We start from the raw sequence: 57,202 nt of genomic DNA, 5'->3' as shown, positions 1-57,202 counted from the left end.
AACTTCGGGCAGACCAACTACGCGGCGGTCAAGGCCGGCATCGTGGCCATGGCGCGCACCTGGGCCCTGGAACTGGCCCGAGCCGGGATCACGGTGAACGCCGTCGTCCCCGTGGCCGCCACCGAGATGACCAAGACGATCCCGGCGTTCGCGCCGGCCATCGCGGAGGCCGAACGCACCGGCGAACCCCTGCCGGGCTGGATGCGCAAGGACGAGGGCATCGGCACCGTCGAGGACGTCACCGGCCTCGTCACCTTCCTCGCCTCCGACGCATCGGCCGCCATCACCGGCCAGGCGATCGGTGTCGGCGGGGACCGGCTGGCGCTGTGGACCCACCCGCAGGAGAAGAAGGTGGAGCTGCGGGACGGCGGCTGGAACGCCGATGAGATCGCCGCCGCCTGGACCGAAGGCGTCGGTGCGCAGCCCGAGTCCTTCGGCATCCCCGCACCCCAATCGACGGGGAACTGACATGGCCACCATGGACGTGGCGCAGCTGACCGCGATCGACGTGCACACGCACGCGGAGGTGTCCCGTACCGGCCATCCCTCCCTGCCCCCGGAGCTCATGGCCGCGTCGGAGAAGTACTTCGCCGCGCAGGGTCACCGGCAGCCCACGATCGACCAGATGGCCGACTACTACCGACGGCGCCACATGGCGGCGGTCGTCTTCACCGTCGACGCCGAGCACGCCCTGGGCCACCCGCCCATCCCGAACGAGGAGATCGCCGAGGACTGCGCCGCCCACGCGGACGCGCTCATCCCCTTCGCGTCACTCGACCCGTGGCGAGGCCGGGCAGCGGTACGCCAGGCGCACCGGCTGGTGGAGGAGTACGGCGTACGAGGCTTCAAGTTCCATCCCAGCCTCCAGGCGTTCGCACCCGACGATCCCATGGCCTACCCGCTGTACGAGGCCATCGCGGAGCTCGGTGTGCCCGCCCTCTTCCACACCGGGCAGACCGGCATCGGCGCGGGCGTGCCGGGCGGAGGAGGCATCCGCCTGAAGTACTCCAATCCCCTGCTGGTCGACGACGTGGCGACCGACTTCCCCGATCTGCGGATCATCCTGGCGCACCCGTCCTTCCCGTGGCAGGACGAGGCGCTGGCCGTGGCGACGCACAAGCCGAACGTGTTCATCGACCTGTCCGGATGGTCGCCGAAGTACTTCCCGCCGCAGCTCGTCCGCTACGCCAACACGCTGCTCAAGGACAAAGTGCTCTTCGGCTCGGACTACCCGGTCATCACCCCGGACCGCTGGCTGAGCGACTTCGAGAAGATCGACATCAAGCCCGACGTACGGCCGCTCATCCTCAAGGACAACGCGCTCCGCCTCCTCGGCCTCACTTCCGGCTGACCCCCCGACCCATCCGAAAGGCACGGCCCGGTATGCGCAACCACGGCATCGGATCCTGGACCGCGCGACGCGCCCGCAGAACCCCCCACCGCCCCGCCGTCATCCACGAGGGCGTCCAGCTCACCTACGCCGAACTACACGATCGCACCACGCGCCTGGCCCACCACCTGCGCCACCTCGGCGTGCGGCCCGGCGACCGGGTCGCCTTCCTCGGCCCGAACCATCCCTCGTTCCTGGAGACCCTGTTCGCCGCCGGCCAGCTCGGAGCCATCTTCGTGCCGCTCAACACCCGGCTCGCCGAGCCGGAGCTGCGGCACTGCCTCACGGACTCCGGGGCGAGCGTGCTGGTGCACACCCCGGCCTTCGAAGCGTTCGCGGTCACCAGCGACGTTCCGCGCCGCGTCACCGTGGACACCGGCCTCGACCAGGCGCTCGCCGCCTGTCCCTCGACGCCCATCGACATCCGCGTGACGCACGCCGACACCGCCATGATCATGTACACCTCCGGCACGACGGGGCGCGCCAAAGGCGCCGTGCTCACCCACGGCAACCTCGTCTGGAACAGCGTCAACACCCTGGTCGACGGGGAGTTCGCCGCCGGTGACGTGGCACTGCTGTCCGCGCCGCTGTTCCACACGGCCGCGCTGAACATGACCTGCCTGCCCACCGTGCTCAAAGGCGGCACCCTCGTGCTCGAGGAGTCGTTCTCCCCGGCCCGCACTCTCGACCTGGTCGAGCGGCTCCGCGTCACGGTGATGTTCGGCGTGCCGGCCATGTTCCAGCAGATCGCCGCGGAGCCACGGTTCGCCGAGGCCGACCTGTCGTCGGTACGGATGATGCTGTGCGGTGGCGCTCCGGTGCCGGAAACACTGATCCGGACCTACCGGCGGCGCGGACTGGATTTCATCCAGGGCTACGGCATGACCGAGGCGTCCCCCGGCGTGTGCCTGCTCGACGCCGAGCACGCCCTCGACAAGTCCGGCAGTGCCGGCCTTCCGCACTTCTTCGACGACGTCCGCATCGTCGACCCCGCCGGCCACGACTCCTCGCGCGGCGAACTGCTCGTGGAGGGCCCGAACGTCATGAGCGGTTACTGGAACCTCCCCGACGAGACGGCCGCGGCCCTCCACGACGGCTGGTTCCGTTCCGGAGACATCGCCCGCACCGATGACGACGGGTACGTCACCATCGTCGACCGCGCCAAAGACATGATCATTTCAGGCGGCGAGAACATCTACCCGGCCGAGATCGAGAACCTGCTCTACGAACATCCGGCCGTCGGTGACTGCGCCGTCATCGGTGTCCGGGACGAAAGCTGGGGCGAGGTACCCCGCGCCGTCGTCGTTCTCGCGTCCGACGCCACGGCGAGCGCCGAGGACATTCTCGCCTCCCTCGAAGGACGTCTGGCGCGCTACAAGATCCCTAAATCACTCGTCCTCACCGACGCTCTGCCCCGCACCGGCGCCGGAAAGCTCATAAAGTCCCGAATTCGAGAGAAGTTCGGTACCCCTTCGTGAAGGAGACCCGCCATGACCGCCTCACGCACCGTCACCGGCCTCGACGAGATCAAGGCTCTCGCCGGGACCGACCTGGGCCGTACCGACTGGCTGGAGATCACCCAGGAACGGGTGAACACCTTCGCCGACGCCACCGACGACCATCAGTGGATCCACACCGATGCCGAGCGTGCCGCCACCGGCCCGTTCGGGGCCACGATCGCCCACGGCTACCTGACGCTGTCCCTGATCATTCCTCTCTTCACCGAGCTGCTGACCATCGACGGCGTCTCGATGAGCATCAACTACGGCCTGGACAAGGTCCGTTTTCCGCAGCCGGTGAGGGTGGGCGCCAAGATCCGCCTGCACGGCACGGTGGAGTCCGTCGATGACGTTCGCGGCGACGGTGTCGAGATGCGGCTCGCCTTCACCGTGGAGATCGAAGGCTCCGACAAACCCGCCTGCGCCGCGCAGGCCATCCTCCGCCATTACGCATAGCCGATCGCCGGTCCGCGTCGATTGACGAGCCGATGACCGGCCTGAAATTCGACACTCACAGACTCGCCCCAAGTATTGACCGATCGATCGATCAATAGGTACGTTCTGCGGCAACCGTTCGATCGACCGATCGAACGATAACGAGATGACCCACCGCGGAGGGCCGGATGAGCGGAGACGCCGACAAGCCGGGGCAGGGGCGGCGCGGCCGCCGGGCCGCGGACGGCACGCCCGTCAACGTCCGGCTGTCACGGGCTGCGCTGGAGCTGTTCTCGCGAAAAGGGTTCTACGCGACCGGGATCCGCGAGATCGGCGCGCACGCCGGCGTGAGCACCTCGATGCTCTACCACTATCTGAGTTCCAAGGACGAGGCCCTGACCGATCTCGTACTGGAAGGGCTCAGCCGGCACGGCCAAGCGCTGCAGAACGCCTGTGCCATCGTCGACCGGCCGGAGGAACGGCTCGCCGCCCTCATCGGCGTCCAGGTCATCGTCCCCATCAAACATCCGCAGATGGGCCAGTTGCTGCAGCAGGAACTGCACGCGCACGACTGGTCCGACCATCCATCGATCAGCCGCCAGCGCGCACGGACGAACCGTCTGTGGACCGACGTCCTCACCCGCGGGCAGGCGGAGGGCGTCTTCACCTTCGGGTCGGCGTCATTGGCGCGGATCGCGCTGATGCGCTCGACCACACTGGTCACCCAGTGGTACCAGGCCGACGGCGCTCTCGGCCTGGAAACGGTGGCCGCCCAGTTCGCCGACCTGGCCCTCGGAACCGTCCGCGCCCACCGCGACGGCCGCCCGCTGCGTTTCGACGATCTCCAAGCTCCGTCGGTCACCCGCCTGATCGAGGTGGTCGATGAGGCCCACCGGGACGTCTGGTGGTAGCCGGCCGCCGCTGAGGCATCACACGCCCGTCCCCGGACGGGCCCCATCCCCCCACACGATCTCGATTCACATCACGACACGGCGCACCGTCGGCGCGCACTGACGCGACCACGCGTGCCGTGACGTCGATGACCGCCCGTGGCACTGACGGCTCATTCCACTCCACACGCTCCTTCACGCCGGATACGGCGTGGTGTCATCGAGGAGGTACCCGGATGTTCGCCAACACCGGGGCACGTCACCCATCCCCCACCCCTGCGCGCATGCGACGACGCGCTCTGTGCGCGGCCGCCGCCGCACTGCTCCTTCCCCTCTCCGCCTGCGGGACGGGCGAGGCGAGCGGCGACGGTTCGACTCTCAAGGTCGGTTACATCGCGCCCCTGTCCGGCACGGCCGCGCTCTACGCGGGCGGTTTCACCAGCGGCGTCGAGAGCGCGGTGAAGGTCCACGACCGGTCGGGCGGGTGGAAGATCAAGTTGACGAAGGGTGACGACGCCAGCGACCCGGCCACCTCCACGCAGGTCTGCCAGCGATTCGTCAACCAGGACCACGTCGACCTCATCGTGGCCGGTCAGCCCGCCGCCAACGCGCAGGCGTGCCGTGCGGTCGCCGCCGTCCGGAAGATCCCGTACATCTCCTTCTCCACCGGGGCGACGGAGTTCTGCTTCCCCAACATGTGGAACTACGGGCCATCGCCCAAGCAGGCGGCGCTGCCGCTCATCGAGTACCTGCTCGCCCACGGCTCGAAGAGGTTCTATCTGATGGGTACCGACTCGGCCTCCCCGAAGGCGACCTTCGCCATCGTCAGAGCCCAGATCGAGGCCAAGGGCGGAACGGTCGTCGGGACCGGCTACGAGCCGCTGGGCACCTCCGACTTCTCCCCGGACATCTCCAAGATCGTCTCGTCCGGGGCCGACACCGTGTTCAGCGCCGTGGTCGCGGGCGACAACATCACTTACCACAAGCAGTTCGCGGCGAACGCGGGTGCGGACCGGCTCGCGCAAGGTGACATGCAGATGGCCACCAAGACGGCGAAAGCGCTCGGCTCCGCCGCGAAGGGCGTGATCTACGCAGCCCCCTACGACCCCGCGGACCAGAACGCCGCCAACACCGCCTACCTCGCGGCGCTGAAGGCGACGGCGCCGAACGTGAACCCCGGTGACGCCATCCTCAGCTATCAGGGCATGACGCTCGTCACCAAGGCGATCGACACTCTTGCCAAGGGTAAGAAGCCCTCATCGGCGGCGCTGGCGACGGCCCTTTCCGCGGCCGCGGTGGACACGCCCAGCGGCAAGGTGACCGCCGCGGCGAACCGGTACGTCACGATGCCGATGCGGATCTGGAAGGTCGACGCGAACGGCTCCGCCTCCACCGTCCTGAACACCGTCCCGTCCGCCGACCCCGCCGTCGGCTGCAGGCAGTGACCGGGCGGGAGACGACATGACCGTTCTCATCAGCATGATCAACACCAGTGCGACCACCCTGCTCGTCCTCATGGGACTCGCGATCGTGCTGGGCCTGATGCACATCGTCAACCTCGCCCAGACCGGCTTCATGGCCGTCGGTGTCTACACCGGGCTGGAGATCGGGCCGCGCCTCGGCTTCTGGACGGGCGCGCTGATCGCCGCGGTCGTCACCGGGCTGCTGGGCGCCGCCGCCGAGACCCTGCTGCTGCGGCGGGTCCGCGAGCGGATGCTGGAGACGATGCTGGCGACCTGGGGCCTGTCGCTGGTCCTGACCCAGCTCATCCAGCTGCGGTACGGGCCGGACAGCCGCGTCATGGCCACACCGCTGCACGGCTCGTTCGCCCTGTTCGGCACCACCTGGCAGAAGTACCGGGTACTGCTGGTGGTCGCCGCCGTCCTGCTGGTCGTGGCGATGTGGGCGCTGACCCGCTTCACCAGGGTCGGGTTGCGGGTGCGGATGTGCATGGCCGACCCGGACCTCGCCGAGGACAGCGGCATCAACACATCGCTCGTCCGGCAGACCACCTTCGTCCTCGGCTGTGCCCTCGCCGGGTTCGTCGGCGTCCTGCTCGGCCCGATCTCCGGGATCAGCCCGAACTACGCCGGGAACCTGCTCATCCCCGCCTTCCTCGCGGTGATGATGTCCGGCCGTACCCTGCACGGCCTGGTCATCTCCGGTGTCGTCCTGTCGATCGTGCAGGTCGGCTTCGCCTACTGGTCCAAACCGGCGTACGCGACGGTCGCCGTCATCGCCGTGGCCGTCGTCGTCCTCGGCGTCCTGCCGGACGGCATCGACGTGCGAAGGTTCAGGAGGGCTCATGTCTAGGCCGGTGGCGGCCGCCGTGGCCGCGATGGCCGTGGTCGTGGTGGTGACGCCCTTCCTCAGCGGCACCTATTACCAGCAACTGCTCGCCCAGGCGTTCCTGTACGCGATCGTGGCGGTGAGCCTGGACTTCGTCTGGGGCTACGCCGGCGTGCCCGACCTCGGACACGCGCTCTGGTTCGGCATCGGCGCCCTGTCGGTCGGCCACACCACCACGGTCCTGTCCGACGTCGGGCTGGTCACCGAGGTCCACGGCTCGGCCGGCCGGTATCTGGCAGGCGTCGTCATCGGCGTGGTCACCGCGACGGTCCTCGCCGCGATCGTCGCGCGGCTGTGCCTGTCGTCACGCCGGTCGAACGACTTCTACATCGTCGTGGTGACGCTCGCGCTGGCGACCGCCGCCGTCACGGTCTACGACCAGACGCCCGGTCTCGGCGGGGGCGAGAACGGGCTGTTCGGCTTCAACCTGCCCGGAGTCTCCTCGCTGGGCTGGTACTACATCACCGCGGCGATGCTGGCCGTGACCGTCGCCGTCGCGCTGGTGGTCGTCCGCAGCGACTTCGGACTGCTGATGCGCGCCGTCCGCGACAACGCACCGCGCGCCCGCTACCTCGGCTACAACGACGTCAACGTCAAGATCTGGGTGTTCACGGCGGGTGCGGCCGTGACGGCACTCGCCGGGGCGGTCTTCGCGATGATGACCGGTGTCGCCAACGACGGCCAGTTCAGCTTCACGCTGGCCACCGCGATGCTGGTCTGGGTCGCCGTCGGCGGCCGCGCCACCATCGTGGGCCCGATGATCGGCGCGATCGTGATGAGCCTGGCCGGCGCGAAGCTGAACGAGCAGTTCCCCGCCCAGTGGACGATCATCGAGGGCGCGCTGCTGATCGCCGTTGTGGTCTTCATTCCCGGCGGGCTGCTCGGGCCGCTCGTCCGGCTCACCGGACGGCTGCTCGCCCGCCGGCACCCGCCGCGCGGACGCCTCCTCGCCGCCGCGTCCGCCGGAACGGGCGGTCCGGCGCCGGACCCCGGCGACGGCGGGCCCGTGATCCGCATTCGCGACCTGGTGTTCGGGTACGGTTCCCTGCGCGTCCTGGACGGCGTCACCCTCGACGTCGTCGCGGGCGAACTGCTGTGCGTGGTGGGGCCGAACGGCGCCGGAAAGTCGACGCTGACCAGCGTCATCACCGATGGACGGCTGCGGTCGCGCGGGACGATCGAGTTCCTGCTGCCGGACCGGCGGCTCGGCGACCGGCCGGCACCGCACGAGATCGCCCGCGCCGGCGTGGGCCGAAAGTTCCAGATCCCGTCCGTCTTCGCCAGCCTCAGCGTCGCCGAGGCGCTGCTGCTGGCCGACCGGCGCGGGGCGCTGCCGTCGCCGTGGCGGCGCAGCGCGGCGGTCGAGGTGGCCCCGTCCGTGATCGACATCGTCCGGATCGCCGGGTTGGACGGACGGGCCGACACGCCGTCGTCCGACCTCTCGCACGGACTGCGGCAGGGCCTCGAGGTGGCGATGGCCGTCGCGGCACGGCCCCGCGTGATCATCCTGGACGAGCCGACCGCCGGGCTCACCGCCCACGAACGCCACGACATCGGCCAGGTCCTGGAGCACCTGCGCGACATCGGGATCGCGGTCGTGCTCATCGAGCACGACCTGGACTTCGTCATCCGCGTCTCCGACCGTGTGGCCGTGCTGCACGGTGGCCGCGTCATCGAGGACGGCCCGCCCGAGACCGTCCGCGAATCGGACGCCGTACGCAGCGCGTATCTCGGGACGGCGGTCCGATGAGCGCGAACATCACCACCGGGACCCTCGGCCTGCACGTACGAGATCTCGACGCCGGGTACGGCGCGGCGACCGTCATCCGCGAGGTGTCGTTCGACGTCGCGGCCGGCGAGGCGCTGGCCGTCGTCGGCCGGAACGGCATGGGCAAGTCCACCCTGCTCAAGGCGATCATGGGCCATGCCGGACGGACGACCGGGACGGTCCGCGTGGGCGACACCGACGTCACCGGCCGGCCCGCCCACCGGATCGTGCGTCTCGGCGTCGGCTACGCCGCTCAGGAGGGGAACCTCTTCACCGACCTGACCGTCGCGGAGAACCTCCAGGCGGCCACCATGCACATGCCTCGCGGTCACACGGCGAAACGCCGCGAAGAGGTGCTCACCTACTTCCCCGTGCTGACGAACCGTCTCTGGCAGACCGCCGGGACGCTGTCCGGCGGCGAACAGAAGATGCTCGTGCTCGCGCTGGCGCTGCTGCGCGAACCCCGGCTGCTCATCATCGACGAGATCAGCGACGGTCTCCAGCCGAGCGTCGTCGACACGGTCGGCGACGTGCTCCGGGCCGAGCGGGAGCGGCGAGGCATCTCCCTGCTCATGGCGGAGCAGAACGTCGACCTCAGCCTGCGGGTCGCCGACCGGGTGGCCGTCCTCAAGCTCGGCCGGATCGTCTCGACGGCCGACAGCGCGACCGACGGCGTCCGCGACCGGCTGATGAAGGAGCTGGCCCCATGAGCGAGCGAAGCGAGGGAATCAAAAAACACGCGCCCGTGGTCACTCCCTCCGACGAAGGAGGCCCCATGAGCGAGCGAAGCGAGGGAATCAAAAAACACGCGCCTGTGGTCACTCCCTCCGACGAAGGAGGCCCCATGAGCGAGCGAAGCGAGGGAATCAAAAAACGCGCGCCTGTGGTCACTCCCTCCGACGAAGGAGGCCCCATGAGCGAGCGAAGCGAGGGAATCAAAAAACGCGCGCCTGTGGTCACTCCCTCCGACGAAGGAGGCCCCATGAGCGGCCACGAGACGAGCGGAGTGGTGGCGGTGGAGGGCGCCGAGCTGCGCTGGAGGAGACTCGGGCGCGGTGAACGAACGATCGTCGCGGCGCACCAGGGGCCCGGCGGCCCGCCTCGCCCGCTCTGGCTACGGATGCTGGCCGAGGTTCCCGGCCTCAACGTGCTGTCGCTGGAGCTGCGCGGCACCGACGGCTCGCCACGTTCCCACGAGGATCTGGGCGACCGCTGGTACGAACGGTGGGCGGCGGACGTCGCGCGTGTCGCCGACGTCCTCGGTGAGACGAGCTACGTCTACGCCGGGGCGTCGCACGGCGCCGTCGTCGGCTGGCACCTGGCACTCGCCCGCCCGCCCGGACTGCGGGCACTGGTGTCGGTGGTCGGCGCGCCGCACGGCCGCGACGCCGGGCCGGGCCGCTCGTCCGGCTGGGAACAGCGCAGGGCCGCCGCCCATGACCGGCGGCCGGCCGAGGAGATCTTCGCCTCGATGCGCCCGCCCACGTCCGATCCCCTGCGGCTACGCCGGCGCGCACAGGCCCGCGAACGCTACCTGAAGAGCCTGGAGACGCTCGATCCGGAGACGCTGCCGCGGGCCGGCGTCGCGCTGCCCCATCTGCGCACCGACGCGGAGGTCACCGCCGAACTGCGCCGCGTCGACGTCCCCGTCCTCGTCGCCGGAGGTATGCAGGACCGGCTCTGCCGGCCCGAGGACAACCTGCGCGCGGCGGCCGCCGTCCCCGGCGTTCGCCTGGTCCTTTTCCAGGATCACGGCCACAGCACGCTCCTGGACGAGGAACCCGAACCGCTGATCGACCAGATCCGGCTCTTCCTCTCCCCCACCGCCGCGAACGACCGGCCCGACCACGAGGAGAGCTCCCCATGCCTCTGATGGAGATCGCAGACGCCACGCTGCACTACGACGAGTACGGCACCGGTGACGAAGTCGTCCTGTCGTCCGCCATGGCATTCGACCCTCAGGCCTACCCAGGCTGCCTGGCGGCGCCGCCCACCGGCCATCACGTGTACACGATCCAGGCGCGTGGCTACGGAGCGTCCAGTCACCCGGATTCGCCACCGGAACAGGGCTGGCTGGACCAGTGGGCGGACGATGTGTGCGCCTTCGCCGACCGGCTCGGCATCGACCGGTTCATCTACACCGGAATCTCGCACGGCGGCGGCATCGGCTGGCATCTGGCCGCCCGGCGGCCCGAACGGCTGAAGGCGCTGATCTCGGTGGTGGGCACCCCGCACGACCGCGCGGGCGGCACGGACTCGTCGGCGGGTCGCCGCCGGATGATCGAGAACCGCCGCTCCCCCGAGATCATCGCCGAGCAGCTCCGGATCATGTACGGGCGGACCGACGACGCGGTCCGGCGAGCGGCGCGCGAGGAGGCGATCGCCCGCCGGGTGGAGCACTACCTCGCCCAGCCCGAACGGGAGACGCTCATCAACCAGGGCAAGCCGTTCCCGCAGGCGCGTACCGACGAGGAGCTGGCGGAGGTGCTGCGGGGCATCCGTGTTCCCGTCCTGATCCTGGCGGCGATGCGGGACGGCGTCATCTCCCCGGAGTCGGCGTTGCGCGCGGCCCGTTCGGTGCCGGGCGCCAAGGCCGTGCTCTTCGAGGACGAAGGCCATTTCATCGGCACGGAGAGCCCGGAGCGGCTCGTCCGGGAGGTGCGTGTGTTCGTCGACGAGCTGAACGGCATCGCCGAGCCCCTGGCCGCAGCCGAGACGGGAGCCCGAGCATGAGCGAGCGGAGCGAGCGAATCAAAAAGCACGTGCGCCGGATCGCTCCTCCGACGGAGGAGGACTCATGAGCACGGAGATCACCGTGATGGCCGTCGGCGACGTCATCCTCGACGAGCCCGAGCCCGCGTCGTTCTTCGAACCGGCACGCGACACGCTGCTGGGGGCGGACGTCGCGGTCGCGCACATCGAGGTGCCGCACTCCGACAGCACCGAGCGGACCAGCACCGACGTGCCCGCCCCGCCCGCCGACCCCGCCGCCCTGGCGGCGCTGCCCGGCGCGGGGTTCGGCGTCGCGACTCTCGCGGGGAACCACATCTACGACGCCGGCGCGAGCGGCATCGCGGACACGATCCGGCATCTGCGGGCCAACGGCGTGGCCACGACCGGCGCGGGGCCGAACCTGCCCGCGGCGCGGCGCCCCGCCGTCGTCGAACGCGGCGGACTGCGGCTGGCCGTGCTCAGCTACAACTGCGTCGGCCCCCGCGAGTCGTGGGCCACCTCCGCCAAGGCCGGTTGCGCGTACGTGCACGTCCTGACCCACTACGAACTCGACCACGCCAGCCCCGGCGGCCCACCGCGTATCTACACGTTCGCCGAACCCGACGACCTCGACCGGCTCGCCGAAGACGTGCGGGCCGCCCGCGCCGAGGCCGACGCCGTCCTCGTCGCCTTCCACAAGGGCGTCGGCCACACCCCGGCCGCGATCGCCATGTACGAGCGGCCCGTCGCGCACGCCGCGATCGACGCGGGCGCCGACGCGGTCGTCGGCCACCACGCCCACATCATGCGGGGCATCGAGGTCTATCGCGGCCGCCCGATCTACCACGGCCTCGGCAACTTCGTCACCGTCACCCGCGCCCTGACCCCGACCGGCGGCGACAGCGCGGAGATCGAGGCTTGGGCACGACGCCGCGTCGAACTGTACGGATTCGCGCCCGACCCGGACATGCCGTTCTACCCCTTCCATCCGGAGAGCCGGAACACCGCCATCGCCACCATGCGTTTCGGCCCGTCCGGCCTCACCGGCGCCGGCTACGTGCCCTGCTGGATCGACGAGCGCGGACGCCCGGTGCCGCGTGGCCGCGGCGAGGGCGGCCAGGACGTCGCCGCCTACATCGACGGCATCGGCCGCCGCGCGGGACTGAACACCGCGACGCGCTGGCGCGGTGACGCCGAGATCGAACTGACGGAAGTGGATGGGGGATCCCGATGACGGCACGGCCGCTGGAGGGCAAGACCGTCCTGGACCTGACGACCGCGCTCGCCGGACCGTACGCCACGCTGCTGCTGGCCGGGCTGGGCGCCACCGTGATCAAGATCGAGAATCCGGCGACCGGCGGGGACAGCTCCCGCGGCAACTCGCCGTACGCGCGGTCGGACGGCCCGGCCGCCGAGCGCCGTGACGGCACCGACATGTCGGTGTCCATGCTGACCCGTGGTCGCAACAAACTCAGCGTCACGCTCGACCTCAAGCAGGCCCGCGGCCGGGAGGTCTTCGCCGACCTCGTCCGCCAGGCCGACATCGTGGTCGAGAATTACGCGGCCGGCACCGCCGACCGGCTCGGCGTCGGCTACGAGGCGGCGCGTGCGGTCAACCCGCGCATCGTCTACACCTCCATCAGCGGTTTCGGCGCCCAAGGTGGCGGCTCCGGCACGGGCAAGGCGATGGACACCATCATCCAGGCGCTCAGCGGGGTGATGATGACGGCCGGCGAACCGGGCGACCCTCCCGTCCGGTTCGGTCTTCCGGCCGGTGACCTGCTCGCCCCGCTGTACGCCGTCATCGGCACCCTCGCCGCCGTGCTGCACGCCGAACACACCGGCGAGGGTCAGCACGTCGACGTGTCCATGCTCGGCGCGCTCACCTCACTCCTGTCCTGCGAGCCGTTCGACGCCTACGAGATGATGGGCCTGCCCAGCCGCACCGGCGCGCTGGTGCCGCGGCTCGCGCCGTTCGGCGTTTTCCCGGCCGCCGACGGCTGGATCGCCCTGTGCGGCCCGACGGACACGTTCGCGCGCGGTGTGTTCACCGCGATGGACCGCCCCGAACTGGCCGGAGACGAACGTTTCGCCACTCGCGACCAGCGCGTTCGCAACGCCGCGGAACTCCACGAGCTGATCCGGTCCTGGTCGTCCGGGCTGACCCGCGCGGAGGCGATCAAGCGGCTCGCGGACCACGGCGTCCCGGCCTCCGAGGTACGGGACCCGTCGGAGGCCGTACGGGACGCGACGGTCCTCGCCCGCCGGGAGGTCGTCGAGCTGGTCCACCCCGAACACGGCCCGACCGGACTGCTGGGCCCGGGAATCCCGATCACGTTCTCCGCCTCGGACGCCGGTCTCGACCGCCCGGCACCCCATCTCGGCCAGCACAACCAGGTGGTGCTCGGCGGGCTGCTGGGCTACTCCCCCGAACGCCTGGCCGCGCTCGCCGACGAAGGCGTCCTGTGAGCACCACGCCCCCGGCGCTCAAGGAACTGCGCGACGCCTACGACGACCGGCCCGCCGCCATCCGGCGCCGGCGCGCGACGGGCGCCCCGGTCGTGGGATGCGTGGGCGCCGACGTCCCCGTCGAACTCGTCACCGCGGCCGGGGCGCTACCGGTGCGGCTGTCCGGGGATCCCGCCCGCGACCGCGCCGTCGCCGACCGCTATCTCGGCACCGGCCTCGATCCCGCGGCCCGTTCGATCCTGGCCGGTCTCCTCTCCGGAGAGCCGGAGGTGGACCTGCTGCTGATCTCCAACGACTCCGCCGCGTCGCTGCGCCTCTTCTACACCGTCCGTGAACTGCGCAGGCTCGGCGTCGAACCCTCCCTGCCGCGCACCCACCTCGTCGACATCCTTCATCTGCCGCACCGCACCACGGCCCGCTACAACCGCGTCCGGCTCGCCGAGACGAAGGAGCTGCTCGAACGCTGGTCCGGCCGGCGCATCGGCGGGAACGAGCTCGCGAAGGCCGTCCAGCAGCACGACGAGGCGCGACGGAGGATGCTCGCCCTGCGGCGGCTGCGCACCGCCGACCGTCCCGCGCTGCGCGGCGAGGACGCTCTGATGGCGATCGGCGCCGGCGCGGTGCTGACCGCCGAGGAACACGCGGGACTCCTCGACCGGCTCATGCTCGCCGACGCCGGCCTGCCCCGCCACGACCGTCCCCGCCTCTACCTCACCGGCAGTGCCCATGACGGTCCCGAGGTCTACCGCGCGATCGAAGACGCCGGTTACCTGATCGTCGCCGACGACCACGACTGGGGAGACGCACTCGCCGGACCGCTCGTCGGCGAGCCCACCCTGGACGCCCTGGCCGAGCGCTACCAGTACCGGGACCCGACCGCGGCGCGGTCGTCGGTCCGCGTCCGCGCCGCCCAGGCCGCCGCCACCGTGGAACGCTCCCGCCCCGACCTGCTCGTGTGCTACGTCCGCGACGGGGACGAGGCACCGGCATGGGACTTCCCGGCCCAGCGCCGAGCCGCCGGTGTGCCGGCGGTGATCCTCGAACACCGCCGTTACGGAGAACTCGGCGAAGACGCGCTACCGATCATCGCGGACGCCCTGCGCACCGCCCGTCCGAAGGGAGAGGCCGGCTGATGGCCCGGCGGAACAAGCTCCTCGCCTCCTCGACCGAGGCCACCCGCTACCAGCGGGAATGGTTCGCCGGGCTGCGCGAGGCCGTGGCCGGTGGCGAACCACTCGCCCTCGTCAACGCCGACACCCCGCAGGAGATCTTCCGGGCGATGGGCATCCCGTACGTGGTGAACCAATGGTGGGCGTCCGTCGTGGCCGCCAAGCGGCGTACGGGCGAATACCTGCGGACGCTCCGCGAGAACGGCTATCCCGACTACTCCGAGCAGTACAGTGCCACATCGCTCGCGTCCGTCCTCGCGGAGATCCCCGACCCTCCGTGGGACGGGCTGCCCCGGCCCACGATCGTCCTGGGCGACACCACCGGCGACGCCTCACGCAAGGTGTTCGACATCTGGGACGAGCAGGACGGGATCGCCTACTACCCGCTGGAGAACGCCGCCGCCGACACCGTCCCGGTCAACTGGTGGGACCTGATGCCCGAACAGTGGGAGGCCGCCATCGGCACCCCCCGTCTGGACCTCATGGTCGCCGAGTTGGAAGGGCTGGTGCGCTTCTTGGAGACCACGACCGGCCGTGTCTTCCGCGAGTCCCGCTTCCGCGAGGTGATGACTCTGATCAACGAACAGGAGGAATGGAACCGCCGCACCCGCGACCTCATCGCCCGTACGCGTCCGGTCCCGCTTCGCGTGGACGACAGCATCTCCAGCGTCATGGTCCCGCAGTGGCACCGTGGCACCGTCTGGGCCCGAGACGCCGCCCGGCGCTTCCACGACGAGGTCGCCGCACGCGTCGCCGCCGGCGACGCCGCCTGCCCCGGCGAGCGGTTGCGGCTGATGTGGATCGGCCGCGGCCTCTGGTACGACATGGACTTCTACCGGCACTTCGAGGAACGTCACGGCGCCGTCTTCGTCTGGTCGATGTACCTGGCGATCGCGGCCGACGGCTACATCCGTTACGGCGACGACCCGATGCGCGCCCTCGCGGCCAGGTTCGCCGCCTTCTCGGACCAGCTGTACCGCCCACCGTGGTCGAACGAGTGGTACCTCAAGGAGGCGAGGCTGCACCAGGTCGACGGAGTCGTGCATCTGGTCGGCGAGGACGCGCGGAGCGGCTGGTTCATCACCGAAACGCTCGAACGCGCGGGTATACCGGTGTTCGAACTGCGCGTTGACAACGTCGACCAACGCGCCTACGACCTGACCGCCGTCCGCGCCGCGATCGACGACTGGCTCATCACCCGCGTCGCCTGATCGCGACGGCGTCCGGACCCTCAGGGGATCCGGTAGGTGGCGGGCGACGCCGTTGGTGTCGATGTCCTGCACGTTGCTGAGCACGACCACCTCGATGCGCCGAATCCGCTGCGGCGCCGACAGGGACGGCGGCGACACCTCCGGCAAGGACCGCGCCGGACGTGGCAGTCACCATGCTGTTCTTTGAGCTCGCCCGCCTACCGTTTGGCCCGCGTGGATCGTTCTCACCGGCTCCGGGGCGCGGTGGTCGCGTTCCGCGCCGAGCCGGTGATGACCAGTACCGTGTCAGCCCTTCGAACTTCTCTCCGAAATCACGCCCCGTGGCACGTCCGCGCACGTTGTCGCAACATCGCGCGACATTGCCGCTTCGCGCACGGCTCGGTCATGGTCTTTCCCGGCCGGGTCCGGGGAAGGATTCGAACGGTTGCTGAATGACGAACGCCGAGCCGACCACCAGACGCATTTCGCGCTCGCCGTCGTCACATCCGAACCGCACAACACAGAACGGCTGTGGGAGCTGCTCACCGGCCCGGCGGGAATGACGCCCGACGGCGGCGGCTTCAACCCACACGAAGGCCCTGCGGGCCGCACCGTGCTGTACTTCCGTACCGGGGGCACGGTGAAGGGATGGCCGCGCAGGCTGGAGCTGCTCGTCGACGGTCATGACGAGCTGCTGGCCACCCACCTGCGGTCGACCGAAGCGTCCGGCCCGGCCCGGCTCCTTCCGGAGCCGCCCGCCGGCGAGGAGGCGACGCGGCGGATGTTCGAGATGCTGACCGGCGCGTGGACCACCCAGGCCCTGTGCACGGCCGCCGAGCTCGGCATCGGCGACCACCTGTACTCCCAGCCGGCCACCAGCGCCGAACTCGCCATGCTGACGAACGCCGACCCCGACCTGTTGCACCGGGTCCTGCGCTACCTCGCGTCCCTCGACGTCGTACGCCGGGACGGCGAGCAGTGGGCCCTGACCGGGCTCGGCATGACGTTACGGACCGGAGCACTCCGCGACGTCGCGCGACTGTACGGCGGGATCTTCTACCGCAGCTTCGGCTCCCTCGCGCATTCCGTCCGTACGGGCGAGAACGCCTTCGAGCACGCCCTGGGCCTGCCACCGTTCGACTACCTGAACGAGCATCCCGAGCAGGCCCGCGTCTTCCACGGCGCCATGGCGGCCGGGTCGTCATGGTTCAGCGGCGTTCCCCGGGCGGTCGACTTCACCGACGCGGGCATGGTCGTCGACGTCGCCGGTGGCCACGGTGATCTGCTCCGCCACATCCTCAAGGCCGCACCCGCCATTCGCGGAGTGCTCTTCGACCAGCCCGCGGTGGCCGACGCGGCCCGCGAGGAACCGGAGAAGGACGGCCTGCTCGACCGGTGCGACGTCATCGGCGGCGACTTCACCGAACGGGTACCCGAAGGCGGCGACGTCTATCTGCTCTCCCGCATACTCCACGACTGGGACGACGAACACTGCCTGAAGATCCTCGCGAACTGCCGCCGGGCCATGCCGGAGGCCGCCCGGCTGGTCATCGTCGAACGCCCCATCCCGACGGACGGCACACCGTCCCTGGCCATCGCCTGGGACGTGCACATGGCCGTCAACAACCTCGGCGGTCGCGAACGCACCGACGAGGAGTACCGCCGGCTGCTGCGCGCGGCCGGTTTCGACCTGGTCGACATCCGGCCCCTCACCCTGGACATGGCCGTCCTGACCGCCGTCCCGGCCGGCGGCTCGTGACCGGGGCGGTGGGCTGAGCACTCGCTCCGCCTGATCCTCAACGGCGGCGGACGGCGCCGCGGCGTGCGGCGCCGTCCGGGCTCGGAGTCCCGCGGTCAGAAGGTGGCGATCGGGTTGACCGGGCTGCCGGACGTACCGGCGAAGCGGACCGGCGCGACCGCGAGCTGGAAGTCCCACTGGCCGAGCTCGGCAGCCGTCGTCGCGCACGCCTCCAGGTCGCAGTTGTCGAGCAGCCACAGACCCATCGCGACGAGGCTCACGGCGTGAACCGGCATCAACACGTCTTCGTACCCCGACGGCTGAACGTCCTGGGGGGTGTCGGCGCCGATCAGCGCGACCCCCCGTTCGTGCAGCCACGGCAGGCAGGAAGCGTGCCAGCCGGCCTGCGTGAAACCGCCGGTCTCACCGGCCTCGTGCCGAACGCGGCCGTAGCCGGTCCGCAGGAGTACCGCATCGCCGGGTCGCACCCGTACGCCCTGGCGACGCTCGGCCTCCTCGAGATCGTCGGGGAACACTCCCTGCCCCGGTTCCAGCCACGGCACATCGCGGACCCCCGCGATGTCCAGCAGGACACCACGCGTGACGATCCCGTTCGCCGCCGCCGTGACGGCCGCCCACGCCGATCCCGTCGCGGCGTCGACCAACGAGTGCGACCGCCCGTTGTACATCGTGCCGTTCCAGAAGATGTGGCACGGCGAGTCGAGGTGGGTGATGGTGTTGCCGTGGAACAGGATGCCGAGCCGCTCGTTCGAAAAGCCCCAGCGCCGGTCGTTGTGGAAGGGCTCCGGCATGTGCTCGGCACCCGGCATGTCGGCGGCGCGCGGGCACGTCGTCGTCGACCGCTCCATGTCCTCCGGTACGGCGACCTCCCATGCGCACGACACGCTCCGGCCGTGGCGCACGGCCCGCGCCGCCGCCAGCCGGACGTCGTCGGTGATGTGGTTCAGAGTGCCGAGCTCGTCGTCGTCGCCCCACCGTCCCCAGTTCGACAGCGTGTCGAAGTACCCGAGCACGTCGTCCTGTGTGGGCAGCGGTCGCCCTGCGATCATCCCAGCATCGACTCCTCCGGTAGCGGTGCGAGGCACCAAGGCCCGCTGAACTGGCATGACGCTTGGATCAGCGGGCCAGCGGCCGGGCGGTCAGGAGGTAGCGTACGGCACACCTGTGACGCTGTGGCCCCGGCAGCCGGACCGTCATTCGGCTTCATTGAGCCGTTGGCGGCCGGCGAGTCCCGTACGAGCCAGCAGGGCGACGCGGTTCTCCGGAGGCAGGGCCGCGATCACCGGCCGCAGTTCCGCTTCCGCCTCCGAGTCGCATGAGACGGCATATTGGCATAGAGCCGAATGGCAGGGCGTCACACGAGCAGTGAACGCGCAAGCCACCGCGACAAGCCGCCGGCCCTCGGGCTCTGGCTGCCTGAGCCCCTACCGGCCAGAGCCGCCGGGAGGCCTGGCGCTAACGCGCCGTGAGAGTCCACAGGTGGTCGGCGGTGCCGTTGTCCTCCCACTGGAGCACCTGGGCACCCGAGGCGGTGCTCATGTTGGTGACGCCCAGCAACAGGCCGCTGTTGTGATTGACGATCTTGTAGTGGCCACTACCGTCCGCGACCAGCTGCCACAGGTGGTCGGCGGTGCCGCTGTCGCCCCAGATCAGGGCGGTACCGCCGTCTGAGGTGCTCATGTTGGTGATGCCCAGGACCAGCCCACTGGCCTGGTTGGCGATCTTGTAGAGGCCGGAGCCTGCCGGTGTCAGGACCCACGTCTGGGTCCTGCTGGAGGCGTTGACCGTGGCCTGGTCCACCAGGGTGCCCTGGGCGGTTCCGGAGTTCTGGGTGTCGAGCGCCAGACCGCTGTTGACGTTCGTGATCCGGTACGGGCCGGACGGCGACGAGGAACCACTGCCGGGAGTCAGGACCAGGTGGTAGCCATAGGTGGAATTCATCGTCACCGGTACGGTGACCGATCCGCCGGAGACGGCGTAATCGCCTTCCGAGATGGTGGTCGGCCCGGAGACCGCCGTGGTGCGACCGTTCGACGGGGTGTATTCCAGCTTCGCGTGGACCGTGCCGCCGAACGCCGAGCCCAGGCCGTTCACGGTGACCGCCGTGGAGCCCGAGCCGCCGCCGAAGATGACACTGACCTGGTCGCCCGCGCTGCTGATGGCGGCGGCTCCGTCCAGGCCGGTCGAGGCGGGCGGAGTGGTGGTGAGCATGGTGCCGCTCATGTCGGCGTACCACTTGTAGAGCCAGTACGCGCCGTTCGGCGAGCCGCCCTGGCCGGTCAGCAGGTCGCCGAGCGCGCCGGACTGGTTCCAGAAGGCCAGTTCGGCGTCGTGTACGCCAAGGCGTTCGAAGTTGGCGATGTAGCCGATCAGCGCGCCGGGGATGCCGACCTGGGATGGCGCGGCGTACTCCTCGATCGCGATCGGGCGCGGGGTGATGCCCAGATTCCGCTCGATGGTGGTGACCTTGGAGACGTCCCCAGCGATCTTGGAGGAGCTCTCCAGCTCATGCCAGGAGATGATGTCCGGAACCGTGTTGGTGTTGACCGCGTTCTGCAGGAAGTTCTGCATGTCACCGATGTTGTCGGAGAAGCTCGGCCCCTGGATCGGCGTGCGAGAGTCCTTGGCCCGTACCTCCCGGTACGTCCTGGTCCAGAAGTCCTCGAAGGTGCCGTTGGAGGACTTCCAGGTGTTGTCCGCCTCGTTCCACAGCTCCCACGACGCGAGGTTCGTGATCCCGGACGCCTGGACCTGGGCGATCTGCTGGTCGACGACGCTGAGCCAGTTGGACCAGCTGAACTGGTAAGGCCAGCCCGCGTAGTAGTCCGACAGGCGGTCCACGACCTTCGCGCCGGCGCGGGCCGCCTTCGGCGCCACGACGAGGATGTCGCCGGACCCCTGCTGGTGACCGCCCGCCGCCATCTGCACGAACGTGTTGGGCTTGATCTGCTGGACCAGGTTGTCGGCGGGGGTCGCGGCGTTGGCCAGACCGTACAGCGAGCCGGTGGCGACGTGGGTGACGGGCCGCAGGGCGGAGCCGGCGTTGACCACGAGCGTGGTGGCCGCGTGTGCGGGCGGCGCGGTGGCCAGGGCCGGGGTCAGGGTGAGCGCGGCGGTGAGCAGGGCGAGACGGGTCCTCTTCTTCATGGGGACTCTCCGGGATAGGGGGACGACGGTGGCGGAGGATCAGTCCTTGACGGCTCCGGCGGTGACGCCGGCGGCAACGTAGCGCTGGGCGAGGACGAGGAGGAGCGCGGCGGGCACGGACGCGACCACGGCGGTGGCCATGATCGCGTTCCATTCCTGGTTGTTGTTTCCGATGTAGCGGTAGATGCCGAGCGTGATGGGACGCAGGTCGCCGCCCGCGTCGAGGGTGTTGGCGAACACGAAGTCCGACCACGCCCAGAGGAAACTGAACAGGGAGACGGTGACCAGCGCGTTCCGGCTGACCGGGAGGACGATGGACCAGAACGCACGGAACGCCCCGGCGCCGTCGATGCGCGCGGCGGCGAGGAGTTCGTCGGGGATGCCGGACATGAACGCGCGGAAGATCAGGACGCCGAACGGCACGGCGATCGTGGAGTCGGCGACGATCAGTCCCCACCAGGTGTTCATCAGCCCGAGGTTCAGGAAGATCCCATAGAACCCCATGGCCATGACGATCCCCGGGATCATCTGGGCGATCAGCAGGGCGAGGCCGAGCGCGCCGCCCCCGCGCGGGCGCAGCTTGGCCAGCGCGTACCCGGCCGGAGCGGCCAGGACCAGCGTGAGCGCCACGGTGCCGAGACCGATGAGCAGGCTGGTCAGCAGGTACGGCAACTGGTCGTGCAGCACCGCCTGGTAGCCCTCGAAGGTCGGGTGCAGCGGGAGAAGGTCCGGTGGATTCTTACGCATGTCCTGCTGCGGGGTGAGCGAGACGTTGATCATCCAGTAGACCGGGAACAGCATCAGGGCGGTGAGCACGATGCCGATCGCGGTGACCCGAATCCCGCGTCGTCGTCCGGTCATGCCTCCTGCCTCCTCTGCACGTGGGTGTAGAGCAGCCCGAAGGCCAGAGCGATGACGATGAGGACGTTGCCGACGGCGGCGCCGGGGCCGAACTGCGGCAGCAGGGATCCGAACCCGAGCCGGTACGACCAGGTGGCCAGCGTCGAGGAGGAATCCCCCGGACCGCCCTTTGTCATGATCCAGATGAGGTCGAAGACCTTGAGCGTGTACACGAAACCGAGCAGCAGCACGACCATGGTGACCGGCCGCAGCAGCGGGAACGTGAGCCGGCGGAACTGCTGCCACGCTCCCGCCCCGTCCAGCGCGGCCGCCTCGTACAGGTCGGCGGGGATGTTCTGCAGCCCGCTGTAGAGGATGACCAGGTTGAACGGAATGCCGATCCAGATGTTCGCGATGATCACCGAGGTGAGGGCCCAGTGAGGTGAGCCGAGCCAGTCGACCGGCGAGACGCCGACGAGGTGGAGGGCGTGGTTGACGACACCGCTCTCGCTGTTGAGCATCCACGCCCACGTGGACGAGGAAACGATCAGCGGCAGTAGCCAGGGAACCAGGAACAGGGCTCGTAGGAGACCGGAGAGGTGGAAACGCCGGTTGAAGAAGACGGCCAGGGCGAGCCCTGCTCCGTACTGGACCGCGATCGAGACCAGGGTGAACACCAGGGTGTTACGGATCGCCGGCCCGAACGTCGGGTCGTGCAGGACCTGGTCGAAGTTGGCCCAGCCGGCGAACGGCGCGTCGCCTTCGACGAAGGACCGCACCGTGTAGCGGCGCAGGCTGAGGTCCAGGTTCCGGTAGAGCGGATAGACGTAGAACGCGGCCAGATAGATCACCAGAGGCAGGGCGAACGCCCAGGCGGTCAGGCGGCTCTTCCGGTGGCGTGCGCGGCGGTGCCTTGTCCCTGAGCGCGGGGCCGCCCGGAACGCGGCCGGTGACCGCTGCGGGTGGTCGGTTCGGGCGAGGGTCATGCGTGACTCCTTGCTGCGCGCCGGAAGGGTCAGCTGTGGGAGGCGGCGGCCTGCTGTGCCATGTCGAGGGCGCCCTGCGGGGATTTGCCACCGGACAGGGCCGACTGGACGGCGGTCCAGAGCTGCTGGGAGATCACGGGATACTTCGTGCCGAGGCCGTTGCTCGTACGCCCTCGGGCCGCGGCCACCGCCGACACCCATGGTTTGAGCGTCGCGTCCCGTTGGACCTGCTCCTTCTGCACCGCCGCGAGCGGCGCGATGTAGGAGAGAGTGGTGTCGGTCGCCAGCAGGCTCGTCGGGCTGATCAGACAGTTCACGATCTTCGTACTGACGGCGTAACGGCCGGTCTTCCTCTGCACGGGCACGGTGACGAACTCGCCGCCTGTGGGCACCGGCGCCGAGCCACCGTGCTGGCCGGGAATGTTGATGACCCCGTACGGGAAGCCGGCCTTGGCCGCGTTGGCGAGTTGCCAGGTGCCGTTCTCTCCGAAGGCGTACTTGCCGGTGGCGAACTCCTGCCAGCTGGTGGTCTGGGTGTTCTGAAGGACGTCCTTGGGCGCGAGTCCCTGGGCCAGCCAGTCCTTCCATAGCGACAGCGCCGCCACGCCACCGGGGTCGTTCATCTTGGTCAGGTCGCCGCCGGCACCCCAGAACCAGGGCAGGAACTGGAAGCTGCCCTCTTCGGTGCCGATGGCGGAGAAGGTGATGCCCTTCTTCCCGGCGGCCTTGACCTTCTGCAGGGCGGAGGTCAGCGTGGCCCAGTCCTTGATGCCCGCAGGGTCGACGCCGGCGGCCTTGAGGACCTTTCCGTTGTAGTAGAGGGCCAGCGTGTTGGCACCGATGGGGACGCCGTAGGCGGCGCCGTCGAGCGTTCCCGCACCGATGATGTTCGGCTGGATGGTGGAGGTGTCCAGGCCCAGGTCACGCGCCTTGTTGAGGATGCCCGCCTGGACGAGCGTGGAGACGACCGGGTTGTCGACCAGCATGACGTCGGGAGCGTTGCCCTGCTGGGCGGCGAGGAGAGCCTTGTTGCCCAGGTCGGTCGTGTCCATTCCGGTGCGTTTGACGGTGACGCCGGCCGAGGCCCCGCAGTTCGCGACCCGCTTGGCCCAGTCGGAGGAGGCGTCGAACTGCGGATACGGGTCCCAGAAGGTGTACGCGCCCGACGCCGAGCCGCCGGAGCCGCCGCCGTCGGAGGAGGAGCACGCGGCGGCGGACGTCAGTGCGCCGGTGGCGAGCACGGCGGCGACGAAGGGGCGGTACAGGTGTCTCATGGTGACCTCGTCTGCGAGTGGAGGGAGAAGCCGGTCAGGAGGTGGGCAGCCAGACGCGCATGCTGCCGACGGTGCGGTTGGCCCACGCGAAGTACGGCACGGCGACCAGTTCCAGGGGGGTGCCCGGAGCCTGGGGCGAGCCGGCGGGGACGTACGGCCACCAGCCCGGCTCGGGAAGCGACCGCCGGTACCCCGTGCCGACGACGGTGACGACTCCGCCGAGCAGGTCGGGGCGTTCCTTGGCGGTCAGCGGGCCGCCGGCCTCGATCACGACGTCGTCGAGGCCCCCGCCGGGGTGGTCGGCCTGTTCGAGGCAGTAGACGAGCGGGCCGCGCTCGATCGCGACGCAGCCGCGTACCGCGTCCACCCGTGGGTCGGCGGACACCAGGCGCGGGGCCAACTCAAGGTCCAGGAGCAGCTCCTCGCCGGCGCTCCACGATCGGTGGATCCGGAGCCAGCCGTCCTCGACGTCGACGTGAGCGTCGGCGGCGACGCCGCCGACGGTGTACTCGGTGCACCATTGCGGGATTCGCAACGAGAGCGTCCAGGACGTGCCGGGGGTCCGCTCGACGGTGACGGCGATACGACCTCGCCACGGGTACTCGGTGTCAACGCTCACCTCCACCGGCGCACCGCCGGCCTCGCCGTGGAAGACGCCGGAGGCGTACTGGTGGATCTGCAGGCCACGGCCGTCGGTGGAGGTGAGGTAATGCTCCATGCTGGCGAGCAGGCGCATCACGTTCGGCGGACAACAGGCGCAACGGAACCAGCGGGTCCGGCGAGACGACTGGTCGCCGCCCCCGTCGACGTAGCCGTCGCGCACCTGGAGCGGGTTGACGTAGAGCCAGCTCTCGCCGTCCAGTGACATCCCGGCGAGGAAGCCGTTGAACAGGGTGCGCTCGACCAGGTCGCTGTAGCGGGCCTGCCCGGTCAGCAGGGCCATCCGCCAGCCGAACTGGACGGACGCGATGGCGGCGCAGGTCTCGCAGTACGCGCGCTCGGTCGGCAACTCGTACGGGTCGCCGAAGTCCTCCTTGTCGTGGTGCGCGCCGACACCGCCGGTCAGGTGGGTCTTCGTGGCGGCCATGGCGTGCCACAACCGGGCGCTCGCCGCGGCGAGGGACTCGTCGCCGGTCTCGATCGCCAGGTCGGCGACGGCGGCCAGGAGGTACAGCTGGCGCACGGCGTGGCCCTCGACGGTGTCGGCCTCGCGCAGCGGCACCCGGTCCTGGCAGTACGCCTCGTGACCGTGCAGGCCGTGGCCATGCCGGTCGACGAAGTAGCCGGCGAGGTCGAGGTGGCGCTGGTCGCCGGTCTCGCGGTACAGCTCGGCGAGCGCGGTCTCGACCTCCGGGTGAGCGTCGAACCCGTCGATCGGCCGGCCGCTGCCCGGCGGCCCGAAGACGATGCCGATGTGGTCGGCGAACCCACAGGCCACGTCGAGGAGCTCCGTACGCCCTGTGGCGCGGTGGTGGGCGATGGCGGCCTGGATGAGGTGGCCGGCGTTGTACAGCTCGTGCCCCCACCGCAGATCGCTGTACCGGCCGGCGCCTCGACCGGACTGGAACCAGGTATTGAGGTAACCGTCTTCCTGCTGTGCCTCGGCGACCAGAGTGATGACGCGGTCGACCTCTTCGGTCAGGGCGGTGGTGTCCCGGCCGGCCACGGTGTCCTGAGCGAGTTGCCAGGACGCCGCCTCCAGCCACTTGTAGACGTCGGTGTCCTGGAAGGGGTAATCGCCACGGAAGGCGCCCTGGGCCTTCCCCGCGACCAGGCGCAGGTTGTGCAGGTTGCCCGCGGACTCCAGCAGCCGCGACCCCTGCGGGATGCCGGCCTGGGCGTTCGTCAGGCGCCGGTCATACCAGAAGCCGCCGGTCACCGCCGGTGCCTCGGTCGGGCGCAGAGCGGCTCGGGTCTGCGGACCGAGCCGGATGGGGCCGGTTCCGGCGGCGGACGAGGACGTACGGGACATGGATCTCCCCGGTTCGGCAGCGGCTTGCCCAGCCAGGCACCGCCACAAACTTGCGCAAACCTTTTTTCACGCTGGAAGGTACGGTTACCGCGCTAAGCCGTCAAGAGCGTTGCTCATGGTTTTTCAAGCTGCTTGCGCGATTTGGCCAGCACGCAGCGGCGATGGCACCATAGAGCCAGTAGAAATTAGTGAGCAAAGGATTGCGCATGGCGGGACGGAGTCACAGCACCTCCAGGCCCAGGGTCACGTTGAGCGACGTGGCCGAACTGGCAGGGGTGAGCGTCGGCACGGCTTCCCGGGCCCTCAGCGGCAATGGGCGCATGCGGCCCGAGACCCGCCGACGAGTCAAGGACGCCGCCCAGTCGCTCGACTTTCGTCCCAACCAGCAGGCCCAGAGTCTGCACACCGGCCGTAGCTGGACCGTGGGTCTGATCACCACCGACGGTATCGGCCGCTTCAGCATCCCGGTGCTGCTCGGCGCCGAGGACGCTCTGGGCGCGGGCCGGATCTCCGTCTTGCTCTGCGACACGCGCGGCGACCTCATCCGCGAACGCCACCACCTGCAGAATCTCATGGACCGGCGGGTCGACGGCATCATCGTCACCGGTCGCCGCACCGACCCGCGCCCGCCGCTGTCCGGCCTCCACGACGGCATCCCCGTCGCCTACGCCCTCTCCCCCTCCACCGATCCCTCGGACATCTCGATCGTCTCCGACGATGAGCAGGGCTGCGGGCTGGCCATCGAACACCTCCTGGGCGGCGGCCGTACCCGGATCGCCCACGTCACCGGCCCGGCCCACCACGCGGCGGCCGCCGACCGCGCCCGCTTCACCGAACGCCTGCTGAACGATGCCTCACTGGGGTTCGCCACTGGCCGGGCTCATTTCGGCGACTGGAGCGAAGCGTGGGGCCGGCGGGCGGCGGAGACGGTCCTGCGAGCGGCGCCCGACACCGACGCCTTCTTCTGCGGCAACGACCAGATCGCCCGCGGTGTGGCGGACACCCTGCGCGAGCGGGACGTCCAGGTGCCCGACCAGGTCGCCGTCATCGGCTACGACAACTGGGACGCGATGACCCTTGCGGCCCGGCCCCCCTTGACCACCGTCGAGGTCGGCCTGACCGAGATCGGACGCATCGCCGCCCTGCGTCTCCTCGAAGCGATCGATGACAAGCCGTCACCGGGCCTGCACCGGGTCCCGTGCCGGCTGGTCGTCCGCGATTCCGCCTGACCAGCGCGCCGCTCAGCGTCGTCGGGTGAGCCCGGACGGCACGCGGTGCCGTCCGGGCTCGTCTCTCAGTGGCGCAGGGCGCCGATCAGGGACTTGGTGTCGGCGGTGCCCATCCGGACGAACAGCGGCAGGGTGCCCAGGTCCGTCGGGTAGGCCTTCAGGTCGCCGTGGACGACCTTGCCGCGCGCCACGTCGTACCAGGCGCCCGGCGGGAGATGGACGTCGCGGCTCGTGCCCGCCGACAGGAGCGGCGCGGCCAGCAGCGAGTCGCCCAGGAGCCACTCGTCGCCCACGGTGTACGACGCCTGGTCCGACGGGAAGGCGAAGAACAGCGGCTGCATGATCGGGTCACCCGTGTTCAGCGTCCGCCGCACCTGCCGCTCGATGTAGGGCGTGAGGCGCTTGTGCACGTCGAGGGCCTTCGCGTACAGCTTCGCCGTGTCGGCGTCGTAGTCGACCCACTTCTTGTTCACGTAGTCGTAGACGCGGACCGGCGACGTGGACGAGTAGACGAGGGGCATCGCGGCGGCCGCCTGCGCCCAGCGGATCAGGACCTCCTTCGACGGCGGAGGCTGACCCTCCGAGCCGCCGACCATGTCGGTCTCCACGAACGGGTAGCCGATGGTGGAGATCGCCAGGCTCTGGTGGATCGCCGCCTGAAGCGACTTCCAGTCGGTGCCCTTGTCGATCTCGCGGGTCACGAAGCCGTACTTCTGCGACCCGGTCCAGTGGATCCGCACGCCGACGCCCTGCTGGTCGAACTCGTCGGTGAGCTGGGCGCCCAGCTTGACGTAGTCGTTCGCGGTGTAGCCGGACGCGGGGGCGCACGTCTCGTCGTAGAAGCGGGTGTCGAACTTGAAGCCGTCCACGCCGTACTTCTGCTGGAGCGCCTTCAGCTGTCCCTCATACCAGGCGCGGGCGTCGGGGTTGCCGAGGTCGACGATGCCCGCCTTGCCGTTCCACCAGGTGACCGTGCACGGCTGGGACGGGTCGTCCTTGGACTTCAGCAGGTATCCCTTGTCCGCGGCGACCTTGTAGTTGTCGGCGTCGAGGTTGATCCACAGCGTCACCCAGAGGCCGAACTTGTAGCCCAGCGAGTGCACCTCGTCCGACATGGCCTTCGGGTCGGGGAACTTGCCGTTGAAGGTGAAGTCGCCGTAGTGGCTCATCCAGCCATCGTCGAGCGACATCGTGTGGCCGGGCACGCCCGCGTCGTGCAGGCGGTGGACGTAGTCCAGGAAGCTCGCCTGGTCCACGTTCGTGTAGAACTGCGCCCAGGAGTTCCACAGCGGCGTCTCGTACTGGTACGCCTCGGCGTCACTCTTGGCCGGTTTGCCGGTGATGCCGATGTAGTCGTCGTAGACCGCCTTGGGGGTCTTCTCCACGAAGAAGGTGGCGGCGAGGTTCGGCGTCCCGGTCACCTCCATGCCGGCGACGCCCGGCGTGTCCTTGCCGAGGGAGACCTTCATCAGGTCCTGCGTGTCGAACCAGATGCCGGCCGCCGACTGGGTGAACCAGAACGGGTCCACCATCTGGTACGACGCGGGTCCGAACGCGTCGTCGGCGACCTTGCCCGAGTCGAGCGGCCAGGGCTGGTCGGTGTACGGGCCGCCGGCGTCCGTGCTCGCCTCACCGTGCCCGTACCAGTGCCCGGCGGAGCCCATGGCGAAGTGCATGCCGGTGGACTCCGGCGTCGCGCCCTGGACGACGCTCTCCAGGCGGTACCGGTCGGCGGACGGGGTGATCTTCACCGCCAGCGTCGCCGCGGCGTCGGTCGTGCCCACCTGGAGGGTCAGCACGCCGCGGGACCAGCTCGCCTTCCGCACGCCGGTGGCGGTGACCCGGCCGCCCGGGCCGGAGAAGCCGATCGCGTCGGTGTTCGTGGTGGCCAGCACCGTACGGCCGGCGCGGCGGGTCGTGATCTGGAACTTTTGCTTCGCCACGACCACCTGGTAGGCGGGCGTGGTCAGCGTGATGTCGCTCGCGCCGTCGCGGTACTTCACGGCGGGCGCGGCGGACGCCGAACCCGCGGTCAGGGACGTCGCGACGAGCGCGAGGGCGATTAGCGGGTGGAACAGTCGGCGGGATCTCAGCGCGATCACCTCGCGTGCTCGGGGAGCCGAATGGAGCCGGATCGGCGAGCGGTCCAGCGTGCTCCCCGCCGGACTGCTCATTCTTGCGCACTACTGCGGAATACTGCGCATAAACGAACACCACGTCAAGATCTTCCTCCGACCCGAGCGGCGACCGGAGCCCGAGACACCCACGAACGCGGCCCTACCGGTGCAGGCGAACAGCGATCCGCCCTGCCCGGCTCGTGCCGGGCAGGGCGGATCGGGGTGAAGGGTCAGTCGGAGACGCCGAGGTCGCGGGCGTCCTCGCGGAGTTCCGGGGCGCCCTGGACGCCCGCGCTCTCCAGCTCGTGCGCCAGCTCCTCCAGTTCCGCGCCGCCCGCCATCTCGGCGGTCAGCTCTGCGAGGGAGATGTCCTCCTTGGTGTGGTACCCGAGGGTGCGGCCCCGCTTGAGCAGCAGGAACCGGTCCCCCACCGGGTACGCGTGGTGCGGGTTGTGGGAGATGAAGATGACGCCGAGACCGCGTTCGCGGGCCTGGGCGATGTAGCGGAGCACGACGCCCGCCTGCTTGACGCCGAGCGCGGCGGTCGGTTCGTCCAGGATCAGCACCTTCGCGCCGAAGTACACCGCGCGGGCGATCGCGACGCACTGGCGTTCGCCGCCCGACAGCGTGCCGATCGGCTGGTCGACGTCGCGCAGGTCGATCCCCATGTCGAGGAGTTCCCTCTTGGCCGTCGACCGCATGAACGGGATGTCGAGCCGCTTGAACGGGCCGGCGCCGGTGCGCTTCTCCGAGCCGAGGAAGAAGTTGCGCCACACCGGCATGAGCGGCACGACGGCCAGGTCCTGGTAGACCGTCGCGATGCCGCGTTCGAGCGCCTCGCGGGGCGAGCCGAACGACACCTTCTCACCCTCGACCCGGAACACGCCCTCGTCGTGCCGGTGCAGACCGGCGACGATCTTGATGAGGGTGGACTTGCCCGCGCCGTTGTCGCCGAGCACGCAGGTGATCTCGCTCGCGCCGACCTCCAGGTCGATGTCGCGCAGCGCGATGATGTTCCCGTACCGCTTGCCGACGCCCTCCAGCCGCACCAGCGGCGCTTCCTCGGTCGTGCTCATTTTCCTGCCTCCGCCCGGCGCCGTACGACCAGGTTGACCACGGTGGCGGCGAGCAGCATCGCGCCGAGGAAGAACTTGAACCAGTCCGGGTTCCACTCGGCGTACACGATGCCGTTGCTCGTCATGCCCCAGATGAAGGCCCCGATCGCCGCGCCGATCGCCGAACCGTACCCGCCGGTCAGCAGGCAGCCGCCGACGACCGCGCAGATGATGTAGAAGAACTCGTTGCCGACGCCCTCACCGGACTGCACGGACTTGAAGTTGAACAGGATGTGCATCCCGTAGAACCACGCCGTGAAGGACACGCCCATGAACAGGGCGATCTTCGTACGGGTGACCGGCACGCCGACCGCGCGGGCGCTGGCGGCCGACCCGCCGACCGCGAAGATCCAGTTGCCCGAGCGGGTGCGCAGCAGCAGCCACGTCGCGATCGCCACGAACACGATCCACCACAGCACGCTGATGTTCACCTGGACGCCGCCGATCGTGAAGTCGCGGGCGAACACGGCGCGGGCCTGGGAGAACCCGTCCATGTCCTCGATCGACGGCGTCGCCACGTTGTGCGTGATCAGCTTGGTGAACCCCAGGTTGAGGCCGGCCAGCATGAAGAAGGTGCCGAGCGTCACGATGAAGCTCGGCAGCCCCGTCCTGACGTACAGCAGGCCGTTGAGGAAGCCCAGCGCGAGGGTCACCACGAGGGAGACCACCACGCCCACCCAGACGTTCAGCGTGAGCTCGTAGCTGAACATCGACGCGATCAGCGCCGAGGAGGTGACCATCACCCCCGCGGACAGGTCGAACTCCCCGCCGATCATCAGCAGCGACACCGAAACGGCCATGATGCCCATCGACGCGCTGGAGTACAGCACGGTCGAGAACGACGAGGCGCGCAGGAAGGCGTCGGCGACCAGAGAGAAGAAGACGAACAGGACGATGGCGCCGATGAGGGCGCCGATCTCCGGCCGTCCCAGCAACTTGCGGAACGACGAGCGGGCCGCGACGCGTTCGTCCGCGGCCGGCGGTGCGATGGTCATGAGTCCTCTTCCGTCGGAGAGAGTGACCACGGGGGCGCGCCTTCGATTCCCTCGCTTCGCTCGGTCATGGATGCGCCGTCCTTATCGGGTGCCCCGGTCCGCGTACGGTGCCACGGCGTCCGCGTTGGACTTGTCGACGATCGCCGGCCCGGTCAGCACGGGCTGGCCGCCGCCGAGGATGTCGCCGTTGCGCTTGTACAGCCACAGCTCGTCGACGGCCTCGTAGCCCTGCAGGTACGGCTGCTGGTCGACGGCGAACTGGATGCGGCCGTCCTTGATCGCCGTCACCAGGTCCTTGTTCATGTCGAACGTGGCGACCTTGGCCTTGCTCCCGCTGCCCTTGGCCGCGTCGACGGCGGTCAGCGCGATCTGGGCGTTGAGGGCCAGGATGCCGTCGATGCCCTTGTCGGCCTGGAGCTTGGCGGTGACCGCGGACTTGACCTGCGGCATGTTCGCGCCCTGCACGAACAGGTTCTGCATCTGGCCGGAGAAGGTCTTCTTCGCGCCCGCGCAGCGCGCCTCGAGACCGACGTTGCCCTGCTCGTGGATCAGGCAGACCGCCTTCTTGATCCCGGCCTTGTTGAGCTGCTCACCGGCCGCCTGACCGGCGATGTTCTCGTCCTGCCCGAAGTGGGCGAGCGCACCGAACTTGGCGGACTCCTCCGCGCCGGAGTTGATCGTCACGACCGGGATCTTGGCCGCGACGGCCTTGGCGACGACGTCCTTCAGCGCGTCCGGCTTGGCCAGGGTGACGATGAGGCCGTCGACGTGCTGGTCGATGTAGGACTGCACGAGCTGCGCCTGCTTGCCGCCGTCCGGGTCCGCGGCGTAGAGGAACTGCACGTTGTCCTTGGCGGACGCCGACTGCGCCCCCTTCTGCACGATGTCCCAGAACGCGTCGCCCTGAGCCGAGTGCGTGACCATGGCGATCTTGAGCCGGGGACCGCCGCTGCCGTTCAGGGCCTTGGTCGCCTGCTCGTCGGCCTTCTTCCCGCCCGAACTACTGCACGCGCTCAGCGCCAGAAGGCCGGCCAGGGCCGCGGCGATCACCTTCCGCTTCATGTCTCTGGGTCTCCTCTCGGGGGCACGCGCCTCATACGGCCGGAGCCACTGGCTGCGGTCCGGCCGCTGGTGGCGTGAGGGTACCGGCTCCGCCGGGTGTCGAACCGGCGCGGACCGTCTCTGTTCGGTTACGAGGGATCAAGGGGGCATCTCAGCTCCGGGGCAGCGCCGAGAAGAGCGCCGACCTCGCGGCGCCCGAGGCGAAGTAGCCGCGCAGGGTTCCGTTGCCGAGGGTGCCGCAACCATCGCTGATCGAGACCACGAGGTCGGGAGCGTCGGCGTATCCGGCGGTCAGGGTGGTCAGTCGCGTCGACGCCCAAGAGGGGCAGCTGTGATCGCCGGGTTCCAATGACGCTCCGCTCACCCTCTCCACGACGCGAGCGACGTCGCGTCGCTCCACCGAGACGCCCGACCGCAGTCCCAGGTTCCATCCGGTGATCTCCGAGCCCTCGTAGCGGCAGACGACGAGGCTTCGCGGGGTCCCGGAAATGAGCAGCTTCGCGTCGGTCGCGCGGTATCGGCCCTGCTGTCCTAACCGCCCTTCCCGCGGCGGAGTCGGAGGACAGCCGGCGGCGCCGGAGTGCACGAGCGCGTTGGTCGTGACGACGAACCCGGCCGCCACGGTCAGGCACAGTGCGATGGTCGACGCCGGGCCCGCCAGGTCCCGGCGTCGACCGCGCTTCTCCACGGTCATGTCCCGAGACTAGAGATAAGGACGCTGTGCCTGCTTGTCCTTCTCGTAGCGGGCGCGGGCCTCGCGTACGGTGTCCAGGCCGGAGACCTCGGCGACCGGGACGTCCCACCACGCCTCGCCGTCCGGGGCCGGACGCAGCGGGTCGGTCTCCACGTGTACGACCGTCGTCCCGGACGCGGCGCGGGCCCGCGCGAGGGCGTCGCGCAGTTCGGGGGCGGTACGCGCGGTGAACACCCGCGCGCCGAGGCTCGCGGCGTTGGCGGCGAGGTCGACGGGGAGCACCTCGCCGTCCAGGCCCGAGCCGGTGCGGTAGCGGTACCGGGTGCCGAACCGCTGCGCGCCGACCGACTCCGACAGGTTGCCGATCGAGGCGAAGCCGTGGTTCTGCACCAGGACGACGATGAGCTTGACGCCCTCCTGCACGGCGGTGACCAGCTCGCTGGACATCATGAGGTACGACCCGTCGCCGACCATGACGAACACCTCGCGGCCGGTGTCGCCGCCCTCGTCGAGGGCCATCTTCACGCCCAGGCCACCGGCGATCTCATATCCCATGCAGGAGTAGCCGTACTCGACGTGGTACCCCTTCGGATCGCGGGGCCGCCACAGTCGGTGCAGGTCACCGGGCATCGAACCGGCCGCGCACACCACGACGTCACACTCCCGCGCCGCCTCGCCCACGAGGCCGAGCACCTCGGCCTGGGCGGGCAGGCCCTCCTCCGACGGGTGGAACGCCTCGTCCACGACGGCGTTCCAGCGGCCGACGCGCTCGCGGGTCTCCTCCCGGTACGCCTCGGGCACCGACCAGCCCTCCAGCGCGCCGCGCAGCCCGGCCAGGCCGGCCGCCGCGTCGGCGACCAGCGAGACGCCGGCGTGCTTGGCCGCGTCGAACGCGGCCACGTTGAGGTTGACGAACCGGGCCCGGCCGAAGAGGCTGCGCGAGGCCGTCGTGAAGTCGCTGTAGCGGGTGCCGACGCCGATCACCACGTCGGCCTCGCGCGCCAGGGCGTTCGCGGCGGTCGTGCCGGTGGCGCCGATCGCGCCGGCCGCCTGCGGGTGGTCCCACGGCAGCGAACCCTTGCCGGCCTGGGTCTCCCCCACCGGGACGCCGGTCGCCTCGGCGAAGGCGCGCAGCTCATCCGTGGCACGCGAGTAGATCACGCCGCCGCCGGCCACGATCAGCGGCCGCTCGGCGCCGCGGATCAGCTCGGCCGCCCGCGCGAGCGCGGCGGGCTCGGGCACGGGCCGCGCCACGTGCCAGACCCGCTCGGCGAACAGTTCCTCGGGCCAGTCGTACGCCTCGGCCTGCACGTCCTGCGGCAACGCCAGGGTCACCGCGCCCGTCTCGGCCGGGTCGGTCAGCACGCGCATCGCGGCCAGCAGCGCCGAGGGAAGCTGCTCGGGCCGGTTGATCCGGTCCCAGAACCGCGACACCGGCTTGAACGCGTCGTTGACCGACACGTCGTACGAACGCGGATCCTCCAGCTCCTGGAGCACGGGGTTGGCGACGCGGGTCGCGAACACGTCACCGGGCAGCAGCAGCACCGGGATCCGGTTGACGGTCGCCAGCGCCGCGCCGGTCACCATGTTGGTCGCGCCGGGCCCGATCGAGCTGGTGCACGCGAACGCGCGCAGCCGGTCGTGCGCCCGCGCGAAACCGACCGCCGTGTGCACCATCGCCTGCTCGTTGCGCGCCTGGTAGTACGGCAGGTCCTGGCCGTACTCCAGCAGCGCCTCGCCGATCCCCGCGACGTTGCCGTGCCCGAAGATGCCGAAGCAGCCGGCGAAGAACCGCTGCCGTACGCCGTCGCGCTCGCTCCACTGGTTCGCCAGGAAACGGACGATCGCCTGTCCGGTGGTAAGCCTCATGATCACTCCGCTGCCGAGGTCAGGGGGAGGCGGGGGTCGGGCTCCTGCCCCGCCCAGGTCTCGCGGATCCACGCGTGCGCGGGATCGTCGCAGATCAGCCACTGCCGCTCCGCTCCCGGACCGGCCATGACGTTCAGGTAGTACAGGTCGTAGCCCGGCGTGGCCATCGACGGGCCGTGCCAGCCGTGCGGGATGACCACGACGTCTCCGGTGCGCACCTCGGCGAGCACGTCGATCGGCCGGTCCTCGGTGCCGTACACCCGTTGGTAGGCCATGCCGCCGCCGGCCACCTCGAAGTAGTAGATCTCCTCCAGCTCGCACTCGCCCTCGCGTGCCTCGTCGTGCTTGTGCGGCGGGTAGGACGACCAGCAGCCGCCCGGCGTGATCACCTCGCAGGCGATCAGCTTGTCGGCGTACGGGAAGGCCTCCGGGGTGCAGAAGTTGTTCACCTGGCGGCTGGCGACGCCCGCGCCCCGCAGCTCCACCGGGACGTCCTCGGCCGGGCCGTACCGGGCGGTCAGGCGCCGCTCGCACCGCGCCGACGGCAGCGCGAACCGCCCGTTCCCCCGTACGCGCACGGTGGCCTCTCTCGGCACGTACACGAAGTCGGTGACGCGGGAGAAGACGTCCTCGCGCCCGGCGACCTCGAAGGTCACGCCGTCGCACTCGACCGCGCAGCCGCCGTTCAGCGGCAGCACGAGCATCTCCTCCTCCCCCGTCTCGAACACGTGCTCTCCGTCGAGCTCCAGCGTCCGCAGCCCGGAGTAGGTCCAGCCCGCCGTCTCCGGCGTGACCACCAGACCGTACGGCGCGGACGCCGTGCTCCCCTGGGGCAGGTAGTGCTTTGTCAAGGCATGACCTCCACCGCCGCGTCCACGGCGGCCGCGACGTCGTCTCCGGGTGGGTACAGCAGGGTGCGGCCGGCCACGATGCCCATCACACTGGGCAGGGCCAGAGCCTTGCGCCAGGTCGCCAGTGCGGCGTCCCGGTCGTCGGTGACCTCACCGCCGAGCAGCAGCGCCGGCAGCGTCGAGGCCGCCATCACGCGCTCCATCTCGTCCACGACGGGCACCTTCAGCCAGGTGCAGGCCGAGGTCGCGCCCAGGCCCGAGGCGATCGCGACGGCCCGCGTCATGGCGTCCGGGGTGAGCACGTTGCGCACCCGGCCGCCGTCGCGCCGGGAGATGAACGGTTCGACCATCGCCATCAGCCCGTGCCGGGCGAGGTCGGTCACCGCGTGCGCGCACGACTCCAGCGTGCGGGCGGTCGCCGGGTCCTCGTCGTCGATCCGCAGCAGCATCTTGCCGCCGTCCAGGCCCCATTCGGCGATGGACGGCGCGTCGTAGGCGGTGAACCGGTCGTCGATCTCGAACGAGGTCCCGGCCAGCCCGCCGCGGTTCATCGAGCCGATCACGACCTTGTCGTCCAGGACGCCGAGGAGCAGCAGGTCCTCGATGACGTCGGGGGTGCCCAGTACGCCGTCCACGCCGGGCCGCTCCAGCGCGACGCAGAGCCGGCGCAGCAGCTCCGGGCGGTCGGCCATGGCCAGCGGCCGGTCACCGGCGGCGAGCGCGCCCCGCGCCGGATGGTCCGCCGCGACGATCATGAGCCGGCCGGACGGGCCGAGCAGCGAGGGCCGTCGTTTCCGGCGGGCCGCCGCCTCGGCGACGGCCCGCGGGCGGCGCGCGCGGATCTCGGTCAGCGCGCCGATCCGTCGCGCGAGCTCGCCGCGGTGCGTGTCGGTTCGTTCGCTCCGCTCGCTGATGGCACTACCTTCCTTCTTCATCTGAATCCTCCGAGGAGACCCCGCCGTTCAGGGCGGGGAGGAATCGGTCCCCTGCGGAGCAGGGCATGGGTAGCCGGATCGCCGTCACGGTGATCCGGCGTCCAGTCCCGGAAAGCCCACAGACAGTCACACGCTGACGCGATAGTTTGCGGACTGTGACCACCCCCCGTGTGAAGCGTGCGTTCAAATACCGCTTCTATCCCACCGATGCGCAGGCAGCGGAGCTGTCGCGCACGTTCGGGTGCGTGCGGAAGGTCTACAACCTGGCGCTGGAGGCCCGCACCGACGCCTGGAAGTCGCGGCGCGAACGCGTCGGCTACAACGCCACCTCGGCGATGCTGACGGCGTGGAAAAAGACCGAGGAACTGGCGTTCCTGAACGAGGTGTCCAGCGTTCCGCTGCAGCAGGCGCTGCGGCACCTGCAGACGGCGTTCACGAACTTCTTCACCAAGCGGGCCGGGTACCCACGCTTCAAGGCGAAGAAAAAGTCCCGCAAATCCGCCGAATACACCACCAGCGGGTTCCGGTTCGGTGAGGGGACACTCACTCTCGCCAAAATGGCAGAGCCGCTGAACATCGTCTGGTCGAGGCCCCTCCCACAGGGCGCCAAGCCTTCGACGGTGACGGTGTCCCAGGATTCGGCGGGACGCTGGTTCGTGTCCCTGCTGTGCGAAGACCCCGGTGTGCAGCCGCTCCCGGCCGGCGGTGACGCGGTGGGGATCGATGCTGGGCTGGAGCATCTGCTGACCCTGTCCACCAGCGAGAAGATCACCAACCCCCGGCACGAACGCCCGGACCGCGCCCGGCTCGCCCGGGCGCAGCGGGACCTGTCCCGCAAAGCCAAGGGTGAGGGGTCGAACCGGGCCAGGGCCCGGCGTAGGATCGCCCGGATCCACGCACGGATCGCCGACCGGCGCCGCGACAGTCTGCACAAGCTCACCACTCGACTCGTTCGTGAGAACCAAACGATCGTGATCGAGGACCTGACCGTCAAGAACATGCTGAAGAACCACGCACTGGCCCGCGCCATCTGCGATGCCGCATGGAGTGAGTTCCGCAGCATGCTCGAGTACAAAGCGCGATGGTACGGCCGTGAGGTGATCGTGGTCGATCGTTGGTTCCCCTCCTCCAAACTGTGCTCGGCCTGCGGCAGCCTGGCCGAGGCGATGCCCCTGGACGTCCGCATGTGGACGTGTGGCTGCGGCACGACCCATGACCGGGATGTGAACGCGGCGAAGAACCTCCTGGCCGCCGGGCTGGCGGTGTCGGCCTGTGGAGCCGGTGTAAGACCTCAACGGGGCTCCTCCCGGTCGGGGCTTTCGGCACTGAAGCAGGAAGCCCTACGGCGCTAGCCGTAGGAATCCCCCTCGTTCACGAGGGGGAGGAAGTCAACGGGAGAGCAGTTCCTCGACCTCGGCTGTGGTGGGCATCGCCTCCGAGCAGGCGATCCGCGAGGCAACGATCGCGCCGGCCGCGTTCGCGAAGCGGATGATCCGGCCGGCGTCCCAGCCGGCCAGCAGGCCGTGGCAGAGCGCGCCGCCGAACGCGTCGCCCGCACCGAGGCCGTTGACGACGTCGACCGGCACCGGCGGCGCCTCGACCACGCCCTCGTCATCGGCGGCCAGGACGCCCTTGGGCCCCTGCTTGACGATCGCCAGCCGCACGCCGCGCTCCCGCAGGGCGGCGGCGGCGCGGCGCGGGTCGCTCTCGCCCACCGCCACCGCGCACTCCTCCTGGTTGCCGACCGCGACGGTGGCGTGGTCGAGGGCCTTGTCCACCCAGTGCCGCGCCTCCTCCGGCGACGGCCAGAACATCGGCCGGTAGTCCAGGTCGAGCACGGTGGTCCCGGCGTGCGCCTCCAGGCCGGTGAGCGTCGCCGAACGGCTCGGCTCGTCGGACAGGCCGGTCACCGTCGCCCAGAAGACCGTCGCCGCGCGGATCGCGTCGAGGTCGAGCTCGTCCGCGCGGATCTCCATGTCGGGCGCCTTGGGGTAGCGGTAGAAGTACAGCGGGAAGTCGTCCGGCGGGAAGATCTCGCAGAACACCACCGGGGTGGGCAGCCCGGGCACCGGCGTCACGAAGCGGTCGTCCACGCCGTACCCGCGCAGCGCCCGATGGATGTAGCGCCCGAACGGGTCCTCGCCGGTCCGGGTGATCACCGCGGTGTTCCGCCCGTGGCGGGCGGCGGCCACCGCCACGTTCGTGGCGCTGCCGCCGAGGTACTTGCCGAACGTCTCGACGTCCTCCAGCGGTACGCCGATCTGCAGCGGGTAGACGTCGACGCTCACCCGCCCCATCGTGATGAGGTCAAAGGCCATGGCGGGCCTCCTCTCGGCGGTCGTGCTCGTCGATTCCCTCGTTCCGGTCGGTCATGCGGTCTCCATGAACGCCACGCTCGTCCGTACGTCGTCGATCGGGCCGGTGCCGGGGGGCGGCTCGGCGGTCAGGATCGTGTCCTGCTCCATGACATACCAACCGGTATAGCCCGCCGCGGCGAGGGCGTCGACGATTCCGGGGATGTCGACGTCGCCCTTGCCGAGGGGCCGGTAGACCCCCTGCCGCACGGCCTCGGTGTAGGCGAGCTCCCCGGCGCGCACCCGCGCGGCCAGCGAGGCGTCCACGTCCTTCAGGTGCACGTGGGCGATCCGGCCGGACGCCGCGCGGGCCAGCGCGAGCGGATCGGTGCCGCCGATGAGCAGGTGGCCGGTGTCGAGGCAGAGCCCGATCCGCGAGCCGGCCAGGACGCGGTCGACCTCGGCGGGGCCCTCCACGACCGTGCCGACGTGCGGATGCAGCGTGGCCAGCAGGCCGCGGGCCGCGGCGAGGTCGGCGACGCGGTCCAGGTTGGCCAGGAGGGTCCGCCAGCCGTCGTCGGTCAGGGCGGGCCGCTGGTCGTAGCCGTCCAGGCCGGTCGCGGCGGCCAGCACGAGCGTACGGGCGTCGCCGAAGCCGGCGAGCGCGCGTTCGACGTCCGGCAGCGGGTCGTGCCCGGGGTCATGGAGCACGACCGGCACGAACCCGCCGACCGCGCCGAGCCCGTACTCCGCCAGCAGCGCGGACCGCTCGGCCGGATCGGCCGGCAGGAACCCGTCCGGGCCGAACTCCGTCGCGGCGAGCCCGGTGTCCCGCATCTCGGCCAGCACGCGGCCGGGGGCCATCTGGTGCCCCCAGCCCGGCACCTCGCACACGCCCCAGGAGATGGGCGCGCCGGCGATCCTCATTCCTGGACCTCCTCGATCGTCACGGCACGCGCCTCCCGCCGGGACCGTTCGCACGCCTCGGCGACGTAGAACGCCGCCAGCGCATCCTCCGGCGGGCAGGGGCTCTCGGCCTCACCGGCGACGACCCGCAGGAACGCCCGCATCTCGGCCGTGTACGCGGGGCCGAACCGTTCGAGGAACCCGGTGCAGGGCGCGCCGGCATGCAGGAGGTCCCCGTCCGCGGTCGAGAGCGGCGTGTGCTCGGTGAGGCCGGCGACCAGGCTGTCCTTGGCGCCCAGCGCCTCCAGCCGCACGTCGTAGCCGGCCGCGTTGTAGCGGGTCTCGCTGATGATCGCGATGGTGCCGTCGTCCAGGGTGAGCAGGGCCGCGCCGGTGGCGACGTCGCCGCTCTCGGCGAAGTAGTCCTCGCCCTTGTTCGCGCCGACCGCTATGACCTGGACCACCTCGCGGCCGGTGACGAACCGGACACCGTCGATGTCGTGGACCGCGCAGTCGCGGAAGATGCCGCCGGAGACCGGGATGTAGCCGGGAGGCGGCGGCGCCGGGTCGAGGGTGCAGGACCGTACGGTGTGCAGCCAGCCGAGCCGCCCGGCCGCCACGGCGTCGCGCACGGCGACGTGACCCGCGTCGAAGCGGCGCTGGAACCCCATCTGGACCTGGCAGCCGGACTCCCGGACCGCCGCCATGACTTGGAGCGTTCCAACAATGTCCGGCGCGACGGGCTTCTCGCAGAACGCCGGAATGCCCGCCTCCGCCGCGCGCGTCACGAGGTCCGGGTGGGCGTCGGTCGCCGCCGCCACGACGATCCCGTCGAGACCGGAGGAGAACAGGTCGCCGACCGAGTCCGCCGCCCGCGCCCCGTGCTTGCGGGCGAGCGCCCTCGCCCGGTCGGCGTCGACATCGGCGATCAGGACCGACTCGACTTCTGGCAGGCCACCCAGGGTTTCGGCGTGCCGGGCCCCGATGCGCCCGGCTCCGGCGAGCCCGATTCTCATAGGGTCCTCCGTGGTAGAACGTGTGCGAGCCGCGTTACGAGCGGGTCAACTCGGTGTTCCCGAGTTTGCGGCCGGATCTCCGCCCATGTCAACGATTTGTCATGACATTAAGAGGTAATACCTAAGTAGGGGGCGTCGGGACGCTAGGATCGCGACATTCCGACCCTGAGGATCCCGAGGTGCAGCGACCAGCACTGACCGTCGACCGGAACAGCCCGGTCCCGCTCTACTTCCAGCTCGCGGAACAGCTGGAAGCCGCGATCGTGGCCGGGACGCTCACCCCCGGATCGCGCCTGGAGAACGAGATCGAACTCGCCGACCGGTGTGGCCTCTCCCGGCCGACCGTCCGTCAGGCGATCCAGCACCTGGTCGACAAGGGCCTGCTGGTACGCAAGCGCGGCGTCGGCACCCAGGTCGTCCAGGCGCAGGTCAAACGCCCCATCGAGCTCACCAGCCTGTACGACGACCTGGTCGCCTCCCAGCGCTCCCCGCGGACGAAGGTGCTGGAACTGGCCACCGCGCCGGCCGGCGACGAGGCCGCCAAGAACCTCGGCGTACCGCCCGGCACCCCCGTCATCCGCCTGCGCCGGCTGCGGCTGACCGACAGCGAGCCGCTGGCCCTGCTGACCAACCACCTGCCGGTCGACATCGTCGACCTGACCGCCGAGCGGCTGGAGAGCAACGGGCTGTACGAGATCCTGCGCGCGACCGGGGTCAACCTGCGGATCGCCAACCAGACCATCGGCGCCCGCGCCGCGACCACGGCGGAGGCCACCCTGCTGGACGAACGCCGCGGCGTACCCCTGCTCACCATGACCCGCACGGCCTTCGACGACAACGGCCGCGCCATCGAGTTCGCCACGCACGTCTACCGCGCGAGCCGCTACTCCTTCACCCTCACCCTCGTCGAACGCTGACCCCGGCGGCGAGCCTGGCCTGGCGCCGGCCGCTCAGCGCCACCAGGGCGCCCGCCGGAGCCGTGCGATCTGATCGGCCGGGCCGGTCAGATCCTCCAGGTACGGCACGACGTGCTCCAGGTGCTGCGCCACCCACAGCGTGCAGGCGATGTTCCGGTCCGACGCGTCGAGTGCGGACCGGGCCAGGCGCAGTGACTCTGGGGAAGGCGGCCGCAGCGGGACGAACGGCCTACCGGCGGGCGGGCCGAGATGCCCGGCGACCTCGTCGAACCAGCCGGTCAGCCGGGTGGCCTGCGCGCTGAGCGCACGGCTCGCCGGATCGGGTTCGGCGTCCGGGCTGGGCAGCCCGGCCATGGAGAGGCCCGTCAGGCGCAGTCGCACCGTGCCCCCGACGAGCCGCCACAGCTCCTCCTTGGACAGGTGTTTCGTGCCCTGCTCGGCCAGGAAGCCGCGCAGAGCGTCGTCGAGCCGGAGTCCCGCCGTGACGGCCGGCGCCGCGTCGGGCGGCGACGGACGCACCCCGAGCGCCCAGGCGACCGACTGGCACAGGTAGTCGCCGCCCCGCCGGAACGCGTCCGCGAGCGCGTCACCGACCACCGCGCTCGCCCCGCGCGGCCACAGCAGCACGCCGACCACCAGACTGACCGCGCAGCCGATGGCCACGTCCTCCAGGCGCAGCATGCCGACCCGCCACCCGGCGGGCGCCACCAGGTTGTAGAGCACCGAGACCATGACGGTGAAGGCCGCCTGCCCGACCGCGAACGGCGCCGTCCCCGGCGCGTACGCGCCCACGGCCATCGCCACCGGAAGCGCCACCCACAGTGCGGCCGGGCCGGTGCCGAGCGTCAGCAGGAGCAGCGCGCCGACGACGAATCCGGCGACCGTACCGGCCAGGGCGCGCATCGCCGTGGCGCCGGTCGAGGCGGCGCTCGTCCGCAGCACCGACAGCGTGCCCAGCACCACCCAGAAGCCGTGCTGCACGCCCGTCAGGTCGGCCACGGCGATCGCCGCGGCCAGCGCGACCGCCCCTCGCACGCTGTTGAGGAACCACGCCGAACGTACGCTGACATGCCGCAACGTCACGGTGGCGGCGCCGGCGAGCGCGGCGGTACGGGGCGCCTCCTCGCGCGGCCGGCGCTCCTCCACGACCCTCGGCCCGGCGGAGGGCGGGTCGCCGGGCAGGCCGTACCAACGCCGCCTCCGTCCGGCGATCGTGTCGGGATCGGCCCGCCGCATCGCGATCAGCGCGTCCTCGGTGGCCTGCTGGACCACGAGGGCCAGCGTCCGTGCGTGAAAGGACAGGTGGACCGCGTCGCGGTAGCGGGCCTCGACCACGCCCAGCCCGCGCAGGTGGGCGACGCTGGCCTCCAGGCACTCTCGCAGTGCCGGCAGGTCCGGGGTGACCCGCTCGTCCGAGAGTACGGCGGCCAGATCATGCAGCGTCCGTGCGGTCGCCGTCAGCAGCTCGCGCTCCACGGCGGGGACCGTGCTGAGGTCGCGATACTCGGCGAGACTCTCGCACACCACGGCGGTACACCACTCCAGGAGCCCGACCAGGTTGTCCAGTGCCTGATCGGTCGTGCCCAGGCCGGTGGGCCGGTACGGAGTCGCGGTGAACTCGCCGCGCAGCGCGTGCTCGGCCGCGAGCGACGCCTCGGCGTGCTCGGGGGTCAGCTCGTTCCGCAGCGCCGCGTCGAGCTGGTCGGCCAGCGCGTCGCCGCACGCCGCGGCGCAGGCGCGGAGCCGGTGTCCCGGCGGCCGGGGCGACAGGAGCAGCACCGCCGCCGTGCCCGCGACCGAGGCCATCCACCACCCGGCCAGCCGCGAGGGGATCATCTCGGCCGTACCGGGCATCGCCGCGGGCAGCACGTACGCGACCAGAGCAGCCGTCACGCCCGAGGCGGCGGCCGGGCCGGCCACCCCCGCGAACATCACCACGAAGGCCGCCGGCAGGGTGACCAGAACGGCCAGCGCCGGGGTGGAACCGACGACGGTGCCGAGCGCGACAAGGGCGCTTCCGACGACGGCGAGCCCGAGGTGGGCGGCCAGCTTCTCCCTCCGCGTCCCTCCGAACCCGGCCATGACCAGCGTGGCGAACCCACCGAACGCCGCGAAGGTCGCCACCTGCGGATCGCCGATCACCTCGGAGGAGAACGCGAACAACCCCGGCACCACGAGAACGGTCCGCAGCGCGCGCAACGCCGCCTCGGCCGACCAACCGGGCATCCATGCCGGCAACCGCGCAGCCAGGACCCGCCGGATGAGAGTGACCTCCCCTTTCAGCATTTCGGACATTCCGCCAGGTTGGCCTCATCGGCCGTGGCTGTCCAGCCAGGGCCGCTCGACGGAGATGCCGGCGCCTCAACGGCCGTGGTCCACCGCGATCAAGTCACGACGTGGTGTCAGCCCTCATCCGGCGGTGCCGCCGCGTGCGCGGATCCGAGCCCGAGATGGCCTGCCAGGGCGGCCACCTGGTCGGCGAATCGTTCGAGGAACTCGGGCGAGCGCGGGTCGACGCCGCAGGTGCCCTCGATGATGTGCGGCAGCGTGGTCGGCGCCATGGTCATGGCCATCAGCATGATCACCAGGCAGGCCGGGTCGAGATCGGCCGGCAGGCGACCGGACTCCTGCAGTTTCCGCAGCTCGTCGATGGTCTCGGCGAACAGGCCGGTGCGCGAGGGGGATTCGGACCCGGCGTACTCGAGCCCGTTCCAGGCCAGCAGCCGGACCCCGGCCGGGTTGCGCAACGCCTCCAGCGCATAGCGGCGTAGCTGCTCAGGCAACGGGGTGCCCGCCGGCGCCAGGTCGCCCTGGCGCCGCTGCCACTGCTGCGAGATGGCGCGATACAGGCCCTCTTTGCCGTCGAAGTAGTAGGAGATTAGCTGCACGTTCACCCCGGCGCGGGCGGCGATCGCGCTGATCCGTGCGCCGGCGTATCCGTGCGCGCCGAACTCGGCCATCGCCGCGTCCAGGATCAGCTCGCGGGTGCGCTGAGGATCGCGCACCCGCTCCTGCGGCCCGGGCGACCTACGGGGTTTCGAAGCGGACACAGGCGCGATCATACATCCGCGTGGCACTTTCAAGCATTTATTTGAAAGTCTCAAACGAACGCTTGACAGAGGGGCGCGGCCGGGGGCACCTTGGACCCGCACAACGACAAGCAGGAATCAGCAAGGAGATCGACATGCCCGACAGCCCACGAATCCTCATCGCCGGCGGCGGCGTCGGCGGTCTGGCCCTGGCGCAGGCGCTGCACCACGCCGGCCTGAACGTCGCCGTCTACGAGCAGGACCCGACCCCTCACGTTCGCGATCAGGGCTACCGCATCCACATCGACCCGAACGGCAATGCCGCCCTGGCCGAGTGCGTCTCACCGGAGGTGCTGGACACGCTGCGCGGCACCAGCGGCCGCAACGGCGATCTGGTGGCCACCTTCACCACCGGGCTGCAGCGGGTGTTCGTGCAGCACTTCCCCGACATCCCCGCCGAACAGCTCACCGCGGTCGACCGCGATTCCTTCCGCCGGGCGCTGCTCACCGGCCTCGACGACGTCGTCCACTTCGGGCGCACCGTGCGCGCCTACCAGGTCACCGGCTCAGGCCGGGTCCGGGTCGAGTTCGCCGAGGGTGGCGGCGACGAGGGCGATCTCCTGGTCGGCGCGGACGGCGTCGGCTCGGCCGTCCGCCGCCGGCTGCTGCCCGACGCCGTGGTGAACGATTTCGGCCTGCGCTGCGTCTACGGCCGGATGCCCCTCACCGGCCCCCTGAGTCCCGAGGAGTTCGAGCGCGGCCTGTGCTGGGTATCCGGCGGCAGCACCTGCGGCGCCGGCTTCGGCACCGTCCGATTTCGCACTCGCGCGGACCATCGACAGGACTACCTGATGGTCACCCTCCTCGCGACCCCCGAACGTCTCGGCGTCACGGACGACACGCTGTTCCGCATGTCGTCTGAGGAGCTGTGGAAACTCTCCGTGGACACCGTCGAGGGCTGGCACCCCACGATCCGCGAGATCTACGCTCACGCCGACGTCGACACGTTCTTCCCGATCACCTTCCGGATCAGCGAGCGGATCCCGAACTGGGAACCGTGCCCGGTCACCCTGCTCGGCGACGCGGTGCACACGATGCCGCCCACGGCCGGCGCGGGCGCGAACACCGCACTGGCCGACGCCGCCACCCTGGCCGGCGAGATCCTCTCCGCCGCACGGGGTGAGAAGTCGCTCACCGAAGCCGTCGCCGCCTACCAGGCGGTCATGCTGCCCCGCGGCTTCGAAGCCGTCGATAACTCCCGGCACATGGCCGCCCAGATGTTCGCGGATTGATCCAGCGCACTGGTGAGCGCATGGTGGGGAATAGTCTCGGCACCTGACCGGCGCCCGCCGGCCCGATTCCTCACGGCGGTGATCTCGTGTCCGAACCCGGTGACGATCCGGAGGAGCGCTCCCCGGGCCTCCCCGGCGAGCGGCGGCCCTGGCTGGTCGCCTGCCTCGTCGCCGTCTTCGTCGCGGCGGGTCTCGTCACGGTCCTGGCGTCCGGGCAGAACCATGACGGCGAGGCGAAACTCGTCTGCGAGCGCTTCGTCCGGGGCCGCGAGGCCGGCGCGGACGTGCGCTTCTCCCGGGAGAAGGTCCGCGACCTGTCATCGGTCCGGCACGTCGTCACCGGTACGGCACTCGTCGCCGGGCGTCCGCCGGCGCCGTACACCTGCACCGTCGCCCACGGCGGCACCTCGTGGAACCTGATCTCCCTGACCGGGGTCTGAACGCCGCGCCCGTCTGTCGGCACCCACGGATAGCGTGCGGACCTCGCTGGAAGCGAGACCGGAAGAGGGAGCGGCATGGGTGCGAAAACGGCGTTGCTGGCGTTCAGCGAGGGTGACCTCCGTCCGGCGTTGCGCGGAGCGACGCGGGCGGAGCGCTCCGAGGTCGAGACGCCGGTGCGCCGGGTCCTTCCGGGTTACGCGGTCGCGCCCGACGGGGACGGGACGCTGCTGGACTGGGTCTACCCGCCGGACGACATGACGTACGCGACGGTCCTTGCCGGGGCGGAGCTGTTCTGCGACCGGAGGTTCATGCTCGACCGCCCGTCCGAGCTGCCGGCGCACCTGCACGACGCGGCCGCGGGCCGGCGGATCGTCGTGCACGGGATGCACTCGGTGGTGGACTGGCTCGGCTTCGGGGTCTGGGAGGACGGCGAGCTGGTCCGGTCGCTGAGCCTGTCCCCCGACGGCGGCGTCATGGAGAACATCGGCGACCCGTACGACTTCGAGCTGCCGTTCTGGGCGGGCGAGCATCCCGTCGAGCCCATGCCCGGATGGCCGGACGAAGGCCCGTACCCGTTGCCGTTCCACCCGCTCGACCTGGGGGAAGAGGCGTTGCGTGCACTGTTCGGCTTCACGGTGGAGGGTGCTCCGGCACCGGACGACATCGATCCGCACGAGGTCCACCTGCACGGGTTCCGGGTGGCCGACCCGTCGGGTGCGGAGCAGGCCGTGCGGGAGGCCGCCTACGCGGAGGCGGTACGGGCGATGGGACGGCCTCGCAGGTTCACCCTCGGGCCGGACGGGGCGTGGCAGGAGATCGGCGCGGACGGCGGCTGAACGCGTACGGGCGGTGCGCGGGTGATCGATAGGGTGACGGCGTGGCTGGGGGCATCGAGACATCAGAGCCGTACGACGTCGTCATCGTCGGCGCGGGGCCGGCCGGCAGCAGCGCGGCTCTCGCCGCGGCCAGGGCCGGCGCGAACACCCTGATCCTCGACCGCTCGTCGTTCCCCCGCTACAAGACCTGCGGCGGCGGCCTCATCGGCGTCACGCTCGCCTCGCTGCCCGCCGGCCTCGACGTCCCGGTGCGGCAGGAGATCGTCTCCGCGACGTTCAGCGAACGCGGGAAGGACGTCCGGCACCGCACGTCGCCCACGCGCATCCTGTCGCTCACCGACCGCACCGAGTTCGACCACGCGCTCCTGAACGGCGCCGTCGCCGAGGGCGCCGTGGTACGGCACGGCGTGACGGTCTCCTCGATCACCGAGGCGGACAGCGTGGTGGAGCTGGCCACGAGCCAGGGACCGGTGCGCGCGCGTTACGTCGTCGGCGCGGACGGCAGCGCCAGCCGTACGGCCCGGCACGTCGGCGTGGAGCTCGGCCAGGTCGACCTCGGCCTGGAGGTCGAGCTCGACGCGGCGGGCGTGGGCGACGCGTGGCAGGGGCGGATCCACATCGACTGGGGGCCGATCCCCGGGTCGTACGCATGGGTCTTCCCCAAGGGCGAGCGCCTCACGGTCGGGGTGATCGCCCGTAAGGGCACGCCCGACCGCACGCGCGCCTACCTCAAGGCGTTCCTTCGCGAGCAGGGGCTGCGGGACCAGAAGGTCCTCCACGAGTCCGGCCACCTGACGCGCTGCCGGACCCCCGGATCGCCCCTGGGCCGGGGCCGGGTGCTGCTCTGCGGCGACGCCGCCGGCCTGCTCGAACCCTGGACCCGCGAAGGCATCTCCTTCGCGGTCAGGTCGGGGACCATGGCCGGCCGGACCGCGGCACGGGCGGCGCGCGGAGAGCTGGCCGACGCGCAGGGCGCGTACGCGGCGGAGGTCGACTCGTCGCTGGCGCGCGAGATGCGGGCCGGCGCCCTGTTCCTGACGGCGTTCGAACGCCACCCCCGGACGATGCACCGGCTGCTGACCCGCACTCCGTGGGGATGGCGGCTGTTCTGCCGGATCACCCTGGGCGAGACCACGCTCGCCCGGATCGTGCGCCACCGGTCGGCGCGGCTGGCGCTCCGTCTCCTGGCGAGCGGCCGGGCGAGCGACGCGGAATGACGAAGGCCGCCGGGAGCCCGTGGGCGTCCCGGCGGCCTCTCGACGAGAGCGCGCCGCTCAGTGCTGGTCGAGGACCGCGTGCAGGAAGTCCTGCGTACGCTGGTTCTCCGGCTCACTGAAGATCTTCTCCGGCGAGCCCTCCTCGACGATCTGTCCCTGGTCGAACATCAGCACCCGATGGGACACGTCACGGGCGAAGCCCATCTCGTGCGTCACGCAGAGCATCGTGATGTCGGTCTCGTTCGCGATGTCGCGCAGCACGTCGAGCACGCCCGCCACGAGCTCGGGGTCGAGCGCCGAGGTGACCTCGTCCAGCAGCAGGATCTTCGGCTGCATCGCGAGGGCGCGGGCGATCGCGACGCGCTGCTGCTGCCCGCCGGACAGCTGGGCGGGATGGGCGTCCGCCTTGTCGGCCAGGCCGACCAGGTCCAGCAGCCCGCGGGCCCGCTCGTTCGCCTCGTCACGGGACAGCTTGAGGACGTGCACGGGCGCCTCGGTGACGTTGCGCAGCACCGACATGTTCGGGAACAGGTTGAACTGCTGGAACACCATCCCGATGTCGCCGCGGACCTTGTGCAGGTACTTGTCGTCCGCGGGCACGAGGCGCTCGCCGCGCTTCATGTGCGACAGCGGGTGGCCGTTCACCCAGATGACGCCGTCGTCCACCTTCTCCAGCGTCATCAGCAGCCGCAGGATCGTCGTCTTGCCCGAACCGCTCGGGCCGATGAGGGTGACGCGCTCGCCGGGGGCGACGGCGAAGTCCAGCTCGCGCAGGACCACGTTGTCGCCGAAACGCTTCACGACCCCATCGAACCGGATGCCGTCGGCGTGCTCCCGCGGCGGCAGCGCCTCGGCGGCGGGGTCAGTTGTTGCCATAGCGGAACTCCAGGCGTCGCAGGAGGAGAGAGGACAGAACGCTGACGATGACGAACAGCACACCGACGATCGTCATCGGCTCCAGGAAGCGCAGCGACTTGGCGCCCACGTCGTACGCGCTGTGCAGCATCTCGGGCACGGTGATCGCCAGCAGCAGCGGCGAGTCCTTGAACATCGCGATGAGGTAGTTGCCCAGGGTCGGGATGACCTTGCGCACCGCCTGTGGGAGGACGACGCCGAACCAGACCCGCCGGCGCGGCAGGTTGAGGGCGGTCGTGGCCTCCCACTGGCCGGCGGGCACGTCCGCGATGCCGGCCCGGTACACCTCCGAGGTGTAGGAGGAGTAGTGCACGCCGAGGCCGATCACGCCGGTGACCAGCGCGCTGAACGTCAGGCCGATCGAGGGCAGCGCGAAGAACAGGAAGAACAGCTGCACCAGCAGCGGCGTGCTGCGGATGAACTCCACCACCCAGCGGACCACCTGGTTCACGACCCGGCTGGGCGAGCGGCGCAGCACGGCCCAGAGCAGGCCGAGGACCAGCGCGACGGCGTAGCCGAGCAGCGTCGCCTCGACCGTGACGACCAGCCCGCGCAGCAGGTCCGGGAGGATCTTCCCGGCGAAGTGCCAGTCCCAGATCACTTGGCCGCCCCCAGAGTGTCGAGGGCCGACCGCGCCGCGCGTCCCGGCCGCCGCCCCAGCATGATGTCGGCGCGGCGCTCCATGTAGCGCACGAGCAGCTGGAGCACCTGGGCGATCACGAAGTAGATCACCAGGATCACCAGGAAGACCGCGGTGGTCTGGCCGGTGGACTGGCGCAGTTGCTGCGCCCGGAGCATCAGGTCGGCGATGGAGATCAGCGACACGACCGCGCTGCCCTTCATGAGCTCGATCAGCAGATTGCCGAACGGCGGCAGCATCAGCGCGACCGCCTGCGGCAGCAGGACCCGCCGCAGGCGCTGCCACGGCCGCATGTTCAGCGCGATCGTGGCCTCGAACTGCGCCTTGGGCACCGCCTTCACGGCGCCGCGCACGACCTCGGCGCCGTACGCGCCGACGTTGAGGCCGAGCGCGAGGACGGCCGCGAACATCGGCGCGAACCTGAACCCGATCAGCGGCAGCGCGTAGAACAGCCAGTACATGAGCACGAGCGTCGCGGTGCCGCGGAAGAACTCCACGTAGACCCGGCCGACCGCCCGCACCCACGCCGACCGCGCGCCGCCCATGAGACCGAAGACGAAGGCGAGCACGAGCGCGAGCGCGCTGCCGTACACGGTGAGCTGGATGGTGACCCACGCGCCCCGGAGCAGCAGCGGGTAGCTGCTGAGGACGTCAGACACCCCGGATCAGCCCTTGCAGAGCTCGGCGGCGGTGTGGCTGCCCGGCAACTCGGCCTGGGTGAAGCCGAACGGCTGGATGATCGGCAGGAGCCGGTTGTTCTGCTTGAGCTCCGCGAGCTTGCCGTTGAAGGCGTTCAGCAGGTCGGTGTCCGCCTTGCGGAACGCGAAGCCGCCCGCGCCGAACTGCTCCTTGCCGTCGATCAGCGGCACGAACGCCTCGGTGAGCTCGTACGGCGCGCCCGGGTGCTTGGACAGCGTGTCGGCGAGCGAGATGCGGGTCAGCGCGATCGCGTCGATGCGCCCGGCCTTGAGGCCCTCGTACGCGCTGGGCTGGTCGGCGAAGGTCTTGATGTTGCCCTTCTTCACGCCGAGCTTGGTGGCGTACCCCTCCTCGACCGCTCCGGTGAGCACGCCGAGCTTGATGTTCTGCTTGGCGGCGTCCTCGAACCGCTTGATGCCCTTCGGGTTTCCCTTGGGCACCAGGAACGCGGTCGTCGCGACGTAGTCCGGGTCGGCGAAGGCGACCTGGGCGCACCGCTCGGGCGTGATGAACATGCCGGCCGCGATGGTGTCGAAGCGGCGGGCCTGCAGACCGCCGATGAGGCCGCCGAAGTCGACCTGAACGCCTCGTACGTCCTTGATGCCCAGTTCCTTGAAGACCACCCGAGCCAGTTCCGGCGCCTCACCGGTGAGCTTGCCGCTCTTGTCCGTGAAGCCGTACGGCGACTCGTTGGCGAAGCCCACCTGGATGTAGCCCTGCTGCTTGGCGCGCTCCAAGGTGCCACCGCCGGACCGTTCCTTGCCGGGGTCCGTGGTCGAGCACGCCGCCGCGAGAGGCACGGCTCCGGCCAGCACGGCCGCGGTGCGGAGGAAGTCACGTCGTGATGAGGTCATGGGGGATCTCCAAGGTCCGAGAGCCCGGCGGTGGCCACCCCGGAAACCGGGGTGGCCACCGCCGAAGGCTCGGGGGATTATCTGTCGCCTACCGGGGTGAAGTCCCGGGCGGCGATGAACTCGGGTCGGCGGGACGGTGCGGCGAAGGGCTCCTCACAGGTGTTCTCGACGCTGTTGAAGACGATGAAGACGTTCGATCGCGGGAACGGCGTGATGTTGCCGTTCGAACCGTGCATGCAATTGCAGTCGAACATCGTCGCCGAGCCCGCGGGCCCGGTGAACAGATCGATGCCGTGCTTGTTGGCCAGGATCGACAGGCTGTCGGGGTCGGGAGTGCCGACCTCCTGACCGCGCAGCGACTCTTTGTAGTGATCGTTCGGGGTTTCGCCCACACACGAGACGAACGTCCGATGCGATCCCGGCATGATCATCAAGCCACCATTGTGGACGAAATTCTCGGTGAGCGCGATGGAAATGCTTACAGCACGCATACGAGGCATTCCGTCTTCGGCGTGCCACGTCTCGAAGTCCGAGTGCCAGTAGAAGTCCTTGCCCTTGAACCCCGGCTTGTAGTTGACCCGGCTCTGGTGCACGTACACGTCGGAGCCCAGGATCTGGCGGGCCCGGCCGACCACGCGCGGGTCGGTCACCAGCTCGGCGAACACCTCGCTGACCTTGTGCACCTCGAAGATGGACCGGATCTCGTCGGAGCCGCGCTCGGTGACGGTCCGCTCGTCGCGCAGCACGGCCTCGTCCTCGGACAGCCGGCGCAGCTCGGCGCGGTAGCGTTCGATCTCCTCGGGCGCGAGCAGCTCCTCGATCGTCAGGAAACCCTTCTCGTCGTACGAGGTGAGGGTCTCGGCGTCGATGGGACCGTCGCCGGGGCCGCCGTACGCCACGGGGTCGGTGCGGTAGAGCAGTGCGGGCTCGCCGGCCTTGCGGGTGGGGTAGAGGTCGTTGGGTCCGGGGTTCGGGTGCTCGATCATTTCAGGCCTCCTCGGTGATCAGGGGGTAGACGCCGTTCTCGTCGTGCACCTCCCGTCCCGTGCATGGTGGGTTGAAGACGCAGACGGTCCGCAGGTCGGTCTGGGGCCGTACGGTGTGGTGCTCGTGGCCGTCGAGGAGATAGAGCGTGCCGGGCTCGAGATGGTGCTTCTCACCGGTCTCCTCGTTGATGAGCTCGCCCTCGCCCTCGATGACGTAGACGCCCTCGATGTGGTTGGCGTACCACATGTGCGTCTCGGTGCCGGCGTACATCACGGTCTCGTGCATAGAGAAGCCGACCTTCTCGCTCGCCAGCACGAAGCGACGGCTCCGCCAGGTGGGTGCCTCCACGTCGCGTTCGGTACCGCTGATCTCCTTCAGCGAGCGGACGATCAATGGGTTCTCCCTTCCTTGTGCCTTGTCTGCCTTGGTCTGCTTGGTCTTTCTGGTCAGGCGAGCACCGCGTCCACGGAGGACGCGATGATGTCGAGCCCCTCGTCGAGCTCGTCGGAGGTAGTGGTGAGCGGCGGCAGCAGCTTGACGACCTCGCTCTCCGGCCCGGAGGTCTCCATGAGCAGGCGGCGGTCGAACGCCTCGGCGCACACCCTCGTCGCCGTCGCGGGCTCGGTGAAGGCGAGTCCCTGGGCGAGGCCGCGCCCGCGGACCCCGCTGATCGCCTCGGGGTGGGCCGCGGCGATCTTCCCGAGCGCCTGCTCGACCTGCTCGCTCCTGGCGAGGGTCTCCTTCTCCATCCCCTTGCCGCCCTCGCCGTCCCAGAACTCCAGCGCGGCCGTGGCGGTGACGAACGCCGGGTTGAACCCGCGGAACGTTCCGTTGTGCTCGCCGGGCTCCCACACGTCGAGCTCCGGCCTGAGCAACGTCACGGCGAACGGCAGGCCGTAGCCGCTCAGCGACTTGGACAGACAGACGATGTCGGGCACGATGCCGGCCTGCTCGAAGCTGAAGAACGGCCCGGTGCGCCCGCAGCCCATCTGGACGTCGTCGACGATGAGCAGCATCTCGTGGCGCCGGCACACGTCGGCCAGGCCGCGGAGCCATTCGGGGGTGGCGGCGTTCAGCCCGCCCTCGCCCTGGACGGTCTCCACGATGACCGCGGCCGGAGCGTCCAGGCCGCTGCCGCTGTCCTCCAGCAGCCGCTCGAACAGCAGGAAGTCCGGGGTCCGCCCGTCGAGGTAGTTGTCGAACGGCATGGGCACCGAGTGGCCCAGCGGGATCCCGGCGCCGCCACGCTTCATGCCGTTGCCGGTGACCGCGAGCGCACCGAGCGACATGCCGTGGAAGCCGTTGGTGAAGCTGACGATCGTCTCCCGGCCGGTGTACTTGCGGGCGAGCTTCAGCGCCGCCTCGACCGCGGTCGTGCCCGCCGGGCCGGGGAACTGGACGCGGTAGTCGAGCCCGCGCGGTGCCAGCACGACGTTCTGGAACGTTTCAAGGAAGCGCCGCTTCGCGACCGTGTACATGTCGAGGCCGTGCACGACGTTGTCGTCGGCCAGATAAGCGAGGAGTTTCTCCTTCAGCAGCGGGTGATTGTGGCCGTAATTCAGCGTTCCCGCGCCGGCGAAGAAGTCGAGAAAGGCGTTGCCCTCCTCGTCGTACAGGCGGCTGCCGGAGGCTTTCTGGAACACCGCCGGCCACCCCCGGCAGTAGCTGCGGACCTCGGACTCGAGCGACTCGAACACGTCCATGCGTCTCACCTGTCTCCTGACATGGCTGGTACGTCCAGTGGGCCGATGCGGTAGAGCTCCTCCGGCTCGTGGTCGCCGGGGAACAGCTCCTCGGAGAGGAGCGGGGTGCGGCGCAGTTCGGCGCCGCGATCGCGGGCGAAGGCGGTGAAGAGCCGGGATGAGGCGACGTTGTCCGGGGTCACGGTCGCCTCGACGTACCGGTGGCCCCGGTCGGCGAGGTGGCCGAGCATACGGCCGGCGAGAGAGCGGCCGCGCCAGTCCTTTTCCACCGCGACCTGCCAGACGAAGAGGGTCCCGGGCTCCTCGGGCCGGTCGAAACCGGTCACGAAGCCGCGGATCTCACCGCCGGACCGGGCGACCACGGAGGTCGCCGCGAAGTCACGGCACCAGAGCACATAGCTGTAGGGAGAATTGAGGTCGAGGGTCTTCGAATCACGCGCGATGCGCCACAAATGGCGGCCGTCTTCGATTCTGGGAGGCTCGAACACCTCGGTGTCGGCGATGGTCGGGGAATGCGGTGCGCTCGGATGTCCTGACGACATGGGTTCCGAATTTAGCGAACCCGAAACCTCACTCCGGACCGGTTTTTGATCACTGTGTTTGAACCCCGCAATTCGGGGGTAGATCGGCAGGTTTTCCGCTTTTGGCCGCTCGGGACGGCGGTCACGTGAAAATGATCACGAAGGCGGATCCCCTGCCTGGCCTGGGCAAACGCGAGCATAGCGGACCGGCGGGGCCATCGCGCATCTCGACATACGGACACGTCTCATCCCAAAACGTGACGCCAAGGGCACCGCAGAGGCGGCGTTAACTTTTGAGATCTAGATCACACCCTTTGTTGCAAACCGGTAACAGATGTGAGGCGTCTCGGTTCACGCCCATGACGGTGAATGATCACCGAGGACTACGTTGAAGGTCATGCGGGTACTCGTCACCGGTGCTTCGGGCTACGTCGGGTCGCACGCGGTGAAGTCGCTCCTCGCCTTCGGTCACCGCCCCCGGCTGCTCGTCCGCGACTCCGGCCGGACGGGCCGCACCCTCGCCGATCTCGGGGTCGACCCCGATGACACCGAGATGTGCCCCGGCGACATGCTCGACCAGGAGGCCGTCGGCCGCGCCCTCGACGGCTGCGACGCGGTGATCCACGCCGCGGCGGCCCTCGGCGTCACGGGCCGTCGTACGGACCTGGTCACGGTCAACGTCACCGGCACGCGCAACGTCGTCGGCGGCGCGGTGGCCCGCGGCCTGGACCCGGTGATCCACACGTCCACGATCGCGGTGTTCGTCCCGCCCGCGAGCCCGGTGATCACCTCCGACGCTCCCCTGGCGCGGCCGCGCACCGGGTACGGGCGGTCCAAGCTGGAGGCCGAGCGGTACGCGCGGAGCCTGCAGGACGACGGCGCGCCGGTCACGATCGTCTATCCGGGCGGGGTGCTCGGGCCGTCCCAGCCCCACCTGGACGCGATGCCGGCGGGTCTGGCGGCCGGACTGGGCATCGCCTGGCCGGTGGCGCCCGGCGGAGTGTCGCTTCTGGACGTGCGCGACCTGGGAGAGGCGCTGGCCCGCTGCGTCGAGCCCGGCCGTGGCGCCCGGCGGCTCATCCTGGGCGGGCACTACGTGCGATGGCCGGAGTTCGCCGACCTGTGCGACGCGCTGACCGGCGTCCGCTGCCGCCGGATCCGCTTGCCCGGCGGTCTCATGATCGCGCTCGGTACGCTGCTGGACGTCGCGAAGAAGGTGCACGGGTTCCGCTACCCGCTGACGCGGGACGCGGCCGAGCTGATGGTGACGCTCGTCCCCTCGGACGACACGGTCGCCCTCGATGCTCTCGGCCTGACGCTCCGCCCGTTGGAGGAGAGCGTGGCCGACACCCTGCGCTGGCTCGCCGCCGCGGGACACCTGCGCCCGGCCCGTGCCGGGCGCCTGGGACCGGTAGGACAGCGGGGCTTTGAGACAGGCCCCAGACCATGAGGAGCTCGTGATGCCCGTTCGCGCCCTGCAGGGAGTGCTCACACCGGTCGCCCGGCGGCTGGCGAGCGCGCCGTGGTTCGCCCGGATCGGCCCGAAGGTCGTCCCGCCGCTCGACCGGGTGCTCCACCGCCTGTCCGGCGGGCGCGTCCTGCTGCCGGCGATCGTGCTGCCGAGCATCGTGCTCACGACGACCGGCCGCAAGACCGGCCTGGCACGGGAGACGCCGCTGATCTGCCTGCCCGAGGAGGACGGGTCGTTCGTCGTCGTCGGCAGCAACTTCGGCCGCGACCACCACCCGGCATGGACGGCGAACCTCCTGGCCGACCCGAAGGCCGAGGTCCGCTACCAGGGCCGCCGCATCCCGGTCACGGCACAGGCGCTGGAGGGCGCCGACCGCGCCGAGGTCTGGCCCCGCCTGGTGCGGATCTGGTCGGTCTACGACACCTACGTCGCGCGCGCCGACCAGCGCGAACTGCGCGTCTTCCGCCTCAGCCCGTCCTGACCGGCCTCAGCCACTCGCCTTCGGCGAAGGCACCGGAACCGGCGCGCCCGACTACGGCACGCCGCGAATCCGCCCCCGCCGCGTACGGACCTGATCGACCCACGACACCCACCTCGAACGCGCCGACCAGCGCGAACCGCGCGTCTTCCGCCTCAGCCCGTCCTGACCGGCCTCAGCCACTCGCCTTCGGCGAAGGCACCGGAACCGGCGCGCCCGACTACGGCACGCCGCGAATCCGCCCCCGCCGCGTACGGACCTGATCGACCC

The 57,202-nt window shown here is 70.4% G+C and carries 52 protein-coding genes (1 of these 52 only partly in view); 25 read left to right on the top strand and 27 right to left on the bottom strand.

Going from position 1 to position 57,202, the window contains the following annotated elements:
* The 16 genes from QSK37_RS41260 to QSK37_RS41185 form a co-directional block, all read left to right on the top strand.
* Positions 1-468, top strand: partial view of an SDR family NAD(P)-dependent oxidoreductase gene (locus QSK37_RS41260; protein WP_285632390.1) — the 3' portion only. Its footprint begins 444 nt before the window's first position; only the last 468 of its 912 coding nucleotides appear in the window; its start codon lies beyond the left edge, outside the window; its stop codon occupies positions 466-468.
* A gap of 1 nt (position 469) precedes the next feature.
* Entirely contained in the window at positions 470-1,351 is an 882-nt protein-coding gene (locus QSK37_RS41255) for an amidohydrolase family protein (protein ID WP_285632387.1), read from the top strand.
* Positions 1,352-1,383: 32 nt separating this feature from the next.
* Positions 1,384-2,868, top strand: a complete 1,485-nt coding sequence (locus QSK37_RS41250) for an acyl-CoA synthetase (RefSeq protein ID WP_285632384.1) — start codon at positions 1,384-1,386, stop codon at positions 2,866-2,868.
* 12 nt (positions 2,869-2,880) lie between these two features.
* On the top strand, positions 2,881-3,345 hold the full coding sequence (locus QSK37_RS41245; RefSeq protein WP_285632381.1) for a MaoC family dehydratase: 465 nt from the start codon (positions 2,881-2,883) through the stop codon (positions 3,343-3,345).
* 167 nt (positions 3,346-3,512) lie between these two features.
* Positions 3,513-4,235 carry a TetR/AcrR family transcriptional regulator gene (locus tag QSK37_RS41240; protein WP_285632378.1) on the top strand — a complete coding sequence of 241 codons (723 nt, stop codon included), beginning with the start codon at positions 3,513-3,515 and terminating at the stop codon, positions 4,233-4,235.
* A gap of 263 nt (positions 4,236-4,498) precedes the next feature.
* Positions 4,499-5,659, top strand: a complete 1,161-nt coding sequence (locus tag QSK37_RS41235) for an ABC transporter substrate-binding protein (protein WP_285632375.1) — start codon at positions 4,499-4,501, stop codon at positions 5,657-5,659.
* A gap of 16 nt (positions 5,660-5,675) precedes the next feature.
* Positions 5,676-6,527, top strand: coding sequence for a branched-chain amino acid ABC transporter permease (locus QSK37_RS41230; protein WP_285632372.1), 852 nt, complete (start codon positions 5,676-5,678; stop codon positions 6,525-6,527).
* Positions 6,520-8,313, top strand: a complete 1,794-nt coding sequence (locus QSK37_RS41225) for a branched-chain amino acid ABC transporter ATP-binding protein/permease (protein ID WP_285632369.1) — start codon at positions 6,520-6,522, stop codon at positions 8,311-8,313. Before QSK37_RS41230 ends, QSK37_RS41225 begins: the two co-directional genes overlap by 8 nt.
* Positions 8,310-9,041, top strand: coding sequence for an ABC transporter ATP-binding protein (locus QSK37_RS41220; protein ID WP_285632366.1), 732 nt, complete (start codon positions 8,310-8,312; stop codon positions 9,039-9,041). The genes QSK37_RS41225 and QSK37_RS41220 overlap by 4 nt, the downstream gene beginning before the upstream one ends.
* Before the next feature lie 272 nt (positions 9,042-9,313).
* Positions 9,314-10,204 (top strand): alpha/beta fold hydrolase, encoded by an 891-nt coding sequence (locus QSK37_RS41215; protein WP_285632363.1) that lies wholly within the window; start codon positions 9,314-9,316, stop codon positions 10,202-10,204.
* Positions 10,195-11,064, top strand: a complete 870-nt coding sequence (locus QSK37_RS41210; protein ID WP_285632360.1) for an alpha/beta fold hydrolase — start codon at positions 10,195-10,197, stop codon at positions 11,062-11,064. The genes QSK37_RS41215 and QSK37_RS41210 overlap by 10 nt, the downstream gene beginning before the upstream one ends.
* Before the next feature lie 64 nt (positions 11,065-11,128).
* Positions 11,129-12,277 carry a CapA family protein gene (locus tag QSK37_RS41205; RefSeq protein ID WP_285632357.1) on the top strand — a complete coding sequence of 383 codons (1,149 nt, stop codon included), beginning with the start codon at positions 11,129-11,131 and terminating at the stop codon, positions 12,275-12,277.
* On the top strand, positions 12,274-13,512 hold the full coding sequence (locus QSK37_RS41200; RefSeq protein WP_285632353.1) for a CaiB/BaiF CoA transferase family protein: 1,239 nt from the start codon (positions 12,274-12,276) through the stop codon (positions 13,510-13,512). Before QSK37_RS41205 ends, QSK37_RS41200 begins: the two co-directional genes overlap by 4 nt.
* Entirely contained in the window at positions 13,509-14,645 is a 1,137-nt protein-coding gene (locus QSK37_RS41195; protein WP_285632350.1) for a 2-hydroxyacyl-CoA dehydratase family protein, read from the top strand. Before QSK37_RS41200 ends, QSK37_RS41195 begins: the two co-directional genes overlap by 4 nt.
* On the top strand, positions 14,645-15,892 hold the full coding sequence (locus QSK37_RS41190; RefSeq protein ID WP_285632347.1) for a 2-hydroxyacyl-CoA dehydratase family protein: 1,248 nt from the start codon (positions 14,645-14,647) through the stop codon (positions 15,890-15,892). Before QSK37_RS41195 ends, QSK37_RS41190 begins: the two co-directional genes overlap by 1 nt.
* Before the next feature lie 424 nt (positions 15,893-16,316).
* Positions 16,317-17,630, top strand: a complete 1,314-nt coding sequence (locus QSK37_RS41185; protein ID WP_285632344.1) for a methyltransferase — start codon at positions 16,317-16,319, stop codon at positions 17,628-17,630.
* A gap of 95 nt (positions 17,631-17,725) precedes the next feature.
* Here QSK37_RS41185 and QSK37_RS41180 read toward each other — a convergent pair whose 3' ends face one another.
* The 6 genes from QSK37_RS41180 to QSK37_RS41155 form a co-directional block, all read right to left on the bottom strand.
* Positions 17,726-18,679, bottom strand: a complete 954-nt coding sequence (locus QSK37_RS41180) for a cyclase family protein (protein WP_285632341.1) — start codon at positions 18,677-18,679, stop codon at positions 17,726-17,728.
* A 406-nt stretch (positions 18,680-19,085) separates the two neighbouring features.
* Positions 19,086-20,777 (bottom strand): RICIN domain-containing protein, encoded by a 1,692-nt coding sequence (locus QSK37_RS41175; RefSeq protein WP_285632338.1) that lies wholly within the window; start codon positions 20,775-20,777, stop codon positions 19,086-19,088.
* A 39-nt stretch (positions 20,778-20,816) separates the two neighbouring features.
* A complete protein-coding gene (locus tag QSK37_RS41170) occupies positions 20,817-21,638 on the bottom strand; it encodes a carbohydrate ABC transporter permease (protein ID WP_285632336.1) in 822 nt (273 codons plus the stop codon).
* Entirely contained in the window at positions 21,635-22,603 is a 969-nt protein-coding gene (locus QSK37_RS41165) for a carbohydrate ABC transporter permease (RefSeq protein WP_285632333.1), read from the bottom strand. The genes QSK37_RS41170 and QSK37_RS41165 overlap by 4 nt, the downstream gene beginning before the upstream one ends.
* Positions 22,604-22,632: 29 nt before the next feature.
* Positions 22,633-23,877 (bottom strand): sugar ABC transporter substrate-binding protein, encoded by a 1,245-nt coding sequence (locus QSK37_RS41160; RefSeq protein ID WP_285632331.1) that lies wholly within the window; start codon positions 23,875-23,877, stop codon positions 22,633-22,635.
* Between the two features lie 34 nt (positions 23,878-23,911).
* A complete protein-coding gene (locus QSK37_RS41155; protein WP_285632330.1) occupies positions 23,912-25,849 on the bottom strand; it encodes a glycoside hydrolase family 127 protein in 1,938 nt (645 codons plus the stop codon).
* 206 nt (positions 25,850-26,055) lie between these two features.
* Between QSK37_RS41155 and QSK37_RS41150 the strand changes: the two genes are divergently transcribed.
* The gene (locus QSK37_RS41150; protein WP_285632328.1) at positions 26,056-27,078 is read left to right on the top strand and encodes a LacI family DNA-binding transcriptional regulator; all 1,023 of its coding nucleotides are present in this window, start codon (positions 26,056-26,058) and stop codon (positions 27,076-27,078) included.
* A 65-nt stretch (positions 27,079-27,143) separates the two neighbouring features.
* Here the strand turns inward: QSK37_RS41150 and QSK37_RS41145 are convergent, their stop codons facing one another.
* The 8 genes from QSK37_RS41145 to QSK37_RS41110 all read right to left on the bottom strand — a co-directional run bounded on the left by QSK37_RS41145 (position 27,144) and on the right by QSK37_RS41110 (position 36,716).
* On the bottom strand, positions 27,144-29,252 hold the full coding sequence (locus QSK37_RS41145; RefSeq protein ID WP_285632327.1) for a glycoside hydrolase family 31 protein: 2,109 nt from the start codon (positions 29,250-29,252) through the stop codon (positions 27,144-27,146).
* Between the two features lie 173 nt (positions 29,253-29,425).
* Positions 29,426-30,271, bottom strand: a complete 846-nt coding sequence (locus QSK37_RS41140; protein WP_285632326.1) for an ATP-binding cassette domain-containing protein — start codon at positions 30,269-30,271, stop codon at positions 29,426-29,428.
* Positions 30,268-31,305, bottom strand: coding sequence for an ABC transporter permease (locus QSK37_RS41135; protein ID WP_285632324.1), 1,038 nt, complete (start codon positions 31,303-31,305; stop codon positions 30,268-30,270). The genes QSK37_RS41140 and QSK37_RS41135 overlap by 4 nt, the downstream gene beginning before the upstream one ends.
* An 81-nt stretch (positions 31,306-31,386) precedes the next feature.
* Positions 31,387-32,367: a sugar ABC transporter substrate-binding protein gene (locus QSK37_RS41130; RefSeq protein ID WP_285576497.1), complete on the bottom strand. Its 981-nt coding sequence runs from the start codon at positions 32,365-32,367 to the stop codon at positions 31,387-31,389.
* Between the two features lie 151 nt (positions 32,368-32,518).
* The gene (locus QSK37_RS41125; protein WP_285632322.1) at positions 32,519-33,061 is read right to left on the bottom strand and encodes a hypothetical protein; all 543 of its coding nucleotides are present in this window, start codon (positions 33,059-33,061) and stop codon (positions 32,519-32,521) included.
* 9 nt (positions 33,062-33,070) lie between these two features.
* Positions 33,071-34,930 (bottom strand): 3D-(3,5/4)-trihydroxycyclohexane-1,2-dione acylhydrolase (decyclizing), encoded by a 1,860-nt coding sequence (iolD, locus tag QSK37_RS41120; RefSeq protein ID WP_285632319.1) that lies wholly within the window; start codon positions 34,928-34,930, stop codon positions 33,071-33,073.
* A 2-nt stretch (positions 34,931-34,932) separates the two neighbouring features.
* Entirely contained in the window at positions 34,933-35,781 is an 849-nt protein-coding gene (gene iolB / locus QSK37_RS41115) for a 5-deoxy-glucuronate isomerase (protein WP_285632317.1), read from the bottom strand.
* Positions 35,778-36,716 (bottom strand): Cgl0159 family (beta/alpha)8-fold protein, encoded by a 939-nt coding sequence (locus QSK37_RS41110; RefSeq protein WP_285632280.1) that lies wholly within the window; start codon positions 36,714-36,716, stop codon positions 35,778-35,780. The genes iolB and QSK37_RS41110 overlap by 4 nt, the downstream gene beginning before the upstream one ends.
* A gap of 155 nt (positions 36,717-36,871) precedes the next feature.
* On the opposite strand from QSK37_RS41110, the gene QSK37_RS41105 reads away from it, so the two are divergent.
* Positions 36,872-38,068, top strand: coding sequence for an RNA-guided endonuclease InsQ/TnpB family protein (locus tag QSK37_RS41105; protein ID WP_285632277.1), 1,197 nt, complete (start codon positions 36,872-36,874; stop codon positions 38,066-38,068).
* Between the two features lie 36 nt (positions 38,069-38,104).
* Here QSK37_RS41105 and iolC read toward each other — a convergent pair whose 3' ends face one another.
* Genes iolC through QSK37_RS41090 form a run of 3 tightly spaced genes read right to left on the bottom strand, consistent with a single transcriptional unit; the run spans position 38,105 to position 40,932 of the window.
* Positions 38,105-39,034 carry a 5-dehydro-2-deoxygluconokinase gene (iolC, locus tag QSK37_RS41100; RefSeq protein WP_285632274.1) on the bottom strand — a complete coding sequence of 310 codons (930 nt, stop codon included), beginning with the start codon at positions 39,032-39,034 and terminating at the stop codon, positions 38,105-38,107.
* 51 nt (positions 39,035-39,085) lie between these two features.
* Entirely contained in the window at positions 39,086-39,937 is an 852-nt protein-coding gene (locus QSK37_RS41095; protein WP_285632270.1) for a TIM barrel protein, read from the bottom strand.
* On the bottom strand, positions 39,934-40,932 hold the full coding sequence (locus QSK37_RS41090; RefSeq protein WP_285632267.1) for a Gfo/Idh/MocA family protein: 999 nt from the start codon (positions 40,930-40,932) through the stop codon (positions 39,934-39,936). Before QSK37_RS41090 ends, QSK37_RS41095 begins: the two co-directional genes overlap by 4 nt.
* Positions 40,933-41,111: 179 nt before the next feature.
* Between QSK37_RS41090 and QSK37_RS41085 the strand changes: the two genes are divergently transcribed.
* Complete coding sequence (locus QSK37_RS41085; RefSeq protein WP_285632264.1) at positions 41,112-41,849, top strand: GntR family transcriptional regulator; 738 nt, start codon at positions 41,112-41,114, stop codon at positions 41,847-41,849.
* Between the two features lie 33 nt (positions 41,850-41,882).
* Here QSK37_RS41085 and QSK37_RS41080 read toward each other — a convergent pair whose 3' ends face one another.
* Together QSK37_RS41080 and QSK37_RS41075 are read right to left on the bottom strand one after the other, a co-directional pair.
* Positions 41,883-44,144, bottom strand: a complete 2,262-nt coding sequence (locus QSK37_RS41080; RefSeq protein WP_285632261.1) for an FUSC family protein — start codon at positions 44,142-44,144, stop codon at positions 41,883-41,885.
* A 107-nt stretch (positions 44,145-44,251) separates the two neighbouring features.
* Positions 44,252-44,854: a TetR/AcrR family transcriptional regulator gene (locus QSK37_RS41075; RefSeq protein ID WP_285632259.1), complete on the bottom strand. Its 603-nt coding sequence runs from the start codon at positions 44,852-44,854 to the stop codon at positions 44,252-44,254.
* A 179-nt stretch (positions 44,855-45,033) separates the two neighbouring features.
* On the opposite strand from QSK37_RS41075, the gene QSK37_RS41070 reads away from it, so the two are divergent.
* From QSK37_RS41070 to QSK37_RS41055, 4 genes are all read left to right on the top strand, one after another.
* Positions 45,034-46,170, top strand: a complete 1,137-nt coding sequence (locus tag QSK37_RS41070; RefSeq protein WP_285632257.1) for an FAD-dependent oxidoreductase — start codon at positions 45,034-45,036, stop codon at positions 46,168-46,170.
* Between the two features lie 86 nt (positions 46,171-46,256).
* Positions 46,257-46,610 (top strand): hypothetical protein, encoded by a 354-nt coding sequence (locus QSK37_RS41065; protein ID WP_285632256.1) that lies wholly within the window; start codon positions 46,257-46,259, stop codon positions 46,608-46,610.
* Between the two features lie 75 nt (positions 46,611-46,685).
* Positions 46,686-47,447, top strand: a complete 762-nt coding sequence (locus tag QSK37_RS41060) for a DUF6928 family protein (protein ID WP_285632254.1) — start codon at positions 46,686-46,688, stop codon at positions 47,445-47,447.
* Between the two features lie 41 nt (positions 47,448-47,488).
* Positions 47,489-48,664: a geranylgeranyl reductase family protein gene (locus QSK37_RS41055; RefSeq protein WP_285632252.1), complete on the top strand. Its 1,176-nt coding sequence runs from the start codon at positions 47,489-47,491 to the stop codon at positions 48,662-48,664.
* A 57-nt stretch (positions 48,665-48,721) separates the two neighbouring features.
* On the opposite strand, the gene ehuA is transcribed toward QSK37_RS41055, so the two are convergent.
* The 8 genes from ehuA to ectA form a co-directional block, all read right to left on the bottom strand.
* Positions 48,722-49,540 carry an ectoine/hydroxyectoine ABC transporter ATP-binding protein EhuA gene (gene ehuA / locus QSK37_RS41050; RefSeq protein ID WP_285632247.1) on the bottom strand — a complete coding sequence of 273 codons (819 nt, stop codon included), beginning with the start codon at positions 49,538-49,540 and terminating at the stop codon, positions 48,722-48,724.
* Positions 49,527-50,180 carry an ectoine/hydroxyectoine ABC transporter permease subunit EhuD gene (gene ehuD, locus QSK37_RS41045; RefSeq protein WP_285576477.1) on the bottom strand — a complete coding sequence of 218 codons (654 nt, stop codon included), beginning with the start codon at positions 50,178-50,180 and terminating at the stop codon, positions 49,527-49,529. Before ehuD ends, ehuA begins: the two co-directional genes overlap by 14 nt.
* Positions 50,177-50,878 (bottom strand): ectoine/hydroxyectoine ABC transporter permease subunit EhuC, encoded by a 702-nt coding sequence (ehuC, locus tag QSK37_RS41040; RefSeq protein ID WP_285632244.1) that lies wholly within the window; start codon positions 50,876-50,878, stop codon positions 50,177-50,179. Before ehuC ends, ehuD begins: the two co-directional genes overlap by 4 nt.
* A 6-nt stretch (positions 50,879-50,884) precedes the next feature.
* Positions 50,885-51,772, bottom strand: a complete 888-nt coding sequence (ehuB, locus tag QSK37_RS41035) for an ectoine/hydroxyectoine ABC transporter substrate-binding protein EhuB (RefSeq protein WP_285632241.1) — start codon at positions 51,770-51,772, stop codon at positions 50,885-50,887.
* A gap of 77 nt (positions 51,773-51,849) precedes the next feature.
* On the bottom strand, positions 51,850-52,758 hold the full coding sequence (thpD, locus tag QSK37_RS41030) for an ectoine hydroxylase (RefSeq protein WP_285632238.1): 909 nt from the start codon (positions 52,756-52,758) through the stop codon (positions 51,850-51,852).
* Position 52,759: 1 nt separating this feature from the next.
* On the bottom strand, positions 52,760-53,152 hold the full coding sequence (locus QSK37_RS41025; RefSeq protein WP_285632235.1) for an ectoine synthase: 393 nt from the start codon (positions 53,150-53,152) through the stop codon (positions 52,760-52,762).
* Positions 53,153-53,205: 53 nt separating this feature from the next.
* Entirely contained in the window at positions 53,206-54,462 is a 1,257-nt protein-coding gene (ectB, locus tag QSK37_RS41020) for a diaminobutyrate--2-oxoglutarate transaminase (protein ID WP_285632921.1), read from the bottom strand.
* Positions 54,463-54,467: 5 nt separating this feature from the next.
* The gene (gene ectA / locus QSK37_RS41015; RefSeq protein ID WP_285576467.1) at positions 54,468-55,004 is read right to left on the bottom strand and encodes a diaminobutyrate acetyltransferase; all 537 of its coding nucleotides are present in this window, start codon (positions 55,002-55,004) and stop codon (positions 54,468-54,470) included.
* A 376-nt stretch (positions 55,005-55,380) separates the two neighbouring features.
* Here ectA and QSK37_RS41010 point away from each other — a divergent pair, with 376 nt between their 5' ends.
* Positions 55,381-56,433 carry an NAD-dependent epimerase/dehydratase family protein gene (locus QSK37_RS41010; protein ID WP_285632232.1) on the top strand — a complete coding sequence of 351 codons (1,053 nt, stop codon included), beginning with the start codon at positions 55,381-55,383 and terminating at the stop codon, positions 56,431-56,433.
* A 10-nt stretch (positions 56,434-56,443) separates the two neighbouring features.
* A complete protein-coding gene (locus QSK37_RS41005) occupies positions 56,444-56,935 on the top strand; it encodes a nitroreductase/quinone reductase family protein (protein WP_285576464.1) in 492 nt (163 codons plus the stop codon).
* The last annotated feature ends 267 nt before the right edge of the window (positions 56,936-57,202 follow it).

Source organism: Actinoallomurus iriomotensis, assembly GCF_030269445.1.
GTDB classification, from domain to species: domain Bacteria; phylum Actinomycetota; class Actinomycetes; order Streptosporangiales; family Streptosporangiaceae; genus Actinoallomurus; species Actinoallomurus iriomotensis.
The sequence above is the reverse complement of the archived record's forward strand: the minus strand, read 5'-3'. Positions and strand labels throughout refer to the sequence as shown.

Coding starts and splice junctions, on each gene's coding strand:
- QSK37_RS41095 (WP_285632270.1), bottom strand. CDS start 39,937: ATGAGGATCGCCGGCGCGCCCATCTCCTGGGGCGTGTGCGAGGTGCCG.
- QSK37_RS41190 (WP_285632347.1), top strand. CDS start 14,645: ATGGCCCGGCGGAACAAGCTCCTCGCCTCCTCGACCGAGGCCACCCGC.
- QSK37_RS41165 (WP_285632333.1), bottom strand. CDS start 22,603: ATGACCCTCGCCCGAACCGACCACCCGCAGCGGTCACCGGCCGCGTTC.
- QSK37_RS41150 (WP_285632328.1), top strand. CDS start 26,056: ATGGCGGGACGGAGTCACAGCACCTCCAGGCCCAGGGTCACGTTGAGC.
- QSK37_RS41180 (WP_285632341.1), bottom strand. CDS start 18,679: ATGATCGCAGGGCGACCGCTGCCCACACAGGACGACGTGCTCGGGTAC.
- ehuB (WP_285632241.1), bottom strand. CDS start 51,772: ATGACCTCATCACGACGTGACTTCCTCCGCACCGCGGCCGTGCTGGCC.
- ectB (WP_285632921.1), bottom strand. CDS start 54,462: ATGGACGTGTTCGAGTCGCTCGAGTCCGAGGTCCGCAGCTACTGCCGG.
- QSK37_RS41140 (WP_285632326.1), bottom strand. CDS start 30,271: ATGAGCACGACCGAGGAAGCGCCGCTGGTGCGGCTGGAGGGCGTCGGC.
- QSK37_RS41205 (WP_285632357.1), top strand. CDS start 11,129: ATGAGCACGGAGATCACCGTGATGGCCGTCGGCGACGTCATCCTCGAC.
- QSK37_RS41145 (WP_285632327.1), bottom strand. CDS start 29,252: ATGAGCAGTCCGGCGGGGAGCACGCTGGACCGCTCGCCGATCCGGCTC.
- iolC (WP_285632274.1), bottom strand. CDS start 39,034: ATGGCCTTTGACCTCATCACGATGGGGCGGGTGAGCGTCGACGTCTAC.
- QSK37_RS41175 (WP_285632338.1), bottom strand. CDS start 20,777: ATGAAGAAGAGGACCCGTCTCGCCCTGCTCACCGCCGCGCTCACCCTG.
- QSK37_RS41170 (WP_285632336.1), bottom strand. CDS start 21,638: ATGACCGGACGACGACGCGGGATTCGGGTCACCGCGATCGGCATCGTG.
- QSK37_RS41080 (WP_285632261.1), bottom strand. CDS start 44,144: ATGTCCGAAATGCTGAAAGGGGAGGTCACTCTCATCCGGCGGGTCCTG.
- QSK37_RS41230 (WP_285632372.1), top strand. CDS start 5,676: ATGACCGTTCTCATCAGCATGATCAACACCAGTGCGACCACCCTGCTC.
- QSK37_RS41125 (WP_285632322.1), bottom strand. CDS start 33,061: ATGACCGTGGAGAAGCGCGGTCGACGCCGGGACCTGGCGGGCCCGGCG.
- QSK37_RS41060 (WP_285632254.1), top strand. CDS start 46,686: ATGGGTGCGAAAACGGCGTTGCTGGCGTTCAGCGAGGGTGACCTCCGT.
- QSK37_RS41010 (WP_285632232.1), top strand. CDS start 55,381: ATGCGGGTACTCGTCACCGGTGCTTCGGGCTACGTCGGGTCGCACGCG.
- QSK37_RS41160 (WP_285632331.1), bottom strand. CDS start 23,877: ATGAGACACCTGTACCGCCCCTTCGTCGCCGCCGTGCTCGCCACCGGC.
- QSK37_RS41235 (WP_285632375.1), top strand. CDS start 4,499: ATGCGACGACGCGCTCTGTGCGCGGCCGCCGCCGCACTGCTCCTTCCC.
- QSK37_RS41225 (WP_285632369.1), top strand. CDS start 6,520: ATGTCTAGGCCGGTGGCGGCCGCCGTGGCCGCGATGGCCGTGGTCGTG.
- QSK37_RS41220 (WP_285632366.1), top strand. CDS start 8,310: ATGAGCGCGAACATCACCACCGGGACCCTCGGCCTGCACGTACGAGAT.
- QSK37_RS41130 (WP_285576497.1), bottom strand. CDS start 32,367: ATGAAGCGGAAGGTGATCGCCGCGGCCCTGGCCGGCCTTCTGGCGCTG.
- QSK37_RS41255 (WP_285632387.1), top strand. CDS start 470: ATGGCCACCATGGACGTGGCGCAGCTGACCGCGATCGACGTGCACACG.
- thpD (WP_285632238.1), bottom strand. CDS start 52,758: ATGATCGAGCACCCGAACCCCGGACCCAACGACCTCTACCCCACCCGC.
- QSK37_RS41215 (WP_285632363.1), top strand. CDS start 9,314: ATGAGCGGCCACGAGACGAGCGGAGTGGTGGCGGTGGAGGGCGCCGAG.
- QSK37_RS41090 (WP_285632267.1), bottom strand. CDS start 40,932: ATGAGAATCGGGCTCGCCGGAGCCGGGCGCATCGGGGCCCGGCACGCC.
- ectA (WP_285576467.1), bottom strand. CDS start 55,004: ATGTCGTCAGGACATCCGAGCGCACCGCATTCCCCGACCATCGCCGAC.
- QSK37_RS41210 (WP_285632360.1), top strand. CDS start 10,195: ATGCCTCTGATGGAGATCGCAGACGCCACGCTGCACTACGACGAGTAC.
- QSK37_RS41070 (WP_285632257.1), top strand. CDS start 45,034: ATGCCCGACAGCCCACGAATCCTCATCGCCGGCGGCGGCGTCGGCGGT.
- iolD (WP_285632319.1), bottom strand. CDS start 34,930: ATGAGGCTTACCACCGGACAGGCGATCGTCCGTTTCCTGGCGAACCAG.
- QSK37_RS41200 (WP_285632353.1), top strand. CDS start 12,274: ATGACGGCACGGCCGCTGGAGGGCAAGACCGTCCTGGACCTGACGACC.
- QSK37_RS41135 (WP_285632324.1), bottom strand. CDS start 31,305: ATGACCATCGCACCGCCGGCCGCGGACGAACGCGTCGCGGCCCGCTCG.
- QSK37_RS41240 (WP_285632378.1), top strand. CDS start 3,513: ATGAGCGGAGACGCCGACAAGCCGGGGCAGGGGCGGCGCGGCCGCCGG.
- QSK37_RS41110 (WP_285632280.1), bottom strand. CDS start 36,716: ATGAAGAAGGAAGGTAGTGCCATCAGCGAGCGGAGCGAACGAACCGAC.
- ehuA (WP_285632247.1), bottom strand. CDS start 49,540: ATGGCAACAACTGACCCCGCCGCCGAGGCGCTGCCGCCGCGGGAGCAC.
- QSK37_RS41005 (WP_285576464.1), top strand. CDS start 56,444: ATGCCCGTTCGCGCCCTGCAGGGAGTGCTCACACCGGTCGCCCGGCGG.
- QSK37_RS41245 (WP_285632381.1), top strand. CDS start 2,881: ATGACCGCCTCACGCACCGTCACCGGCCTCGACGAGATCAAGGCTCTC.
- QSK37_RS41250 (WP_285632384.1), top strand. CDS start 1,384: ATGCGCAACCACGGCATCGGATCCTGGACCGCGCGACGCGCCCGCAGA.
- QSK37_RS41155 (WP_285632330.1), bottom strand. CDS start 25,849: ATGTCCCGTACGTCCTCGTCCGCCGCCGGAACCGGCCCCATCCGGCTC.